Source organism: Paenibacillus sp. 276b, assembly GCF_900107875.1.
In the GTDB taxonomy this organism is placed as follows: Bacteria; Bacillota; Bacilli; order Paenibacillales; family Paenibacillaceae; genus Paenibacillus; species Paenibacillus marchantiae.
This window is the reverse complement of the sequence record NZ_FNRR01000015.1, coordinates 1-50,055: the sequence shown is the minus strand read 5'-3', so window position 1 is coordinate 50,055 and position 50,055 is coordinate 1. Positions and strand designations below refer to the sequence as shown.

At 46.7% G+C, this 50,055-nt stretch carries 46 protein-coding genes, 1 tRNA gene, 2 rRNA genes, 1 other RNA gene, 1 pseudogene and 1 riboswitch; of the genes and pseudogenes, 39 read left to right on the top strand and 12 right to left on the bottom strand.

What is annotated here, in order from left to right; translation table 11 throughout:
* The first annotated feature begins 3 nt into the window (after positions 1-3).
* The 11 genes and pseudogenes from rrf (at position 4) to BLV50_RS32090 (ending at position 8,966) form a co-directional block, all read left to right on the top strand.
* Positions 4-120 (top strand): 5S ribosomal RNA (gene rrf / locus BLV50_RS32135).
* Between the two features lie 354 nt (positions 121-474).
* Positions 475-1,932 (top strand): IMP dehydrogenase, encoded by a 1,458-nt coding sequence (gene guaB, locus BLV50_RS32130; protein ID WP_024628817.1) that lies wholly within the window; start codon positions 475-477, stop codon positions 1,930-1,932.
* 446 nt (positions 1,933-2,378) lie between these two features.
* Positions 2,379-3,752, top strand: a complete 1,374-nt coding sequence (locus BLV50_RS32125) for a D-alanyl-D-alanine carboxypeptidase family protein (protein WP_176854911.1) — start codon at positions 2,379-2,381, stop codon at positions 3,750-3,752.
* A 294-nt stretch (positions 3,753-4,046) separates the two neighbouring features.
* A pseudogene (locus BLV50_RS32615) lies at positions 4,047-4,124 on the top strand (hypothetical protein); the annotation flags it as partial.
* Between the two features lie 57 nt (positions 4,125-4,181).
* Positions 4,182-4,772, top strand: a complete 591-nt coding sequence (gene pdxT, locus BLV50_RS32115) for a pyridoxal 5'-phosphate synthase glutaminase subunit PdxT (protein ID WP_090812032.1) — start codon at positions 4,182-4,184, stop codon at positions 4,770-4,772.
* A 267-nt stretch (positions 4,773-5,039) separates the two neighbouring features.
* The gene (gene serS / locus BLV50_RS32110; RefSeq protein WP_063567620.1) at positions 5,040-6,323 is read left to right on the top strand and encodes a serine--tRNA ligase; all 1,284 of its coding nucleotides are present in this window, start codon (positions 5,040-5,042) and stop codon (positions 6,321-6,323) included.
* Between the two features lie 280 nt (positions 6,324-6,603).
* Positions 6,604-6,692, top strand: a tRNA-Ser gene (locus BLV50_RS32105).
* A 193-nt stretch (positions 6,693-6,885) separates the two neighbouring features.
* Positions 6,886-7,227 carry a hypothetical protein gene (locus BLV50_RS32100; protein ID WP_063567622.1) on the top strand — a complete coding sequence of 114 codons (342 nt, stop codon included), beginning with the start codon at positions 6,886-6,888 and terminating at the stop codon, positions 7,225-7,227.
* A gap of 25 nt (positions 7,228-7,252) precedes the next feature.
* Positions 7,253-7,429: a hypothetical protein gene (locus tag BLV50_RS33030; protein ID WP_177031310.1), complete on the top strand. Its 177-nt coding sequence runs from the start codon at positions 7,253-7,255 to the stop codon at positions 7,427-7,429.
* A gap of 23 nt (positions 7,430-7,452) precedes the next feature.
* Entirely contained in the window at positions 7,453-7,605 is a 153-nt protein-coding gene (locus BLV50_RS32095; protein WP_063567623.1) for a small acid-soluble spore protein P, read from the top strand.
* Between the two features lie 266 nt (positions 7,606-7,871).
* Positions 7,872-8,966 carry a hypothetical protein gene (locus BLV50_RS32090; RefSeq protein ID WP_090812030.1) on the top strand — a complete coding sequence of 365 codons (1,095 nt, stop codon included), beginning with the start codon at positions 7,872-7,874 and terminating at the stop codon, positions 8,964-8,966.
* 83 nt (positions 8,967-9,049) lie between these two features.
* On the opposite strand, the gene BLV50_RS32085 is transcribed toward BLV50_RS32090, so the two are convergent.
* Both BLV50_RS32085 and tadA read right to left on the bottom strand, forming a co-directional pair.
* Complete coding sequence (locus BLV50_RS32085; protein ID WP_063567625.1) at positions 9,050-9,619, bottom strand: GNAT family N-acetyltransferase; 570 nt, start codon at positions 9,617-9,619, stop codon at positions 9,050-9,052.
* A gap of 34 nt (positions 9,620-9,653) precedes the next feature.
* The gene (tadA, locus tag BLV50_RS32080) at positions 9,654-10,154 is read right to left on the bottom strand and encodes a tRNA adenosine(34) deaminase TadA (RefSeq protein WP_064641365.1); all 501 of its coding nucleotides are present in this window, start codon (positions 10,152-10,154) and stop codon (positions 9,654-9,656) included.
* 335 nt (positions 10,155-10,489) lie between these two features.
* On the opposite strand from tadA, the gene BLV50_RS32075 reads away from it, so the two are divergent.
* Positions 10,490-12,829, top strand: a complete 2,340-nt coding sequence (locus BLV50_RS32075; protein WP_090812028.1) for a PAS domain S-box protein — start codon at positions 10,490-10,492, stop codon at positions 12,827-12,829.
* An 18-nt stretch (positions 12,830-12,847) separates the two neighbouring features.
* Positions 12,848-13,549 (top strand): 23S rRNA pseudouridine(2604) synthase RluF, encoded by a 702-nt coding sequence (gene rluF, locus BLV50_RS32070; protein ID WP_063567628.1) that lies wholly within the window; start codon positions 12,848-12,850, stop codon positions 13,547-13,549.
* 138 nt (positions 13,550-13,687) lie between these two features.
* Here rluF and motB read toward each other — a convergent pair whose 3' ends face one another.
* Positions 13,688-14,506, bottom strand: a complete 819-nt coding sequence (gene motB, locus BLV50_RS32065) for a flagellar motor protein MotB (RefSeq protein WP_063567629.1) — start codon at positions 14,504-14,506, stop codon at positions 13,688-13,690.
* On the bottom strand, positions 14,493-15,293 hold the full coding sequence (gene motA / locus BLV50_RS32060) for a flagellar motor stator protein MotA (protein ID WP_024628803.1): 801 nt from the start codon (positions 15,291-15,293) through the stop codon (positions 14,493-14,495). The genes motB and motA overlap by 14 nt, the downstream gene beginning before the upstream one ends.
* 234 nt (positions 15,294-15,527) lie before the next feature.
* Here motA and BLV50_RS32055 point away from each other — a divergent pair, with 234 nt between their 5' ends.
* The 3 genes from BLV50_RS32055 (at position 15,528) to rbsK (ending at position 17,402) form a co-directional block, all read left to right on the top strand.
* On the top strand, positions 15,528-15,821 hold the full coding sequence (locus BLV50_RS32055) for a hypothetical protein (RefSeq protein ID WP_063567630.1): 294 nt from the start codon (positions 15,528-15,530) through the stop codon (positions 15,819-15,821).
* A gap of 253 nt (positions 15,822-16,074) precedes the next feature.
* Positions 16,075-16,371, top strand: a complete 297-nt coding sequence (locus BLV50_RS32050; RefSeq protein WP_063567631.1) for a 4a-hydroxytetrahydrobiopterin dehydratase — start codon at positions 16,075-16,077, stop codon at positions 16,369-16,371.
* A gap of 29 nt (positions 16,372-16,400) precedes the next feature.
* A complete protein-coding gene (gene rbsK, locus BLV50_RS32045; RefSeq protein WP_256338091.1) occupies positions 16,401-17,402 on the top strand; it encodes a ribokinase in 1,002 nt (333 codons plus the stop codon).
* A 323-nt stretch (positions 17,403-17,725) separates the two neighbouring features.
* On the opposite strand, the gene BLV50_RS32040 is transcribed toward rbsK, so the two are convergent.
* From BLV50_RS32040 to BLV50_RS32020, 5 genes are all read right to left on the bottom strand, one after another.
* A complete protein-coding gene (locus BLV50_RS32040; RefSeq protein WP_063567633.1) occupies positions 17,726-18,085 on the bottom strand; it encodes a c-type cytochrome in 360 nt (119 codons plus the stop codon).
* Between the two features lie 150 nt (positions 18,086-18,235).
* Positions 18,236-18,730 (bottom strand): GNAT family N-acetyltransferase, encoded by a 495-nt coding sequence (locus tag BLV50_RS32035; RefSeq protein WP_090812024.1) that lies wholly within the window; start codon positions 18,728-18,730, stop codon positions 18,236-18,238.
* A gap of 393 nt (positions 18,731-19,123) precedes the next feature.
* On the bottom strand, positions 19,124-19,594 hold the full coding sequence (locus BLV50_RS32030; protein WP_024628797.1) for a C40 family peptidase: 471 nt from the start codon (positions 19,592-19,594) through the stop codon (positions 19,124-19,126).
* Positions 19,595-19,597: 3 nt separating this feature from the next.
* Positions 19,598-19,735, bottom strand: a riboswitch (cyclic di-AMP (ydaO/yuaA leader).
* A 252-nt stretch (positions 19,736-19,987) separates the two neighbouring features.
* A complete protein-coding gene (locus BLV50_RS32025; RefSeq protein WP_090812022.1) occupies positions 19,988-20,830 on the bottom strand; it encodes a hypothetical protein in 843 nt (280 codons plus the stop codon).
* Positions 20,831-20,840: 10 nt separating this feature from the next.
* Complete coding sequence (locus BLV50_RS32020; protein WP_090812020.1) at positions 20,841-22,832, bottom strand: M1 family metallopeptidase; 1,992 nt, start codon at positions 22,830-22,832, stop codon at positions 20,841-20,843.
* 102 nt (positions 22,833-22,934) lie between these two features.
* Here BLV50_RS32020 and BLV50_RS32015 point away from each other — a divergent pair, with 102 nt between their 5' ends.
* On the top strand, positions 22,935-23,438 hold the full coding sequence (locus tag BLV50_RS32015) for a YwhD family protein (RefSeq protein WP_063567638.1): 504 nt from the start codon (positions 22,935-22,937) through the stop codon (positions 23,436-23,438).
* Positions 23,439-23,581: 143 nt separating this feature from the next.
* Here the strand turns inward: BLV50_RS32015 and BLV50_RS32010 are convergent, their stop codons facing one another.
* Positions 23,582-25,660 carry a transglycosylase domain-containing protein gene (locus BLV50_RS32010; protein ID WP_090812018.1) on the bottom strand — a complete coding sequence of 693 codons (2,079 nt, stop codon included), beginning with the start codon at positions 25,658-25,660 and terminating at the stop codon, positions 23,582-23,584.
* Between the two features lie 298 nt (positions 25,661-25,958).
* Between BLV50_RS32010 and speE the strand changes: the two genes are divergently transcribed.
* From speE to argS, 7 genes are all read left to right on the top strand, one after another.
* Entirely contained in the window at positions 25,959-26,786 is an 828-nt protein-coding gene (gene speE / locus BLV50_RS32005) for a polyamine aminopropyltransferase (protein WP_063567640.1), read from the top strand.
* A gap of 14 nt (positions 26,787-26,800) precedes the next feature.
* Positions 26,801-27,670, top strand: coding sequence for an agmatinase (gene speB, locus BLV50_RS32000; protein ID WP_063567641.1), 870 nt, complete (start codon positions 26,801-26,803; stop codon positions 27,668-27,670).
* Between the two features lie 829 nt (positions 27,671-28,499).
* Positions 28,500-29,687, top strand: coding sequence for a WD40/YVTN/BNR-like repeat-containing protein (locus BLV50_RS31990; RefSeq protein ID WP_090812014.1), 1,188 nt, complete (start codon positions 28,500-28,502; stop codon positions 29,685-29,687).
* Between the two features lie 216 nt (positions 29,688-29,903).
* The gene (locus tag BLV50_RS31985; protein ID WP_090812011.1) at positions 29,904-31,388 is read left to right on the top strand and encodes an alpha-N-arabinofuranosidase; all 1,485 of its coding nucleotides are present in this window, start codon (positions 29,904-29,906) and stop codon (positions 31,386-31,388) included.
* A 76-nt stretch (positions 31,389-31,464) separates the two neighbouring features.
* Entirely contained in the window at positions 31,465-31,686 is a 222-nt protein-coding gene (locus BLV50_RS31980) for a DUF6171 family protein (protein ID WP_256338090.1), read from the top strand.
* A gap of 265 nt (positions 31,687-31,951) precedes the next feature.
* Positions 31,952-32,377 carry a YwiB family protein gene (locus BLV50_RS31975; RefSeq protein WP_090812007.1) on the top strand — a complete coding sequence of 142 codons (426 nt, stop codon included), beginning with the start codon at positions 31,952-31,954 and terminating at the stop codon, positions 32,375-32,377.
* Positions 32,374-34,053, top strand: a complete 1,680-nt coding sequence (gene argS, locus BLV50_RS31970; protein ID WP_063567646.1) for an arginine--tRNA ligase — start codon at positions 32,374-32,376, stop codon at positions 34,051-34,053. The genes BLV50_RS31975 and argS overlap by 4 nt, the downstream gene beginning before the upstream one ends.
* Before the next feature lie 27 nt (positions 34,054-34,080).
* Here the strand turns inward: argS and BLV50_RS32610 are convergent, their stop codons facing one another.
* Positions 34,081-34,269, bottom strand: coding sequence for a hypothetical protein (locus BLV50_RS32610; protein WP_143038174.1), 189 nt, complete (start codon positions 34,267-34,269; stop codon positions 34,081-34,083).
* 30 nt (positions 34,270-34,299) lie between these two features.
* Positions 34,300-35,454: a S8 family peptidase gene (locus BLV50_RS31965; RefSeq protein ID WP_090812005.1), complete on the bottom strand. Its 1,155-nt coding sequence runs from the start codon at positions 35,452-35,454 to the stop codon at positions 34,300-34,302.
* A gap of 463 nt (positions 35,455-35,917) precedes the next feature.
* On the opposite strand from BLV50_RS31965, the gene rpoE reads away from it, so the two are divergent.
* The 15 genes from rpoE to BLV50_RS31885 form a co-directional block, all read left to right on the top strand.
* Complete coding sequence (rpoE, locus tag BLV50_RS31955) at positions 35,918-36,493, top strand: DNA-directed RNA polymerase subunit delta (protein WP_063567650.1); 576 nt, start codon at positions 35,918-35,920, stop codon at positions 36,491-36,493.
* Positions 36,494-36,985: 492 nt separating this feature from the next.
* Positions 36,986-38,590, top strand: a complete 1,605-nt coding sequence (locus BLV50_RS31950) for a CTP synthase (protein ID WP_063567651.1) — start codon at positions 36,986-36,988, stop codon at positions 38,588-38,590.
* A 220-nt stretch (positions 38,591-38,810) separates the two neighbouring features.
* The gene (locus BLV50_RS31945) at positions 38,811-39,197 is read left to right on the top strand and encodes a response regulator (RefSeq protein ID WP_024628781.1); all 387 of its coding nucleotides are present in this window, start codon (positions 38,811-38,813) and stop codon (positions 39,195-39,197) included.
* 260 nt (positions 39,198-39,457) lie between these two features.
* Positions 39,458-40,312: a class II fructose-1,6-bisphosphate aldolase gene (fba, locus tag BLV50_RS31940; protein ID WP_063567652.1), complete on the top strand. Its 855-nt coding sequence runs from the start codon at positions 39,458-39,460 to the stop codon at positions 40,310-40,312.
* A 149-nt stretch (positions 40,313-40,461) separates the two neighbouring features.
* The gene (locus tag BLV50_RS31935; protein ID WP_063567653.1) at positions 40,462-41,715 is read left to right on the top strand and encodes a UDP-N-acetylglucosamine 1-carboxyvinyltransferase; all 1,254 of its coding nucleotides are present in this window, start codon (positions 40,462-40,464) and stop codon (positions 41,713-41,715) included.
* 469 nt (positions 41,716-42,184) lie between these two features.
* On the top strand, positions 42,185-43,510 hold the full coding sequence (gene rho, locus BLV50_RS31930) for a transcription termination factor Rho (protein ID WP_063567654.1): 1,326 nt from the start codon (positions 42,185-42,187) through the stop codon (positions 43,508-43,510).
* Between the two features lie 98 nt (positions 43,511-43,608).
* Positions 43,609-44,883, top strand: coding sequence for a radical SAM family protein (locus BLV50_RS31925; RefSeq protein ID WP_063567655.1), 1,275 nt, complete (start codon positions 43,609-43,611; stop codon positions 44,881-44,883).
* A gap of 103 nt (positions 44,884-44,986) precedes the next feature.
* Positions 44,987-45,184 carry a 50S ribosomal protein L31 gene (rpmE, locus tag BLV50_RS31920; protein ID WP_024628775.1) on the top strand — a complete coding sequence of 66 codons (198 nt, stop codon included), beginning with the start codon at positions 44,987-44,989 and terminating at the stop codon, positions 45,182-45,184.
* 149 nt (positions 45,185-45,333) lie between these two features.
* Positions 45,334-45,601, top strand: an RNA gene (ffs, locus tag BLV50_RS31915) — signal recognition particle sRNA large type.
* A gap of 173 nt (positions 45,602-45,774) precedes the next feature.
* On the top strand, positions 45,775-47,535 hold the full coding sequence (dnaX, locus tag BLV50_RS31910; protein WP_090812003.1) for a DNA polymerase III subunit gamma/tau: 1,761 nt from the start codon (positions 45,775-45,777) through the stop codon (positions 47,533-47,535).
* Between the two features lie 48 nt (positions 47,536-47,583).
* Positions 47,584-47,895: a YbaB/EbfC family nucleoid-associated protein gene (locus tag BLV50_RS31905; RefSeq protein WP_024628773.1), complete on the top strand. Its 312-nt coding sequence runs from the start codon at positions 47,584-47,586 to the stop codon at positions 47,893-47,895.
* Positions 47,896-47,929: 34 nt separating this feature from the next.
* Positions 47,930-48,529, top strand: a complete 600-nt coding sequence (gene recR / locus BLV50_RS31900) for a recombination mediator RecR (RefSeq protein ID WP_053779059.1) — start codon at positions 47,930-47,932, stop codon at positions 48,527-48,529.
* Positions 48,530-48,872: 343 nt separating this feature from the next.
* Positions 48,873-49,100, top strand: coding sequence for a DUF2508 family protein (locus tag BLV50_RS31895; protein ID WP_079697741.1), 228 nt, complete (start codon positions 48,873-48,875; stop codon positions 49,098-49,100).
* A 38-nt stretch (positions 49,101-49,138) separates the two neighbouring features.
* Positions 49,139-49,408, top strand: coding sequence for a pro-sigmaK processing inhibitor BofA family protein (locus BLV50_RS31890; protein ID WP_090812001.1), 270 nt, complete (start codon positions 49,139-49,141; stop codon positions 49,406-49,408).
* A 359-nt stretch (positions 49,409-49,767) separates the two neighbouring features.
* Positions 49,768-50,055, top strand: a 16S ribosomal RNA gene (locus tag BLV50_RS31885); the annotation flags it as partial.

Here is a 50,055-nt window from a genome sequence, read left to right as displayed (position 1 = left end):
GCGTTTGGTGGCGATGGCGGAGGGGTTCCACACGTACCCATCCCGAACACGACCGTTAAGCCCTCTAGCGCCGATGGTACTTGGACCGCAGGGTCCTGGGAGAGTAGGACGCCGCCAAGCAAAGAACCACTACCGATGTTATTCGGTGGTGGTTTTTATTTGTTTATAAGCAAAAATTAGCATTAACTATTAGTTTAGAAATAGTACACTAAATGACTTAACATAGATAAACGCCACTCGTTATGAGTGGCGTTTCATATATATAAAATGAACCTGTCCGTATGACAAATACAGTTGTATGCATCAGGCAATACACCTAATATAACCAGGGAGTTTCCCTTGACAGTCTAAATAACGCTTTGCTAAGATGGCAATAATAAATTTTTCAGAAAACGTATTTTCGGCATGAAATACAGCCTGAGATCTTCGGGTTTTGGACCGTAAAGCTGAGCAAACATAAGGAGGAACGCCCGCGTGTGGGAAGATAAATTTGGTAAGGAAGGTTTCACCTTCGACGATGTACTGCTGGTGCCCCGGAAATCCGAGACACTGCCTAAAGAAGTGGATGTATCTGTTCGTTTGAGTGACAGCGTTAAACTGAATATTCCTTTGATTAGTGCTGGTATGGATACTGTTACGGAAGCGACATTGGCTATTGCCATTGCCCGTGAAGGCGGTATTGGTATCATCCATAAAAATATGTCTGTTGAGCAGCAAGCGGAGGAAGTGGATCGGGTTAAGCGCTCGGAGAGTGGTGTTATTACCAACCCGTTCTCATTGACAGCGGAACATCTGGTTTCTGATGCAGAATCGGTTATGGCAAAATATCGCATTTCCGGTGTACCGATTGTTGAAGGAGATCAAAAGCTTGTTGGTATCCTGACAAACCGTGACTTGCGTTTCATCCACGACTTCTCCATTAAAATCAGCGAAGTCATGACTCGTGAGAATTTGGTTACTGCGCCTGTAGGTACTACACTGCAAGAAGCAGAAGGCATTCTCCAGAAGCATAAAATCGAGAAACTTCCATTAGTAGATGAGTCCAACACACTGAAAGGTCTCATTACTATTAAAGATATCGAAAAAGCAATTCAATTCCCTAACGCAGCTAAAGATGCACAAGGACGTTTGCTGGTTGGAGCAGCGATCGGGATTTCCAAAGACACCTTTGAACGTGCTGATGCATTGGTTCAAGCCGGTGTGGACCTGATTACGGTAGACTCGGCACATGGACATCACATAAACATCATTGATGCGGTTCGTCAGCTGCGCGAACGTTTCCCGAACCTGACCATTGTTGCAGGTAACGTTGCTACAGGCGATGCAACCCGTGAATTGATTGAAGCTGGGGCATCGGTTGTCAAAGTGGGAATTGGTCCAGGTTCCATCTGTACAACTCGTGTAATTGCTGGTATTGGTGTTCCTCAAGTTACAGCAGTATACGATTGTGCAAATGTAGCACGTGAATATGGCGTACCAATCATTGCTGACGGTGGTATCAAGTACTCTGGTGAGATTACTAAGGCTCTTGCTGCAGGTGCTCATGCAGTTATGCTGGGAAGCTTGTTTGCAGGTACGGCAGAAAGCCCGGGAGAAACGGAAATCTTCCAAGGACGTAGCTACAAAGTTTACCGCGGCATGGGTTCAATGGCTGCAATGAAACAAGGAAGTAAAGATCGTTACTTCCAAGATGATGACAAGAAACTGGTTCCGGAAGGAATTGAGGGACGTGTTGCTTACAAAGGTCCATTATCTGATACGATTCATCAGTTGATTGGTGGTCTACGCTCAGGTATGGGATACTGTGGTACAAGCAGTTTGGAACAGCTTCGTAACAACACTCAGTTTATTCGTATTACAGGTGCGGGGCTTCGTGAAAGCCATCCGCATGATGTACAGATTACGAAAGAAGCCCCTAACTACTCGTTGTAATCTGAATTGTGTTAATCATTTCCAGGACAGGCTTGGCGATTTTCGCCGGGCCTGTCTTTTTTTGCGGATACCCCTGTGATAGAATAGAACAAGCGGTAATGATCCTTTAATGGATTAGGGCATTGCGGCGGTTTTTTGACGTGAGTCTATGAAACTGCTTCTGACAATGAATTTTGAGTGATTGAAAAAGGTTGAAGGTAGCCCAGCGAAAAAAGAAGCGCGGACGTCCTTTTACATAAGCATTTCATTTAATGCTAACTAAGTGACAATCGATTCGAACTTTAGGAGCAATGACATTGCTCTTTCGATACAGCGCATATACGACACACCTCACACATCATCTCCACTTGTTAGGGACTAAGAAAATATTGCAGCTCAAGCTGTACTGAAGCACACAATAGAAAGCTTCGGACCGAAGGGAGTATTCATCATTGAAAACCAAACAAATGAATAAGAAAAAACGTCAAATGCTCAAAAAAAGCGTAGCCTCGGTTATGCTGATTAATATGCTCTGCATGTCTGCGGTAATGCCTGTTATGGCTGCTGCAAACGATTCAGGGCAGGTATTGACCGCGGCAGCTACAACAACGAAGACTGAAAAAGCCGTGGACATTCCTTCGGCAGACTCACTGGGACTCGATGTTAAATCAGCCATACTGATGGAGGCTTCAACGGGCCAGATTCTGCTCAATGTGAATGCGGATAAAGCTATGCCGCCAGCAAGCATGACCAAAATGATGACCGAGTACATTGTGGCTGAACAGGTCAAACAGGGGAAATTAAACTGGGATGATGTCGTTACAGTTAAAAAGAACGCAGCGGAAAGTACTGGATCACGGATTTTCCTCGCAGAAGGTGACCAACATACAGTCAAGGAGCTGTACATTGCTATGGCTGTTGGTTCTGCCAATGATGCTACAGTGGCTTTGGCTGAACACATCGCTGGCTCCGAGCAAGCTTTTGTGAAAATGATGAATGATGAAGCGAAGCGTATGGGAATGAAAGATAGCTACTTCATCAACTCCACAGGACTGGATCGTGCAGATATGCCTGCGGACTTCCGCCCAACTGAGGATAAAGAAATCGTCATGTCGGCACGGGATGCGGCCATTTTGTGCAGATACATCATCATGGATCACCCGGACTACAAAGATTTTACAACCATTCAATCTTATAAATTCCGTCCTAATGACAAAGATCCAATTGTTAACTATAACTGGATGCTGGAAGCGAATAAAAATATAACCAACTTCAAAAGCTATGCCTATGAGGGTCTGGACGGGATGAAAACGGGCCATACCACAAACGCTGGGAATAACTTTACGGGTACGGCTGAGCGTAATGGCATGCGTCTGATCAGTGTGGTTATGGGTACCGATTCGGAGCCAGCGCGTTTCAGAGAAACAAAGAAAGTATTGGACTTCGGATTCAACAATTTTGAAGTGAAACAGGCGGTTGCTGCCAAAACTAAAGTCACAGGCTGGGAAGCTGTACCTTTGAAAAAAGGGAAGGAAACAACAGTACCTGTTGTGACGGATAATGCAGTAAGTTTCGTTGTACCTAAAGGTACTCAAAACCTGGACGTGACATTTAAAGCGAATGTAACTGAAGCTGATAAGCTGGTTGCTCCAATTAAGGCCGGAACCAAGGTTGGGACGGTTACTTATACGTACAAAGCTGAAGGAATTGAGCCACAAGAGAAGACAGTGAACCTCATCACCGCAGAAGAAGCCGAAAAAGGCGGTTGGTTCCGTCTCTTCTTCCGTGCAGTGAAAGATTTCTTCGTTGATCTGTTTGATGGCATCAAAAACCTGTTCTAATAGATAAGGTGAAAGAAGACGGGATAATATGACATTTTCAATATAGTGTCGTTAGACCATTGACAAAATACAAGTAATTCCGACCGGATGGATTGTATATTTACAATTTTTCCGGTAAAATATCAAGTTAGAATTCTACGTATAAATCAGTTTAAAAGTCTATTGTTCTTCTAACTGACAATGCATATTTCACATCCTGTTTATGGACAAGAACGACACATCCATTACGGTAGATTGGGGTATGGAAACGGGAATAGCACGCGTAAAAAGAGGTGCGAAAGCGCGGATCGGACATTATGTAGCGCCAAGGACTTGGGTGAAGCGTTGCGCCGGATTGGCGAAGGTGCTTCCATGATCGGTACCAATTCCAAACTTGCACCTTCCGAGCCCATGCAGGATCGCGGCTGGTAAGAGAAAGGTGGATTTTAAATGAAGATCGGCGTTTTAGCACTTCAAGGGGCAGTCACCGAGCACATTCGTAGTATTGAACGGGCCGGAGCAGAAGGATTGGCTATCAAACAGGTTCAACAACTTGATGAGCTGGATGGGTTGATTCTTCCTGGCGGTGAGAGTACCACGATTGGCAAACTGATGCGCAAATATGGTTTCATGGAGGCCATTCGGGCATTCGCTGCTGAGGGTAAACCGGTATTCGGCACCTGTGCTGGTTTGATTGTTATGGCCAAACATATTGAAGGACAAGAGGAAGCTCATCTGGAGCTAATGGATATGACCGTCTCCAGAAATGCATTTGGACGGCAGAGGGAAAGCTTCGAAACGGATCTTTCGGTAAAAGGCATTGAGGAGACGGTAAGGGCAGTGTTTATACGGGCACCCCTGATTGAGAGTGTAGGAGAAGAGGTAGAGGTTCTTTCCACTTACAAGGATGAGATTGTCACTGCTCGCCAGGGGCATCTGCTGGCTTGCTCCTATCACCCTGAGCTGACAGATGATTATCGAATGCATGCTTACTTTGTGGACATGGCTAGGTCGTATAAACAGCCTGTACAGAACCAATAGTGGTTGATATACAACCTATGATCTGCTGGTGAACCGGATCAGTCCTTCAGAGGCTTTACACGGCTTGCTGGCAAGGAGCTGTCTGGTCAGATACCTGATGTTGCCCGTATCTGCTTCCAAAGCGGGAATCGCAGCGTAGGGTAGCGCCGGATGTCATAGGTTGTTTTTTTACCATTGAGGAATGATGAAGCTATAAGGCTGCAAAGTTTTTACAGGAGTTAATAAGGAAGGTTTCTACTTTGTGGTGTTATTTAGGAGGGGTATTTAGTGCTTGATGTGAAAATATTGCGGAATGAGTACGCACGTGTTGAAGAAGCATTGACGAAACGTGGCAAATCGCTGGATCTAATCGCTGGGTTCACGGACATGGATGCCAAGCGTCGTGAGTTGCTGCAAGAGAGTGAAAACCTGAAAAGTCGCCGGAATACGGTATCCGGAGAAGTTGCCAAGCTTAAAAAGAGTGGTGAAAATGCGGATGAGTTGATCCTTGAGATGCGCGAAGTCTCCGATCGAATCAAAGCAATGGATGAAGAAGTGCGTGAGTTGGAAGTGAAGATCAACGATCTCACTATGGCGATTCCGAACATCCCTAACGAGAGTGTGCCTGTTGGTGCGTCCGAAGATGATAATGTGGAGATTCGTCGTTGGGAAGAGCCGAAGTCATTTTCATTTACACCAAAAGCACACTGGGAAATCGCACAGGACCTTGACATCCTTGATTTTGAAGCGGCTGCCAAAGTAACAGGCTCCCGTTTTACCTTTTATAAAGGGCTGGGTGCACGTCTGGAACGTGCTTTGATCAACTTTATGATGGATCTGCACAGCGATCAGCATGGCTATGAAGAGATTCTACCTCCATACATCGTTAACCGCGATAGCTTGTTTGGAACTGGCCAACTGCCGAAATTCGAGGAAGACCTGTTTAAGCTGAAAGATACCGAGTATTATTTGATCCCTACCGCTGAAGTTCCGGTAACGAACTATCATCGTGAAGAGATTTTGAATGCTGACCAGTTGCCTAAACACTTTGTAGCATACAGCTCGTGTTTCCGATCCGAAGCAGGTTCTGCTGGACGGGATACACGTGGCTTGATTCGTCAGCATCAGTTCAATAAAGTTGAGTTGTTGAAACTGTCTTCTCCTGAGACCTCCTATGAGGAATTGGAGAACATGACTCAAAATGCGGAACGTGTGCTTCAATTATTGGGGCTGCCTTACCGTGTTCTGACGTTGTGTACAGCAGATATGGGCTTCACGTCTGCCAAAACATATGACATTGAGGTCTGGTTGCCGGAAAGCAATACGTATCGTGAAATCTCGTCTTGCTCCAACTGTGAAGACTTCCAAGCACGTCGAGCTAATATCCGTTTCCGTAGAGAGCCAAAAGCGAAACCGGAATTTGTTCATACGTTAAATGGTTCAGGACTGGCAGTGGGGCGTACAGTAGCTGCTATTCTGGAGAACTACCAACAAGAAGATGGAACAGTGGTTATTCCTGAAGCACTGCGTCCTTACATGGGCGGAGTCAGCGTGATTGCCCGTCGTTCCTAAGATGTTCAACTAAATGAATGAAATAAAAAATCGTCTCCTGACAAATGGAAGTTTACAACGTTCCATTTACACAGGGAGACGGTTTTTTTAGTATACAGAGCAGGGCTGAACCGATTCTGAACAACCATATCAATCTTCAGGTAGCAATGTTTACCGGTAGTTAGTAGGTGGAATTTCCCTTTTTGATGTATCGAACAATAAATCTTATAAAAAGGTTGCTTTCTGTCATACAATTATGGTATGATCTATTTCGTGGCAAGTTTATAAAAGTTAATGTCCTGGAGAGGTACCGAAGCGGTCATAACGGGGCGGTCTTGAAAACCGTTAGGGGGCAACTCCACGTGGGTTCGAATCCCACCCTCTCCGCCATACTACAATTATGATAAGGGTTCGAGCGATAAGCTCGAGTCCTTTTTTGCATTTATTTGTACATTTAGCACAGCCGCATACCCGCTGTATTTACAGAGCATTTTTACGACAAGAAATCAGTTTGTTTGAATATCTATGTGATGCATAAAAACATTCAAATCGCCGCACTTTATATAAGAGTGGAGGTGGTAAGATGAACCGCGAATTAAACATAGATCAGACGGAGCTCGTAGGTGCTTGGCAGGAAAGATTGCCTGAGGTCCTAAATGTCGGAGATCGGGCTCAAGTTATGGCTGACGAGGCTGATCAACAGGCTATTCGAATTCACATCGCAACAGCGGGACACCAGATGTACTCTTTTGATTTCAAGTGTGCCTATGTGGATTCTCGTGAAGTCAGTGTACAACTAATTGATGTGGAGCGCGATGGAAGTACGACGGATGAGCGTACAGAGCCTATTCAGGAATTGGCTCAGGATTACACGCGTCATATTCATGAATGTGCCCAGTCGTTGCAAACCAAAACCAGACATTAGGTAGACGTCAAAGGAGTGGTAATACGTGAGCAAAGCCAAAGCTGGAACAGATAAAAACCTGCAAAGTGTAGTCGCAGATCTGGATCAGACACCTGTGAATAGTCACCATGCCCAGCAAATTCAACAGGACTCGAATGACCGTCGGCATCAGGATTCCATAAATCATGATAAAACGGAAGATATGGACCCATCCCATTCCTAATCCAATGAAGAGGGGGGAACAACATGAGTAAACCCAAAACAACACCTGTGCCTGAAGCTCAGGCTAATGTGCAGCACCGAAAACCTGAAAAGCATTCTTCCATGCAGGAACCGTTGTCCGGCTCCAAAAAAGTGAAAAACCAGAATCATGTAGATCATCACAATCCTCAAGGCTAAGTTAAAGGAAGATTCATTCCTTTCTTTAGCACATATGAATGCATAACTATAACCTATAACTCCGGTTAACAAACCGGGGTTTTTGCGTGTTCATACATGATTTAGAGGAGCACACCATTGATATCTAAAGCTTACATAGGTCTTTGTAGCCAATTTAGAGAGTAAAGCTCACAAATTTCCCAAATCGTGTTTCCGTTTCAGAATAAATGGTATATCATTGATATTGAATTATTTTTTTTGGGGTTATCACGAGAGGAGAGAAACAAATGACTAAACGTATGGGGGCGCTTCTTCTTACGTTGCTGTTAACCGTATCCATGGCACTGACAGCATGTAGCAGCAAGCAAGAACCAAAAGAGGCATTGAAGACGGCGGCAGCCAATGCTTCCAAACTGACTTCGTATGAGATGAGTTCTAACTTCACTATTAATGAATTGAGCTATAAAGCTGCAGACGAGTCACAACAGGATCCAACGATGTCTCAGTTTATGAGCATGCTGAAGGATGCTCAGTTGAATGTAACTGGCGTATACCAAAGCGAGCCAATGCAGACCGAAATGACGGTAGGTATTGAGCTTAAAGGCGATATGGGTATGACATTTACGATTCCGATGGTTATGACCGCTGAGAAGTTATATGTTAAGGTACCAAGTATTCCGTTCTTCCCGATTCCGGAAACGGTTGTTAATAAATTCCTGGAGCTGGATTTGAAAGAACTGGCTGAGCAAGAAGGAACGGAATGGAATCCGGATGCTATGGATGCAGCGAAAACACAAAAGCTGAGCAATGAAGTTATGGATGCGGTCCTGAGCGAGTACGATCAGGATAAATTCTTTAAAAACCTGGACGTGAAGGATGCGCAGCTTCCTGAAGGTTTGGATGCCAAGCAAGTTGTTCAATTTTCGGTCAACAATGACAATGTGAAAGAAGCTGTTACTGTCCTGGTAACCAAAGCATTGCCAAAAGTACTGGATATCATCTCTAAAGAAGAGTATCGTGACATGTTGCAAATGAGTCAGGAAGATATCGACAAAGCTAAAGAGGATCTGAAAATTACTGAAGCAGATCAAGCTGAAATGGCTAAAGATCTGGACCAGTTGAAAGATACACTGACCATTAACCAGTTCCACATTGATTTTGCTTTGGACAAAAAAGATTTCCCGGTATATCAAAAGTTGGTTGCTGATCTGTTGATTAAACAACCTGATACCAAGGATGAAGTTAAACTTGCTTTCACTGGTTCGAACACTTACACCAAAATTAACGAGAAGCCAGCATTCAAAATCAATATTCCTACTGGCGAAGACGTCATTACAATGGATCAGTTTGAAGAATTAATGAACGCATCTTACGGATACTAAGTTCTCAGTTTCATGTTAAAGCAAAGAGCCGCTCGACCTTAGGGTTGAGCGGCTCTTTGTATGTTGTAACATGGTATATTCAATTACTGTAAAGATTCACCCAAGTCCTCGGCCAGCACAGCGTAGATCTGATGATCCTGATACTCTCCGTTAATCTTGAGATATTTACGAGCAATGCCCTCAGCCTGAAAGCCGTTCTTCTCGAGAACACGTTTGGAACCCGTATTGGACAACAGAATGGCTGCCTGAACACGATTTAACTTCAGGGCACGGAAGGCGTAGGATACAGCGAGTTTTACGGCTGCGGTCATTCGTCCTCCGCCTTGGTAATCTGGATGGATGAAGTATCCCATGTCTGCATAATTGGCAACGCCCTGAACGACATTGTTCAAGCTAACCTGACCGATCAGAATACCATCGTCGATTGTAAAAATTCCGAATTGATAACCTGTTCCTTCTTCGGCCGCCTGTATTCTATCCTGAATGCGTCTGGTTTGCGCCTGCAGCGTATAGAATTCATCATCCCGGATAGGCTCTACAGCTTGGTAGGGATGACGTGTAATTTGAATAAGAGCAAGATACGCCTCTGTATCTTGTGGAGTAAGTAAACGGAGACTTATTCCTTTTGGTGTGTCGTATAGTGTAAGCGGCATGGAATGCACTTCCTTTCCAGATGGGTGTAAGATTCTATTTTTTGCGTAAACGCCGGAAAAATTGAGTCAGCATGGTGGAGCACTCTGGTTGCAGAATGTCAGCAACCACTTCGGTTCGATGATTAAAACGAGGTTCCTGCAGCAGATTCATCAGCGTTCCTGCGCATCCGGCCTTGGGGTCTGCGGTACCATATATGACTCGAGGCACTCTGGATTGCACAATGGCACCTGCACACATGGGGCATGGTTCCAGTGTGACGTACAGACTGCAATCCAGCAGTCGCCATGCACCGATGGCTTCACTGGCCTGCCGGATGGCTACCATCTCCGCATGTGCTGTGGAATCAAGTGTCGTCTCACGCAGGTTATATCCACGACCAATAATACGGTTATGTTGAACAATTACAGCCCCGATCGGCACTTCCCCGAGTGCTTCTGCTTTGTACGCTTCAGCAATGGCTTCACGCATCCAGTGCTCGTGCTGAGCCTCCTCGGAGAGATGCGTAAGATCAGGTTGGAGAACGTCATCCTTCATTAAAATGTAAAACTCCTTCCAAAGAGCATTTTGTGCGGCGAACAAACATTCGTTTGTTAACATGTTGTGTATAAGTCTGTGGATAACCGACGAGTTGCTCACATAGTTATGAACATACTATCCACATGCCTGTGGATTTGTGTATAAGTTTTAGTGGTTATTCCCATTGTAGGCATGGAAAAGACAAAATACAATTGATTTCGCGTTTTTCAGCCAAGCGGTAACTTTTGGACAAGGGTCAATTATCCTTTTCAAATAGACATACAACAGTTATGATGGATATAGGTTTTGCCATATATCGCCAGAGGGTACAAGCCGAGAGGTGAACGAAAAAGTTGTCTATTAAAACGAAATTATCCATGATTATGTCGTGCTCAGTGCTCGTCATTTTAGTTTTAAATATAGCACTGAGTTATTATACTACAGAAGAGAATTTAAGGCAGGACAGCGAAACCAAGATGGTGCTTACGGCCAAACAGATTGCAATCGCTGTCGAACAGAGTCAGTCCAGTTCAGAATATGTAAAACGACAAATTGGGAACAATCTATGGCTGGCCTCAGTAATGGCAGCGGAAGAACTGGACCCGAATATTAATAATATCACAAATGAAGACCTGGTTCGCATGAGCGAGAAAGTCGGTGTCTCCCACATTTCATTGATGGAGCAAACGGCTGATGATATTGTGGTTACCCGGTCTTCCGATCCAAAGGAGATTGGATTGTCTACCAAATCCATGACGTACTGGTATCAGGCATTTAAACAGCTGTTCGAAAACCATCAGGTTACGATTTCACAGGGACAGAAATTGGACCATTTTTGGTCGGATGGATTCGAATACTCTACATCCAATCCGTCAGATGTTGATATCTGGGGTTACTATCATGATGGGAAGAGGAATTACATAATCAATCCCTTCTATAATAATGCCGCTGTTGACGACTATGTGAAGATCTCTGGTCCAGACGAGATTTTGAATAAGATTCGCGAAGTGAATTCATCGATTCTGGAGATTACAGGTATCAATCCATTGACCTTCGGTAGCTCGAACATGAGCAATGACGGAAGGGATACGAACCACAACAAGTTGAATAACAGGCCTATTCGTTTCGGTACATATCAATATGGTGCCGCAGAAGAGGATCACAAGGCGGTTGTACGGGCAATTCGTACTGGGCAGAATGTATCTTTTGTCAGTGAAACTCATGAACAGAAGGTGCTCAAAAGTTTCATTCCGATATTTACCCCCAATGAATCATCTTATGTGATTAGTATTGTCATGGACTATAAGCAAATATCCTCTATGGTATCGGAACAACTGGTTAGCCATGCCTCGATTTCGCTTGTGTTGCTGGAGATTGTGATCTTTGGTAGCTATTTGCTTGCGGGTTACATTACGCGCCCTATTCAATCTATTCTGGGCAAAGTGAATGATGTGGCTGATGGCCATTTTGATTTCCGTCTAAAAGTGAGAAGGAAAGACGAATTGGGCCAATTAGCGAATCGCATTAATGCGATGATTCGTAATTTGGGCCATTATACGAATCGTCTGAAACAGATGTATGAAGAAAATCGTGCGGTAAAAGAGCATTTGGAATCGATTATTAACCAAACGGCAGATGCGATTCATATTACGGATCTGGATGGAAATGTACTGCGGGTAAACCGTGCCTTTGAGCAGTTGTATGGCTGGCGCAGTCGTGAAGTTGAAGGACGTAAATTGAAAATTATCCCTCCTGGTACTGAAGAGGAGATGGAAGAGCAGCATGCCCAGTTGATTGAGGGCATGTCAATTACGTCTAATGAAACGACATGGATGAAGAAGGATGGTAGCCGTGTTGAAGTCAGCGTGAGTACAGCACCAGTCCGGGATGAAGCAGGAGAGATTACAGCACTGATCAGCGTATCAAGAGATATTACCAGCCGTAATCGTATGGAGGAACTGCTCAGACGTTCCGAGAAACTGACGACGGTTGGTCAGCTGGCAGCCGGGGTTGCGCATGAGATTCGTAATCCGCTTACGACCTTGCGTGGGTTTCTTCAGCTCCAACAAGAGACGAACAAGCTTAATCATCGTCACCTGGATTTGATGCTGTCAGAGTTGGATCGAATTAATCTTATTGTGGGTGAGTTTCTGATACTGGCCAAACCACAAGCGGTTCATTTTCAAGAACGGGATATTCGCTTCATTCTGGGAGATGTTATATCATTGCTGGATAGTCAGGCGCATCTGCATGGTGTGGAATTTGTATTGAATGCTTCATCGGATTCAGCTATGGTACACTGTGAAGAGAACCAGTTGAAGCAGGTCTTCATTAACTTGCTGAAGAACGGCATGGAGGCCATGCCAGACGGAGGTAATATTCGAATTAAACTCAATCATGACGAAGAGAATGGTCGGGTTCGGATTGAAATTAAGGATGAAGGCACTGGAATTCCAGAAGAACTGATGCCTAAGCTGGGGGAACCATTCTTCACAAGCAAGGAATCGGGAACAGGGCTTGGCCTGATGGTCAGCCAGCGCATTATTCAATCACATAAGGGCATGATGGATATCAAAAGCGTCATGAACAAGGGAACGACCGTCATTATCGATCTGCCTGCCTCCCCACAGCAAACGGAGAGTATAGAGGAAGAGCATAAGACGGACAATGAACCTACAGACGAAGAGAACTAGATGAGGTGAGATTACCTTTTGCGTATTAATAAATTTATCAGTGAAACAGGTTTTTGTTCCCGTCGGGAAGCCGACAGATTGGTGGAAAGCGGGAAAGTAACGATTAATGGAGTGACGGCAGAGCTGGGCAGTCAAGCAGAAGATGGCGATGATGTAAGAATTAATGGTCAACCTATTAAGGAAAAACGGAAACACGTATATATTGCGCTTAATAAACCTATTGGAATAACGAGTACAACCGAACAGCACATTCAAGGGAATATCGTTGATTTTGTAGGACACAAAGAGCGCATCTTCCCAATTGGTCGCCTGGATAAGGATTCGGAAGGTTTGATTCTGATGACCAATGACGGTGATATTGTCAATCGAATTCTAAGGGCAGAAGGACGCCATGAGAAAGAATATATTGTCACCGTCGATCGTGCGGTAACGCCGAGTTTCTTGAGAGGCATGAGCACAGGAGTCAAGATCCTTGGCGAAATGACGCTGCCTTGTACGGTGACTCGTATATCAGAGCGGGTGTTCCGCATTATTCTGACAGAGGGAAAAAACCGTCAAATTCGCCGGATGTGCAGTGCATTTGGCTATGAGGTTCGGAAGTTGAAGCGGATTCGTATTATGAACATTCATCTCGGTGAACAGGCCACAGGGACCTGGAGAGAACTGACACCCGCAGAGAAGTCGGAATTAAGCAGTTTGCTAGATTATAATATGGAATAAATGATGATTGTCCAAGGCGCTGCTTCCCCTCAAGGGAAGCAGCGCTTTTTCATATCAGTGGATAGAAAAAAGTCACTCCCCTGGTATAAAGGAGAGTGACATAAGCTTAGGCATTAGTTTGCTATAACGAACGATTCTTTAGTTACCTTGTCCGACTGCTTTCACGGCCGTGTTGTTACTCTGATATTTCCGGATAATCGAAACTTCTACCCGGCGGTTTTGAGCTCGTCCAGCATCCGTTTGGTTGCTAGCGACTGGGTGATACTCTCCATAACCGCTAGGTGTGAACTTCGAAGGGTCCAGCGCCTCATTCAATAACAGAATTTTGAGGAAATTCAGTGCTCGATCGGCACTCAAATCCCAGTTATCCTTATATTGGCTGTTCGAAATGGGAACATTATCAGTATGGCCAGACACAACGACTTCATATTCCGGGAACTCCTGCAGCATGCTCGAGATGGCTTTGGCCAGCGAGCGTGACTCGGGTTTAACATCAGCCCGGCCTGAGGAGAACAGGGCGTTATCACTGATCGTGATTTTGAGCTCAGACTGATTCAGCTTGGTATTCAGCTGATCGGAAAGCCCATTTTTCTGAATATATTGATCAAGCTGTTTCTTGAGTTTCTCCAGATCTTCCTGTTCTTTCTGAGCCATCTGCGCATCCGTAATCTGAGCCGCTGTCTTCTTGGTGATTTCTTCAGGCTGCTGTTTGTTCTTGCCCAAATCTGTAGTAGATTCTGTAGGGTTCATGGAGGTATGATCCAGTACACCCGAACCACCATTCAATGCGCTGCTCAGTGCGGAAGCCATCTGTTCAAACTTCGTTGCATCTATAGAGCTCATAGAGAATAATGTGATAAACAGAGCGAGCAGCAACGTCATTAAGTCGGAGTAGGGAAGCAACCAACTCTCGTCTATATGTTCTTCATGCGGTTCGTGTTTTTTAGCCTTTTTCACCTGATGAGCCCTCCTTCTCTTCCAACTGTCTACGTTCGGAAGGTGTCAGGAATACAGATAATTTTTGATTAATGGCAATGGTGGATACACCAGATTGTATGGATAACAAGCCTTCAACCATCATCAGCTTGATTTCCATCTCTTTTTTGGACATCCGCTTCAGTTTATTGGACATCGGATGCCACAACACGTAACCACTAAAGATACCGAGAAGTGTCGCGATAAACGCCGCTGCAATTGCATGCGAGAGCTTTTCCATATCACTGAGATCGGCAAGCGCTGCGATGAGGCCTACAACGGCCCCGAGTACCCCGAGTGTTGGTGCATACATCCCCGCTTGCGCGAAGATCAAGGCACCGCCACGATGGCGCTCTTCTGTAGCATGAATATCTTCCATGAGTACATCACTTACAAATTCCTGATCATTGCCGTCAATAATCATACGCATACCGCCGCGCAGGAACTGATCATCAATATCTTCGACTTTCGATTCAAGTGCAAGCAAACCTTCACGACGGGTGGTGGAAGCCCAGTCCATAAATGTGCCAATTAGAGAAACACGGTCAATCAGTTGTTGCTTTTTGAACAGTACCCCGAATAGCTTGGGGATTTTTTTAACTTCAGACATGGGAAATGCCATGAAAATAGTTGCTGCCGTACCAACAAAAATAATAACGTAGGCTGCTGGGTTGTTAACCAGGTTGATAAGGGGCGCACCCTTCAGGAACATACCCACTACAAGTGAAACCAGCCCTAAAACTAGTCCGATAATCGTTGAAATTTCCATCATACACCTCATCCATGAGATAAAATTGAATCCTTTCAAGCGGCTTTATTCGGGCTTCCGGACGAACGTTACACCGCAATCCGTTTAATGTTAGGCATCCTTTAGGGTTGCAGAAACAGTTAAAACGGTCATGTATAGTATTTATCGACCAGATGGCCTTTTTTTTTAAGGGTTATTTTCAGGTATAATAAGATCAAATCTGCTCCTTAGGGGCTAAATAGGAGTGAAAAGCCAATGGGCGTAAAGCATGGACGAGATTATGAAGGAATATTGACAGATTTGACAGAGGCTATAGGCCGAATACCGGACCGCTATGTTTTCTTTGAAATGGATGAGGAAGAATGGTCGCGCCTTGGTGTAACAGAGCAACTCGAAGTGGATGAGGCATTGGCGGAAGATCTGTTCTATGCACTGGGTGAGGAGTCGGTCATTCCGGTAGGAAGTGGAGTGGTCATTCATGACAAGGATCAGCACCGAATTCATATCTTAATTGGGGAAGAAGAACTGACTTTTGTACCGCTCATTTAGTATGCTCCTATAAGATATTTTGCATGGAAAACCGAGTTGGAGAATCTCCCTAAAGCCTTATGGTTAGTGGATCTAGCGCCATTTGTACTATTGGAATTTGAGGCTTGTCCGTGGTAAGATGATAGTCATGAAACGGGCGAACCGCAGGGCGGTGGACCTATGCGTTTGGGTTGCTATGGGTAGCACCAAAGGTTTCGGTGGCAGCATGGACAGTTGTCTGTGATAAGCCATCATATGGGGAGGAAGATAACGTATGGTTTTTTCGCAAGAGGAAGTCGAAGCTCATCTGGGAAGGCTGGAAGGCTGGGAACTGGAAGAGGGACGATGGATTGTCCGCAAGTTCGTATTTTCCAACTACATGAAAGGGATTGCATTTGTGGACGAGGTCGCAGCGATTTCGGAAGCGTTCAATCATCACCCTTTCATTACGATTGACTATACAACAGTCACACTGCGTCTCACATCATGGGATGAAGGTGGCATCACATCTGTAGATATTAAAGAAGCAGAGCAATATAATGAGGCTTTTGAGAAAATGAGGTCGGAATAACCTGGATCGGTTATATCGCACTACCGGAAATGAGTGAAGCATACATGTCAGACGATAATCAGAACAAACCTCTTATTGCTGTCGTAGGCAGCCTTAATATGGATCTGGTGGTGAAGACAGACATCATTCCTGAGGAAGGCGAGACGGTGAGTGGGGAGGAACTGCACTATTTGGCCGGGGGCAAAGGCGCCAATCAGGCGGTTGCTGCTGCACGACTGGGTGGACAGACTACGATGATTGGTGCCGTAGGTTCGGATGGTTTTGGTGAACGCCTGTTGCACAGTCTAACGGAAAGCGGGGCGGATGCCTCGCTAGTTCGCATTCTGGATGATACCGTTACAGGTACGGCCTCTATCTGGCTCTCCAAAGGAGATAACCGGATTATTGTTATTCCTGGAGCGAATGGGCAGGTTATGCCTGCGATGCTGGAAGAGGCGGATACGGTAAAAAGCCTGACTGCAGCCGCAGCGGTGCTGCTGCAGCTGGAGATCCCGCTGCCTGCGGTCACCTGCGCCGCCCAACTGGCGGCTGAAGGCAGCGCATTGGTGGTGCTCAACCCGGCGCCTGCGGTGCCGGGTCTGCCCCAGGAGCTCCTGCGGTGCGTCGACGTCGTCACGCCGAACCGCAGCGAGCTCGCCGTGCTCACCGGCCGGGATGATCTCCGGCCGGAAGACGTGGATGCGGCGGTCGCAGAGCTCGCCGCATCCCTCGGGGCCGCTGTCGTCACGACGCTCGGCCCCGAGGGGGCTGTGTACGCGGCAGCGCCTAGCGGCCGCGTTCAGGCAGAGCGTGCCGGCGCGTGCCGTGCGCCCGGCTACGCCGTAAGCGCCGTCGACACGACCGGCGCTGGCGATTGCTTCAACGGCGCGCTGGCAGTAGCCCTCGCGCGCGGAGAGACGCTGGACGCGGCGGTAAGCTCCGCCATGGGCGCAGCCGCGTTATCGGTGACGAAGCTCGGCGCCCAGTCCGGGATGCCGTCCGCACGTGAAGTGCAGGCTTTCCTTGCCGAGCAGAAGGCAAAGACCCAGTAATATATGCATACTTTAGGTGAATCAGAGGCAGGCTGGAAGGATACGCTAATGCATCTATTTAGCCATAGCATGGTGGATGTTTTCATCGGAGCATCCCTGAAATGACCAAGAGGCTCTTACTTCCCAGTACGGGAGAGTAAGAGCCTCTTGTCTGTATGACCATTGATAAAACGAGTAACCCTGTATTACCAATAAGGGTTGACTACGTTGCGCGTCTAGCGCCAGCGTGGTTTAGAGCATGAGTAAAGAGCAGAGGATGATTGAAGCCATCACACTCTCTATACATGCCCCTGCCACAAACTGATCGCCTTGAACATCTTGGATTACTTCTTCTCCGCCAGCCACATCGCAATATTCGCGATTTCTTCATCCTTCAGCTTGTCTTTGAACGAAGGCATACCGCCGCTTTTACCTTTGACGATGGTCGTATAAATCTTCTCCACATCGTCCTGGCTGCCAATCTTCTGCAGACTAGGGCCCATGCCCCCTTGAAGCTGATCACCGTGGCAGGTAATACAGTTTGCTTTGACCAGTGCCTCAGCCTGTCCTGCATCCATTGTAACTTGCGGCATCGTCGGTTTCGCTTCTTCTGCAACTTCCTCTTTCCCTGGAAGCGTAAACATTAGTACAATAGCTAAAGCGCACGCTGCAAAAAATACCCCGCTCATGATCCATTTGTGCATCCCTTATGTCCCCTCCAGAATGAAAGATCATCTAACTTGAAACTATCCATATCATTATAACGGAACCTGTAGTGACATCATAGCATTTTGTGGTAATTTTTTGAACTAATCACATAACCGGGGACTTTTTGGGGTGATTTTAAGCCCTAGTTATTCGCGAGGACCTTCATAGACCATACAGTAAAAAGGTTTCAAACCACTCGGTGTCTGTCGTTCGTATGTATCCTGCGTAACAAATCCGGCTTTGAGATAGACACGAATAGCCCGGTCATTCCAGGTCAGAACTTCCAGATCAATTTCGTTTGTAGGGTTCCGGCGAATGGCTTCCTGCACAATGGCCGAGACAAAAGCCGTTCCTTGACCATGACCACATCGATCGGGGTGCATGCCAAGTCCGATGCGGGTTACACCTTCAAGCGGGAAGTATTGAGCAAAACCGCAAATCTGCTGATCCTCTCCCAGCACCACCGCATATTGTTCTTTCCGTAGCTGGGGATCGCCGAATTCCACTTCAAGTGCTTTCATCTGCTCCCAGGGCAGCCAGCTATAAATATTATAAGGCGGGTCATACTGCCAATCGCAGATTAGTTCCGCGTGTTCTTCTTGCATGGGCACAACGTGAAACGTCACAGGGGCTTCATCCATACAACTGCACGCTCCTCTCATTGTGAACAAGCTATAATGATTTTGATTTGTCCATATACATATGTCATTCCATATCTAAGCTTGTTTCCACTCTACAAAAGAGGCGTTCATTTGGCAAGTCCTCGTTTTTCAAAAAAAGTGAAACAAAAGTTCCGGTAATTTCGTTTATATTATAGTGGGATGGGTAAAAACATTATAAGAGCACGGACGAAGCAATGAAAATTAACTTTAAAAAAAGTTAAAGTTAGGTTTGGTAGCTATCCCGAACGCATTAAAGGAAACGAAGCACAAAAAAACCGCCGGATACATTCCTGCGGAGAATGTACCAGACGGTTCTATTATGCTTCGTTACAGTAGTGTTATTGTTACAGCATGACGTTGCTCAGCTTGTCCCTAGTCGATGGCCAATGTCTCATATGCGTCCGTGCTCATAATGCGTTTAGCGCCAACATAGCGGTTAGCCCAGTAGCTTTCGCTTAATGCGCTGATTGTAACTCCTTTGGAAGAAGAGGAGTGTGCAAACTTTCCATCCCCTACAAAGATCCCTACGTGCGAGACCCCTTTGCCCGTTGTATTGAAGAATACCAGATCACCTGGTCTCATTTCCATCCGGGATACCGAATCACCCATGTCGAATTGTGAACTCGATTGGCGAGCCAGATCAATGCCCAGCTTGTCGAATACATAACTTGTGAATCCAGAGCAGTCAAAGCCGTTAAGCGTTGTTCCTCCGCTTTTGTATGTAGTCCCCATTGCTGAATCAATAACTTGGTCCATTTTCGAATCTGCGAATGCGCTGCCTGCTCCAAGCGATAATGCGAATGTGAGGCTGAGTACAGCTGCGGTTAATTTCTTCTTAAACAAGAGATATACCCCTTCCAATGCCTGCGAGGTTAGCTTAAGGATTCGGTTGAAGGTCCCCTATGATCCCTCTGTTGCAAGATCAATTCACCCATAACTGGTTCCCCCGCTTCCCAGGTGCTAGGAATTTGGCTATGCTAGTTATGCACCTGCGAAATCAAGAAATGACGATTAAATTTTAAGTAGTTACAAATATGAAGGTAAAGATTACAAAGTTGTTACTAAAAACTCACTGCGATTATTGTAACAGAGGTATATCACTTTGGCAACGTTTAACAACAAAATTAACAAAAAAAACCTCGACCTTTGACGGGGAAAGGTCGAGGTTTGCTTGTTTAACGGCATTTGAAGAATACAACTTTACATAGAGATGGTAACCGTTTTTAACCGTTTAATTTAATCTTTGACCGAGTTGGACTGCCATAGGCGGAAATGGGCACATATTTTCCACAGACTCAGCAAGCACCGGGCAAGTGGATACGTTTGTTGTAGTATAAGACCAGTTAAGCCGGTTAGTAACCATGAAGCTGAAGTAAAGGCACCAAAGACCAACAGATGAAGGCCGCCCAGCAGGACAGCAATGCCGATTAGAGTGATGACTTGGCGTAGTGCAATCCATATAGCTTGAAACGTACCACGTGCTCCGCCTTCCCCATCGGGAGCTGAGATACCAAACTGCATGTACAGTAGGACATGATGGATAACCCACCCGTATACAATCCAACCAGCAACATAGGGAATACCAGGCAAGAGCAGATGGAGGGAATGAAAACCTTCCATAAAGATGGAATAGAGCTTTGGCGCGAGCCAATAAGCGGGTAGCAGCAGTAATATAGTCCGAATGGTGTGGAGCAACAGCATCGGTTTCCATAAATTTTTGATACCGCGAATGAATGGAATGCGCTCTTCCGAATGGTTATAATGCTGGAGCGAGTAGAGCAGCCCTGCCTGAATGAGTGGGCTAATCAGAATCCGTATCAGCAGCATAGCCCCTAAAATCCATAAATAGCGGTGAACCTCCGGATTCGTTGTCAGACCGAGTTGGCTCTCCATTTTAAATAAAATCGTACTGAGTTCCCCTGTATCAGGGTCAGGATAACGCAGGAGCAGCGGAACCACAGCTGACTGCACCATCCGATAAAGAAAGTATCCCCATACTAATTGATAGAGAAATAAGAGTGCCGCAATGAACATATGCTGACGGACGAGAAACCAGCCTTCACGTATTTTCGCTTTCACTGTATCCACCTCACCATGACAGACTTCCGAATATGGCTTCTATAATTTTGGTTGCGCTCATGCTCCAGCGGGATTTAGTTGGCTCATCCAGTCCGGCTTTCAGAAAATTGTTCATATGATGGTTCTCCAGCACAATCGTGTATAGCGGATCAGTCATAGCCCAGGAAACAGGGGAAGTATAGGTCAGTTTGTAGGTAATGCGCTCCTCGCTACCATCCCATTCTTTCGTCATGGTTTTCCCATCTTCGAACATAATTCGAACAGGAACCTTCTTATATTCACTCCCTTTTTTCTGCAATGTAACCGATGACTCGTACAACGTTTGGCCGTCTTTCAGGATAGGATTGATTGCGATCTTTTCCACTGCAAAGTCAGCCATGCCATCGCCGTATACATACTGATTAAAATAATCGGTCCAGGATGTACGCGTCACTTGTTCCACGACCTTTTGAAAATCAGACGAAGTAGGGTGTTTGAAGCGGTATTTATTCACATAGGTCGAGAGAATACGCTCCATCGTTTTAGCACCAACCTGTTGTTCTATTCCAAGTAATACAAGCTTGCCTCGTGTGTATACGTTTGCTGCATATTGATTCTGGGAATCAAACTTCCAGGAGTCCTGTGTCAGTGAAGCTGGAGAAGTAATGAGACCAGCTTGTACGGGCAGATTCGGGATAAGTCCGTATTCCTGTTCCATTACTTTGTCTTCTGCATAGGAGGTGAATCCTTCGTCCAGCCAAGCCTCTTCAAATTCATTACTCGCGACCATGCCGTAAAAATACTGATGCCCAATCTCGTGCACAACCGTGCGTTCCAGATCGTAGCCAGGAGCAGAATCATCTGCACCGAAGGCGGTGACCAAGGTAGGGTATTCCATTCCCCCTGCGCCATTCCCTGATTTGGGCGGGACAACGATGGACAGTGTGGAATACGGATAAGGGCCAAACCACTTGCTATAATTGGATAGCGCTGCTTTGGCGGCGTAGAAATAACGTTCCTTCAGATTCTCATGAGCAGGGTCGAGATACAGCTTGATTCGAACGCCTGGCACATTGGGAGCAGAGAAGGGTTCTTCTGCATAAACAAAATCAGGAGAGGCTGACCAGGCAAAATCATGCACATCATCGGCATAGAACTGATATACTTTTTCGCCGTTCTTCACAACCGCTTGCTGGGTTGGGAATCCAGTAGCAGCTACTTTGTATGTTTCCGGTACCCGAATACGCACACTATAGATACCGAAATCGGCGTAAAACTCTGAATTACCGTGATACTGATGCAGATTCCAGCCTTCGGTCGTTTGACCTCGTGTGCCTACTGGCTCATATACGCTAAGTTTAGGGAACCACTGACCTGCCATAACGAAATTATCTGCTGTTCCCATGCGGGCAAAAATTTTCGGTAGCTTGACCTCAAATCGGGTGTGAAGCGTGATGCTTTCACCGCCTTTAACGGGTTTGGGCAGCCGTACCTTAATGAGGGTAGTATCTTTCATGTTTCCGTCATCCGGTTGCACATACTGCATCCGATGTAAGAGAGAAAGCCCATCCTCTGTTTTCATTTCTGTAATATGCATGGAACCGTAACCGTTAGTGGGCATGACATCACCTCGAAGTTTCCCTCCGGATTCTTTCATAAAAGTGGTGTCGGCAGAAGAGAAGGCATTGGGATACATGTGAAAATAAAGCTCGCTGACGGTTTTCTTACCTGGATGTGTCCAGGTGATCGTCTGAGTCCCTTGCAGTACATTCCCGTCTACCAGCTTCACATCCATGTGATATTCCACTACGCGGTTGCTGAACACTTCAGCGGTAGGTGTCTGTATACTTTCCGGAGATGTTTGGGTTTTGACGGGTGCCGTAGGCTTGCCCGATTCCGGGGCGAGCGCAGGCAAGTCAGATTGAATGGAGCGTGTGGAGCCCAGACCAAGCCATATCCCCCCGGCAACTAAACACAGGGCTATAATTGCGGTGAGCCAGCTCTTGGCGCGTCGTGGAATCATCGTTAAATACCTCCCGTTGACAAGCATCTACAGCATGTATATGTTTGCATTGGGGCGATTATTAGTTAAAATATTTGTATCAACCCTTGGAGGCTATAAAACATGGACCAAAACGAGCAGAACGGCAAAAAACAGATTGCCTTGAATATCGTTAGTGCAAAGAGCAAACACAAAGGTTTCGGTGCAGGCTCCATTGATCTGAATAACCTTTCCCCCGTTATTATTGATAACGGTGAAGCAAAGATTGATGTGGGCGCGATGCATGCGAAGAGCAAAGTGGAGCGCAATATCAAGTTCTCGACTAATCGTGAGGATGTGCCCAATGGACGCCAAGTATGGCTAGTATGGGTAGCTGTGGACCGTAACGAACAGGGGCAGTTCTATGGTGGAGCAACTGCGTGTGAGATGTGGATTGATACAGAAGCGCGTCGTGGATGGAAACTGCTTGCCGATCATGTGAATCGCATGGATTATGCCATGAAGCGCCGGTTCATGCTGGATGATCTTGGACCTGAGGATCGCGCGGCACTCAAGACGTTGCTGACTACGCATAACGAAGAATGGTGGAACGCTTCTCCGGATGAATTGAAAGAAGCGCTTGCCTAATTAATGAATGTTTCAAGCTGTTCAAAAAGAAGAAGCAAAAGCCCCGTGACCGAGATGATCGGTTCGGGGCTTTTGCTTTTATGCTAAATTGAATTTTACGGGTGATGACGCAATTACGTCATTACGTATTTACGTCACTTTGGTTATTCCACCCACCAGCGTTTGAAATCCTTCCACCATGAATGCTTCTCTTCCTGTATTCCCTGCTGGGTTTGCACTTCTCGAGTGTCTTTATCTTTCTCTGAACCCGAATCGTCTGAAGCGCTGCGGCAGACCTCGGTCGGTTCCGTGCCATCAATAAAAACTTCCAGCCGTTTCTCGGCGCAGCCATTGCCAGCCAGTTTGCCGGATTCGGGATCGATATATACACTGACGACGTTATCCGGTACAGTAAAAATCTTCGGTGGAACACTGGCGAGGGCCTGTTCCGTAAACTGGGCGAACATGGGTGCCGCACGACGCCCGTCGGATGTGGAAATGGCTTTGCCTTGATCGTAACCGACCCAGACAGCCGTTGAGAGCTCTGGGGTGAAGCCGACTAGCCAAGCATCCGTATTGGTCGTCCCCGTTTTGCCGGCGACAGGCCGTTTAATCGTTGCAGATACCCGATTACCCGTACCTCCATTTTCGAACACACTTTCCATCAAGCGTGTTAATACATAAGCGGCAGCGGGTTCAACGACCTTCTCGGCCTTGGTCTGAGGTGCTTCATAGATTACTCGTCCTGCGGCATCCGTCACTTGCAGAATGGCTACAGGAGGTGTCCGCTGTCCACTTGCGGCAATAGCGGAAAATGCTGAAGCCATCTCCAGTGGACTAACAGGCGAGGTGCCGAGTGCAAGGGAGGGTACCGGGCTCATGTTGCTCGTAATCCCTAGATTCTTGGCCATCTTCACCACTTGTTCAGGTCCAATCTGCATAATCGTATTTACCGCGTAGATGTTGTCCGAAGCGGCGATCGCCTGTCTCAGATCAATCTCACCTAAATACTTATCCCCGAAGTTGCCGGGTTTATAGGTTTTGCGATCATTGTCATAATGAAACAGGGTCGGCTCGCTTTTAAACATGGACGCACTGGTGAGCTGTTTCGATTCCAGGGCAGCCAGATACATAATCGGTTTAAAAGCAGATCCCGGCTGGCGTGTAGTCGCCAGTACATGGTTAATCTGATTGGTGCGGTAATTTTTGCCGCCCACCATCGCTTTGATATATCCGGTACGCGGATCGATCGATACCAGAGCCGTTTCGAGCTCACTTTTGGCGTCCATGCCCTTGGCTACGGCATCTTCCGCCGCTTTTTGTACACGCAGATCCAGCGTGGTGTATATATTCAATCCCCCATGATCCAGCATCGCTTCGCTGATTCCCAGCTCCTTGATGGCTAGATTCCGGATATAATCGCGGAAATAGGGTGCACTTTCTACGGTTTTGCGTTCACTTTCCGGCTTGAACGAGAGCATTTCTTCATAAGCCTTGTCTGCTTCCGCTTGCGTAATTTTGCCGATGTCAGCCATGGCATTCAATACAACCTTCTGCCGGTCCTTGGCGTTCTTCATATGATTATATGGAGAATAGTAGGTCGGACCCTTTGGAATCCCTGCAAGCATGGCACTTTCGGCAAGCGTCAACTGTTTGGCGGATTTGCCAAAATACATCCGTGAGGCTGCTTCGATCCCGTAGGCGCCGTGACCGTAATAAATTTCATTCAGGTACATCTGCAGGATTTCATCCTTGCTGTATTTCATCTCCAATTGTGCCGTGTACATCGCTTCCTTGGCTTTGCGGGTCCATGTCTTTTCATGGGACAAATACAAGTTGCGCGCGAGCTGTTGCGTTAGTGTACTTGCGCCCTGGGACATCTGCATATGTTCCAGGTTGACGAGTACAGCCCGTCCCATTCCTCGGATGTCGAAGCCGACATGATCATAGAACTTGCGGTCCTCTACAGCAAGTGTAGCGCTAACCAAATCAGGTGAGATATCTCCCAACTGCACGGGTACCGAGTCTTTGCCGCCTGCCGAGAAAGTGGCAATGACTTCGCCCTGGCTGTCCAGCAGCCTGGAATTGCGATCGGAGTCGGCCAGTGGCAGGCTGGTGGCGTATAGATAGACCAATGCTGCTGCTGTGGCGATTAGGCCGAGAATAGCGAGCAGAGTCAGGCTTTTGATGACTTTCCATATTTGGAACCCGCGTTTGCGGGTCTTTTGGCTTGATTGGGTCATGGAACGGGCTCCTTTCTTTTCTTTCCAGTATGGGAATTCAATGACACGGATATTCAATCCGGCCGTTTAACGGTTTAAAATATAGCTTTTTTGCAGGAAAAAACCGTTTTGCAGTATAAACGTCAATCGCGTATAATGCAAAAGGGTAATGAAAAGTAACAGTTCGGCACAACATACAATAGGCAAGGAAGGTCGAACAGTACCCATTGTCAGTGATTTGATTCTTTGATTAGTCAGACGCTATGTACGCTCTGGTCAATTTAATCTATATAAACTTTACGGAAAGAAGGTAGAGATTATGGAATTGTGGTTTACGGAGAAACAGACCCCCGCATTCGGAATCACCGCGAAGATTAAACAGACCTATGTAAGCGAAAAGACGGATTTTCAAGATCTGGCTATGGTAGAGACCGAAGAATTCGGCAATATGTTGCTGCTTGACGGCATGGTGATGACAACGGTGAAAGACGAGTTCGTTTATCACGAAATGGCGGCTCACCCTGCACTGAACACACACCCGAACCCGAAAAAGGTGCTGGTTGTCGGTGGCGGTGACGGCGGAGTTATCCGTGAAGTCATTAAGCATGCTGATGTAGAAAAAGCAGTTCTCGTCGAAATCGACGGGAAAGTGATTGAATATTCCAAAAAGTATCTGCCTGAAATCGCCGGTAAATTGGACGAGCCTAACGTTGAAGTGCTGGTGAACGATGGCTACATGCATATTATAGAGCATAAAAATGAATACGATGTAATCATCGTTGACTCCACAGAGCCTGTAGGTCCGGCTGCTCCGCTGTTTGAGCGCGGTTTCTACCAAGGTATCTATGAAGCGCTGAGAGAAGACGGGATCTTCGTTGCTCAAACGGACAACCCGTGGTTCAAAGCGGATCTGATCCAAAAGGTAAACAAAGACGTTAAAGAAATCTTCCCGATCGTACATGTGTACGGCTGTAATATCCCTACGTACCCAAGTGGTCTGTGGACTTTTACAATGGGTAGCAAAAAACATAATCCGCTTGAGGTGGACGAGACGCAGATTCCAGAGATGGATACGAAATATTACTCTCCACGTCTGCACAAAGCGGCGTTCGTTCTTCCTAAATTCGTGGAAGACCTTACGAAATAAGGAGGAATAATTAGATGAAATTGGATCAAGCTTATTCAGGTAACGTATTTATTTGCAGTTCAGAGGATTACGAGAACTCCAAAGCAGTCATTTATGGTATGCCGATGGATTACACCGTCAGCTTCCGTCCAGGGTCCCGTTTTGGTCCTTCCCATATCCGTCAGGCGTCGGTTGGACTTGAAGAGTACAGCCCTTACCTTGATAAAAGCATTGTGGATATGACTTACTTTGACGCTGGGGATCTGCTTTTGCCTTTCGGTAACGCAGGACGCAGTCTCGAAGTCATCGGAGAATACATCGGTGGCCTACTGGCTGACGACAAATTCCCGATTGGACTCGGCGGGGAACACCTCGTCACTTGGCCTGTTATTCAGCAAATGTACAAAAAATATCCGGACCTTATCCTGATCCATATTGATGCACATGCCGACCTTCGTGAAAACTATGAAGGCGAGCCATTGTCCCACTCAACGCCAGTGCGTAAAGCAGCTGAACTGATGGGTGGCAAAAATATTTATCAGTTCGGAATTCGTTCCGGTTCCCGGGAAGAGTTCCAATTCGGACGGGAGAACATCAACTTCTATCCGTTTGAAGTGGCAGCTCCGATGAAGGAAGCTCTTCCGAAAATGGGTAACCGTCCGGTGTACGTTACAATCGATATCGATGTGCTTGATCCATCTGCAGCTCCGGGTACAGGAACAGCAGAAGCGGGCGGTATTACGTCCAAGGAATTGCTTGAAGCCATTCACATGATTGCAGGATCAGATGTAAATGTGGTCGGTTGTGACCTGGTTGAAGTGGCTCCTATTTACGATCACACAGAACAGACACAAATTGTGGCTGCGAAGATGATCCGTGAAATGCTGCTTGGATTCGTGAAGTAATCGCAAAATAACAGCGTCCTCTGTCTGCGTCAGGTTGAAGCCTGCGTAGGAGAGGGCGTTTTTTTATGATCGTCTTCTGATCTCATTCGTGAAGTATAGGGTGATCGGGTTCGACCATATACTAAAAAAGAGCCTTCACCGGGCCAACGGTAAAGACTCTTAGGACTCCGAAAGGCTGTGGATTGCCACAGTGTGCAAGAATTAAATATTGCTATTCAAGCAAAACCCACCGTCAGGCTTCCGACCTTATGAGGTGGGTTTTCGCTTGCTATGTAAAGTCCATAATATCGATTACGTTCCCGTACCTCTACCATTTGTTGTATATATGATTCCGCCCGCACGTTAAGCGAAAACACGTATTTGGGATGACTCTATCTTAATATTTATGTATAATATGGAAATAGAGGAAAGGAGTTTTTGTTATGCATGCAATCCGGGCTCAATTGAGTATGTATCCCAAATGGTTCATAGCGGTACTTATGATATTTACCATCAATCTTATAATAACAATGACTTTGTTCATTAACTTAACGCTAATACTGGCTAATCTAGCTATGTTATATGTTTCCTTTAGCATCAGAACACTCAAATACAATAAATTGCATTTTGCCCTTTGCCTTGTTTTAAGTATCACTTTTGTGATCATTGCTTTTAAGACATATCCCATTTAAATCAGCTCTTAGTAGAGATTAATGATCAACCACTCATGCCCATGAGATAAAAATTGTGGGCATGAGTGGTTTTTAATTGCAATAATGTTACGCGTGATAAACAAATTGTTACGTTAAATCCTGCAAAATAGGGTAAAAACATAGAAGGAGGTGTCACAATGACAACAAAGAGCAGAAAGACATGGAAACGGATTGGCGCACTCGCATTATCAGTTACACTGGCTTGGGGACTGGGACCGGTACATACTCTACCCGGCGCTAACGCTGCATCCTCCCCAACGTGTGGAAGTGGAGATCACGGATTAACGGCTACGTTGAAAAAAGGCAGTGGTGTGGAAGACCAACGACTGCAATTTACGGATATCGATTTTCTGAACAATACAACCGGACGGGCTGGTGGTGAAGGCTTCCTTATTGGCACATCGAATTCTGGCTGCACTTGGCAGTCCATCTATACAGGCCAATGGCAGTTCACACAACTTGATTTCCCGAATAATGTGAATGGATTTGCTTTGGCACAGGTAAAGGATTCTCCAACGACATATCTCATCCGCTCAACGGATGGCGGTGCGCACTGGACACGGATGGATACTAAAGGTATACAGTTTAAACGAATTGATTTCCTCAATAAAAACGAAGGCTTTGGATATACCTATAATGGAGCTTATTTGACGAAGGATGGCGGTGCAACATGGAGCCCGATCTCCACACCAGCCAATACACGCGGAGCTGTGTTCACGACACAGAAGCAAGGTTATGCCATTGTAGTGGCTCCTGGTTCGGGATACCGTATCATGCAGACAAGTAACGGCGGCAAGAACTGGACGCAATCGCTGAAGGTAGCCTCAGCAACTTGGAGCGGTGGAGATTTATACGCAAGTGGTAACCAGGTATGGGCCCTTCTGTATGGCGACGCAGGAATGTCTCAGCAGTCGTATTCTCTCTACGCGAGTGGAAATGAGGGCAAGAATTGGAGACAGGTCTTTGCTCAATCCACAGCAGGTGGTGGCCCGGCTCCAGGTGCAAACAGCACAGGGAATGGAAAAGGCCCCGCAGACCCAGGGGGTCACCCAGGGAACATGGCGTTGATCGGCAATCAGACGGCCTATCTCTCCGCAGGATCACCTGCGGCGGGCAAAGTGGGGATTGGACGTTCATATGATGCAGGTTCCACGTGGAAAAATATCGACCTGAAAGATCCAGGTTATAGCTCCCGCATTTCGTTTCCTTCTGCCAAAACAGGTTGGCTCGTCGTAACAAGCGACAATTATCCTGCGATTTATGAGACGACAGATGGTGGAACAACATGGAAGCAAAAAATGTTATTGCCCGCTGTAAACGAGTAAATGACGTTATGCCATGGAATAATTTTAAGGCGATTTCAATCTAAAATGGTATAAATCTCAACTAATTTGGCCTGATGAGGCCAGCCCAAACAAACAAGTCTTTTCCGGACAAATGAAACCGGAGAGGGCTTGTTTTTGCTTGAATAAAAACGGTTGAATCCTGTTTAGAAACACGTTATTGTAAGCGGTAACAATACTTTTGAGGAGGTTGAAATAATGGTTGATGTTATTCTAAAGGCGGATTCAGAACAAGGATTAATAAATCGCAATATATACGGTCATTTCTCAGAGCATCTGGGACGCTGTATCTATGAAGGCATTTGGGTGGGAGAGGACTCTCCTATCCCCAATACGGAAGGCATCCGAAATGATGTGCTTACTGCACTGCAAAAACTCCATATTCCCGTACTTCGTTGGCCTGGAGGTTGTTTTGCCGACGAATATCACTGGAAAGATGGCATAGGTCCAAAAAGTGAGCGCGCCCGGATGATCAATACGCACTGGGGCGGAGTAGAAGAGAACAATCATTTCGGCACGCATGAATTCCTGAGACTATGTGAGTTACTTGATACGCAGCCATATATCAGCGGCAATCTGGGCAGCGGTACGGTGCAGGAGATGCAGGAATGGGTGGAGTACATCACGTTTGATGGGGAATCACCGATGGCGAACTGGCGGAAGAGCAATGGCCGTGAAGAGCCATGGAAGCTGAAATACTTTGGTGTGGGGAACGAGAACTGGGGTTGTGGTGGTAATATGCGTCCGGAATACTACGCAGATGAGTACCGTCGTTATGCTACATATGTACGCAATTATTCCGGGAATGAAATTTATAAAATTGCCTGCGGTCCCAATGACAACAACTATCACTGGATGGAGGTGTTAATGCGGGAGGCCGGTCGTTTTATGGATGGAATCAGCCTGCATTATTACACCATTCCAACAGGTGAGTGGGCAGATAAAGGTCAGGCTACAGGTTTCGGAGAAGCTGAGTGGTTCACTACATTGAAAAAGACGCTATATATGGAAGAGTTACTTTTTAAGCACTCCGAGATTATGGATAAATATGATCCTGAGGGCAGAGTCGGTATTATCGTGGATGAGTGGGGAACGTGGTATAACGTTGAGCCGGGTACTAATCCTGGGTTCCTGTATCAACAAAATACGATGCGTGATGCTGTACTTGCAGGGATCAATCTGAATATTTTCAACCAACATAATAAAAGAGTGCATATGGCCAATCTGGCCCAGATCGTTAATGTTCTCCAGGCGTTGGTCTTGACAGAAGGAGAGAAGATGCTGCTTACGCCTACATATCATGTGTTTGATATGTATCAGGTGCACATGGACGCGCAGCGGTTGGAACTGAATTACGAGAGCCCTGGATATACTTTCGGGGAAGAGACCATCCCTCAACTTAGTTTGTCAGCTTCTCGTAGCAATGATGGCGTTATTCATGTGACGGCGTGTAACCTTAGTCATACGGATGAGCTTGAAGTGGTTTGTCAGATTGAATCAACGAACGCTTCTGCTGTATCGGGACGAATTCTGCATCACGCAGATTATAGTGCGTTCAACACATTTGAACAGCCGAATCAGGTTCAACCTGCGGACTGGAAGGGTATTACACTCGAAAATAACAAACTGCGTTTTGTACTGCCTCCGGCCTCGGTTGGAGTGGTCGCTATAATAAAGGCTTGATCAGATGGATTCATCCGTGCAGAGTAGAAGTGCTGGGAAACGGGAGCCATGCAAGGGATGTAACGATCAATATGATGTGAAAATTAGTGAAGCCAAGATGGCCCGGCTCGTGGAGCTGGCCTCACGCTCACGTCCGGTCGTCGATGATGCTGAATATGAGCGGCGTTTATCCATCTGCTCTGATTGTCCAGGATTACAATACGGTACGACCTGCCGCTATTGTGGCTGTCTCGTACAGGTGCGCGCCAAGTTGGTAGAGTCGACCTGTCCATTTCCATATGAGCCGCGATGGACCTGATCCAGAACGTATTTCTTTATTAATGAAGCAAGGCAGAGCTGCACTTTACGAGTGTGGCTCTGCTTTTTTTGGCATTGATGGGCAAAAACTCTGAATTTGGATTTGAATTGAGCGGGTGAACTGGATATAGTTATACAGTAGAGTGTAGGATAGCGAGCTATCCGGGAATATGAGCGCGTATAGCGGCACAACAATACAGGAAGGGCTGTTCTCACCGGCCGTGCCTGATTTTGCGTCGCCTCGAATATAATGGAGGTTAACATTCATGTCGAACATGCGACCGGTTCAGATCCGGCTGCACAGCCGTTATGAAGGTGAAGATGTACTGCAGGAAATGCAGGGTGAAGCCGTATTGAAGGGATCTGTGCTCTATGTTCGTTATGAAGAGCCACAGGCTGGCCCCGAGGGCGGTATTACCCGAACAACATTGAAGCTGGGCGGACAATCCATCAAGATTATACGTCACGGTGAGGTGGAATCGGAGCAAACATTTGAGTTAAACCGCAAGCTCTCTGGTTTTTACCGCTCGCCGTATATGTCGTTTGCCTTGTCCACGCATACACAGGAGCTGGAACTTTCCATTCAGGGATTGAGCGCACGCGCAGCGTGGAGCTACGACTTTTACCGCTTTGACGAAGAATCCGGACATTTCGCGATTAGTTTGCATATACAGGAGGAACCAATTTCATGACACGTAATCCATTAGATACGATTAACGAACGGGTAAGTACAGCCATCGGCAATGCCATTGTTGCTGCTGGCATTGTTACGCAGGAGGATCTGCCGACCATCACCCTTGAAGTACCACGCGAGAAAACACACGGCGATTTGGCAACCAATGCCGCTATGCAACTGACCAAGATTGCCAAGCGTAATCCACGCCAGATCGCAGAAGAGATTATTGCCAATCTCAACCTGGCTGAAGCTGGAATTGAGAAGGCTGAGATTGCCGGACCGGGATTCATTAACTTTAAGTTGGACAAGAGTTATCTCTACCCTGTGCTGGGGCTTGTACATGAGCAGGGTGAGAATTATGGAAGAATCAATGTTGGTGAAGGGCGCAAGGTCGAGATGGAGTTTGTCAGTGCCAACCCGACAGGCAGTCTGCATCTGGGCCATGCGCGTGGAGCGGCTGTGGGTGATGCGCTTTGCAACATCCTCGACTATGCCGGATATGATGTAACACGTGAATACTACATTAATGACGCGGGTAATCAGGTATTTAATCTGTCTCGTTCCATTGAAGCTCGCTATTTGCAGGAACTTGGCCAAGACGCAGAGATGCCGGAAGATGGTTATCATGGTGAGGATATCAAAGGATTCGCCAAGGAGCTAGTGGCTGAGAAAGGCGATTCTTTGCTGTCCATGCATCCAGGTGACCGTGCAGCTTATTTCCGCGACTTCGGTTTGGAAAAAGAATTGGACAAGATCAAACGTGACTTGAATCGCTTCCGTGTCAATTTTGACATCTGGTTCAGCGAAACTTCGCTGTATGATAACGGAGAAGTGTTGCGTGTACTTGACGAATTGCGTGATCGTAATGAAATCTATGAGCAAGACGGAGCAACTTGGTTGAAAACCATGCAGTATGGTGACGATAAAGAGCGTGTTTTGATTAAAAATGACGGCACGTACACGTACCTTACACCGGACATTGCTTATCACCGTGATAAATATGCGCGTGGATACGACACGATGATTAACATCTGGGGAGCGGACCACCACGGTTATATTCCACGGATGAAAGCGGCCATGCAAGCACTGGGCAACGATCCTGAGAAATTGGTCGTGCTGATTGCACAGATGGTGAGCTTGTTCCAGAATGGCGAGAAAGTGAAGATGTCCAAGCGTACAGGCAAGGCGGTAACGATGGAAGATCTGATGGACGAAGTAGGCATTGATGCCATTCGTTACTTCTTTACCATGCGCAGCATGGACTCTCATCTGGACTTTGACATGGACCTTGCGATTTCGACGTCCAATGAAAACCCTGTATTCTATGTTCAATACGCTCACGCTCGGGTATGCAGCGTATACCGTCAGGCAGAAGAACAAGGCATTGAGCTGTTGCCATTGGCACAGATCGACCTTTCGAAGCTGACAACGGAACATGAATATGACCTTCTTCGCAAAATGGGTGAACTGCCTGAAGAAATCGCGACTGCTGCTACGGGATATGCGCCGCATCGTATTGTTCGTTATGTATATGAACTGGCATCCCTGTTCCACAGTTACTATCGTGCAGAGCGCGTCATTACTGAAGACGCGGGACAAACTCAGGCGCGTCTGGCCCTGATCGGTGCTGTACGCACCGTCATCGCAACAGCGCTTCGTCTGGTGGGCGTATCCGCACCGGACAAAATGTAATTCAAGCCCTGGCGGTGCACAACCGCCCTATGGCTTTAGCAAAAAGTCTCCATGCACCACGCTTGCAATCCAGCGTGGACAGGGAGACTTTTTGTTTTGCCCGCGGCCGAGTTCATAAGGCCCCGAGGCACCCAGAGCCAGCGCTGCCTGCCGCCGTGGGCAATCACCGTGAAGCATCACACCGCGCAGCAGTGCTGCGCTTAGCGAATGCTTCACGGAACGGCTCCCTGCGGCAGGCAGCGCTGTTTACCCTCCGCCCTCCTGCATCAGCTTGAGGACGTCAATCTCGCCACCGCGTATTTTGCTCTTCGCGGTGGTTGTCTTGCGTGCGCGCAGCGGAACGGTCGCGCGCTTTACGAGCGTTTTGATCTCGGCTGGCGACAGGCCTGGATGCTTCGCAAGCAAGAGCGCTATGGCGCCACTGACGTGCGATGTCGCCATGGAGGTACCGCTCATCTCATGGTGCTTGCCTTGCACCCAGGATGAAACAATTTTGTCCCCTGGCGCATATACATCAACGTATGCACCTCGGTTACTAAACGAGGCGATCCGCCGGTTTTTGTCGGTTGCCCCAACCGATATCGTTTGCGGATAACGTGCCGGATAATCAATGCTGCGGCGTTTGCCGTCATTTCCTGATGAAGCAACAATGACAATTCCGGCTTGATGGGCACGGTTCACGACATCAAGCAATGCTTTGCTACGCGTTTTCATGCCAAAGCTCATATTGATAATATCGACCCGATTGCGTACACACCAATCGATGCCAAGCACAATGTCTGACACGAAGGCCGAACCATTATGGTCGAATGCCTTCACCGGATAGATCAGGGAGCGAGGGGCTACGCCAATCATACCTGCCGTACTGTTAGCTGCGGCAATGGTTCCGGCAATATGGGTGCCATGACCGTTATCATCATGAGGAAGCAGACTGCGGTTTAACAGATTGATTCCGCGTGCCAGCGAATAGCGAAGATCCGGGTGTTGATAATCGGCACCTGTGTCGATCACGCCGATTTTGATTCGATGTCCCGTGGATACGGACCATACTTTGGGAGCGTGAATCTGTTTGACGCCCCAAGGTATGCCCTGAGCACTGCTCGGTTTACTGTGAAGCGCGGTGGCATGCAGTGAGATGGATACATCTTCTTCTACCGTAATCTCATTGCTGTAGCGAGATAATTCTTCTGGGTCATGCACCGGGGCGATAATGGAGCGGGCCAGCCGGGAGGAGCGTACCATACCAAGATCCGTAAATTCATTCCTCATCCGCGACAGTTCCACGAGGCAGGCTTCATATTGCTTCGGTTTGGCGAACCGTATCAGGTACCGCCGCCCCTGTTCTGGTTCGGGACGTTGCATTCCTTCAACCAATTGATGTAGAAAACCAGTATAGTCCATAATGGGCAGCCCCCTTCGGGATGAACATGCTGAGGTATTCTATGAATTCATTGATCCCGCCGCATGGGGAACCTGCCCTTTTTTTACAAAAACACATTCTCTTCGTGTCAAAACGGGCGCAGGGACATATGATGGATGGAGGGCTAGAGGGCTCTCGCGGGGACCCTGGTGAGGAGCGATCCTTCAAGGGTATACAGTCAGAAGGCGGAGGGGACTCCGTCTTTTTTATATGATCATGCTTTTTTTGCAAAAAGGACGATATGCCCGCGAGTTAGCGGTCTCTTACGGGTCTATACATTGCTCGTTTGAAGTCGCTTCTTGGAATTATGAGACATCCATACATAAAAACTTGCTTTTTGAGGCTAAATAGGTTTTACTTAGGTTTGTTAATGGATATGTTATATGTAACATTCCAGTTCGTAGGGATATAAAGTGAATTTTGTGTGAGAGGAAGTGTCTGTCAGTGAGTACCTCGCTCAATTTGAAAATTGATAAAGAAAAGGTCAGAGAGATTCCTTTGGTGGACCTCGCCTTTATGGTGCTGAAAGCGGCCAATACGCCGTATTACTACCGTGATTTGATGAATGAGGTAGCTAAACAGCGCGGAATGACTGATGAAGAAATCAACGAGTTTATCGCCCAGTTATATACCGAGATTAATATCGATGGCCGTTTTGCTTGCGTCGGTACAAGTCTGTGGGGCTTGAAGCGCTGGTATCCGGTAGCTGGATCGGAAGATACCATGACGGGTGCGAAGCGTCCGCGCATCATCAACGATGAAGACGATGATCTGGAAGATGAGGACTTCGGGGAAGAGGAAGACAGCTACAACAGCGACGAAGACTTCGACAATTCTGATGATGATCAGGACGAAGATGATGATGACGATGATGATGACGAAGACGACATCTTTGACGAAGAAGATGGCGAAGAAGAAGTTCTAGTTGAAGATGACGATTTGGAAGAGGAAGACCTCGAAGAAGACGATGAAGAAGAGTCCGAAGACGAGGGTGAATTTGACGACGATTCCGATAAGTAGCAGTCATTTTTGACATCGATAGTTTACCCGTTTTCCCCGCATAGTCAGCCTTGACAGCAGACGGGGTAACGGGTAAACTATTGCATGGGCTTATGAATGAGCGACAAAATATTTATGTTTTTTATAAAAAGTGCCCCGTCCTGCGGGAGTACTTTTTTTGTATTTTTAGAGGCAGAATTTTGCAAAATGATTTGAATTCCGCATGCTCCCGGCCAACAATCCGTGGTCTATTTTTGTATATCCAAAACACCAAATGGATCGATGCAATGATATCTATTTAGGGACAGGCTCGGTAGTTGGCTCCCGGAAGGTTTGCACCATTCTACGCTGTAGAACAACGTTGTTTACACACGGTCTTCGCATGAAAGAGCAGTTCGCAGATGCAGGGAATTTCTGCCATTGCTCTTTTTAACGATGATTACCTGGGAAACGGGTTACGATAATACCATATATCGCCTGAATTTCTGTACTTATATTAGGAGGGTAATAACAGTGACAAAGTATATTTTCGTGACGGGCGGAGTTGTGTCCTCCCTGGGCAAAGGGATAACGGCTGCCTCGCTGGGCAGATTGCTGAAAAACAGAGGGTTGAAGGTAACTATTCAAAAATTTGATCCATACATCAATATCGACCCGGGAACAATGAGTCCTTATCAGCATGGTGAGGTTTTTGTAACGGATGATGGCGCGGAAACGGATCTTGACCTTGGCCACTATGAACGTTTTATTGACATCAACCTCTCCAAAAACAGCAACGTCACGACTGGTAAAGTATACTCCTCCGTCATCAGCAAAGAGCGGCGCGGGGAATATCTGGGCGGAACGGTACAAGTCATTCCACACATTACGAACGAGATCAAAGAGCGCGTATTCCGCGCAGGACGTGAAGCGGGTTCGGATGTTGTCATTACGGAGATCGGCGGTACGGTAGGTGACATCGAGAGCTTGCCGTTCCTGGAAGCTATTCGTCAAATCAAGAGTGATGTAGGTCGTGACAACGTGATGTACATCCATGTAACACTTATTCCTTACATCAAGGCTGCCGGAGAAGTGAAAACCAAACCAACGCAGCACAGCGTGAAGGAATTGCGCAGCATCGGTATTCAGCCGAATGTCATTGTATGCCGTACAGAGTATGAGCTGTCCAAAGACATGAAAGCCAAAATCGCTCTCTTCTGTGACATTGATGAAAATGCCGTGGTGGAATGCCGTGATGCAGACACATTGTACCAAGTGCCTTTGAACCTGCGTGAAGAAGGTTTGGATGAGATCGTGGTAAACCACCTGAAGCTGACTACTCCTGCACCGGATATGAGCGAGTGGGAAGGGCTGGTTGACCGTATCAATAAGCTGAAGCATACAGTGGAGATTGCCATTGTAGGTAAATATGTGGCATTGCATGATGCTTATTTGAGTGTTGTTGAATCCTTGTCTCATGCAGGATTTGCATCCAATGCAGATGTCAAGATCCGCTGGATTCACTCCGAAGATATCACCGATGAGAATGTGGGCGATCTGCTGCACGGCGTAGGCGGAATCCTCGTTCCAGGCGGATTTGGTGATCGGGGTATTGAAGGTAAAGTATCTGCGATTCGTTATGCCCGTGAGAAACAAATTCCGTTCTTCGGTATTTGCCTGGGTATGCAGGTTTCTGTTATTGAATATGCACGTTCCATCGTTGGTTTGAATGGAGCAAATAGCTCCGAGATCAATCCAGCTACAGAGTTCCCGGTGATCGACCTGTTGCCTGAACAAAAAGACATCGAAAACCTGGGTGGTACAATGCGTCTGGGTCTGTATCCTTGTAAGCTTCAGGAAGGTTCCCTGGCAATGTCTTGTTATGATGATGAATTGGTCTATGAGAGACACCGTCACCGGTACGAGTTCAACAATGAATACCGTGAAGCGATCGAAAAAGCCGGTCTGGTTATCTCGGGTACATCCCCGGATGGACGTCTTGTTGAGATCGTGGAACTTCCAGGACACCCGTGGTTCCTGGCAGTACAATTCCACCCGGAATTCACTTCCCGTCCGAACCGTCCGCAGCCATTGTTCCGTGAGTTTGTAAAAGCTTCTCTGGAGAGCGCTGGAAAATAAGTGTTGATCATTAAGCTATAAATAAATGGATGTTCTTGGCAGCCGATAAGGATGCTGGGGACATCCTTTTTTAGTGCATCGAGATGAGCGAAAATGGTTTTTGGCATTTTGGGATGTAAGCAGGATTTCAATGGGTAAGGTAGAATACTTATCATGACGACTATGGGATTGTTATCCAGATTCAGACGTACATGCTTTCCTAATTCTAGGAGGTTACTTAGTGGAAAATAAAAAAGTGTTGATTGTTGATGACCAAAACGGTATTCGAATCCTGTTAATGGAAGTGTTCAGCAGCGAAGGATATAATACGTTCCAAGCGCCTAATGGGAAGATCGCCCTGGAGATAGTAAATAATGACAAACCTGATCTTGTGCTGCTTGATATGAAGATTCCTGGCATGGATGGCCTAGAAATTCTGAAACATATTAAGGAAATTGATCCGGATATCAAAGTCATCATGATGACGGCCTATGGTGAACTGGACATGATCAAAGAAGCTACCGATCTTGGAGCGCTCATGCACTTTACGAAACCGTTTGATATCGATGAAATGCGAGTGGCAGTCAATATGCAGCTTCGAAATGATACTGCAAATAAGTGCAGCTGAATCCTGTAGATACAGGATTTTTTTGCGTGTGAAGCTGTGAGAGTTTACAGGTGGGCATACAGGGTATTTCAGTCAGGCATCCGGGGAATATTGGAAATAGGGACGTCGTCATGCTGTGTCTATGAAAACTGTGCTGCAAAGCACAGCATTTTTGCAAATGCTTGTTTAGTATTTGACATGGGATGTGGTATAATAAGCCCGTATGTGATTTCGGCTAAAAACCATAGACACAACCCAACACCCCTAGGAGGATTGAAACCATGCCATTAGTATCTATGACAGACATGTTGAACAAAGCACTCGAAGGAAAATATGCAGTTGGTCAATACAACATCAATAACCTTGAGTGGACTCAAGCGATTCTTGCTGCAGCAGAAGAAGAGAAATCCCCAGTAATCTTGGGCGTATCCGAAGGTGCAGCACGTCACATGAGCGGTTTCTACACAGTAGTTAAAATAGTAGAAGGACTCATTCACGACATGAAAATCACCGTTCCAGTTGCTATTCACTTGGATCACGGTTCCAGCTTTGATAAGTGTAAAGAAGCGATCGATGCTGGATTTACATCCGTAATGATCGACGGTTCCCACCACTCCATCGATGAAAATATCGAAATGACTAAAAAAGTTGTTGAATATGCACACGCTAAAGGCGTTTCTGTAGAAGCCGAAGTAGGTACTGTTGGTGGACAAGAAGACGACGTTATCGGTGGTATCATGTACGCTGATCTGAACGAGTGTGTACGTATCGTTAAAGAAACAGGTATCGACACATTGGCTCCAGCTCTTGGTTCCGTACACGGTCCTTACCATGGCGAGCCTAACTTGGGCTTCAAAGAAATGGAAGAAGTTCGCGATGCAGTTAACGTTCCACTGGTACTGCATGGTGGTACAGGTATCCCTAAACATGATATCGACAAAGCCATTTCCCTGGGGACTTCCAAAATCAACGTGAACACTGAGAACCAAATTTCGTTCTCCAAAGTGGTTCGCGAAGTGCTTGCAGCTAAACCAGATGCTTACGATCCACGTACATTCATCGTACCAGGCCGTGATGCAATCAAAGAAACCGTTAAAGGTAAAATTCGCGAGTTTGGTTCCAACAACAAAGCGTAATTTGTCTTTACCAGTTCCATACTGTGTAAGTGGAAAGAACACCGCCTAGCCGGTGTCTTTCCATTTTCACGCCTTATTTCTACATCGAAAGCCAACAGCACGTATTGCCGTTAACCGGCTGCAAAACACGTAGGGGGACATTAAGCTTTATGGAAAAATTGATGATTAGTGGCGGACGTCCGTTACAGGGAACTGTAACTATAAGCGGCGCCAAGAACAGCGCCATCGCGCTTATTCCTGCAGCATTGCTTGCCGAGTCAGAAGTCGTGCTGGACAACCTGCCGCTTTTGAGTGACGTGGCGGTTTATGCAGAAATTTTGGAGGAACTCGGGGCTCGTGTACATTGGGAAGGCAGTCAGATGAAGATCGATCCTTCCGACATTAAATCCATTCCTATGCCGAATGGTCCCGTGAAGAAGCTCCGTGCTTCGTATTATATGATGGGAGCATTGCTTGGGCGTTTTAAAGAAGCAACCATTGGTTTACCCGGGGGCTGCAACTTTGAGCCTCGTCCGATTGATCAACATATCAAAGGGTTTGAAGCGCTTGGCGCAACGGTAACAAACGAACACGGCTCCATTCATTTGCATGCCAAAGAGCTACGCGGAGCAAAGATTTATCTTGATGTAAGCAGTGTAGGTGCAACCATTAACATCATGCTGGCGGCTACTCGTGCCAAAGGCTCTACAATTATCGAAAACGCGGCTAAAGAGCCTGAGATTATAGATGTAGCAACACTTTTGAATTCAATGGGTGCCAGCATCAAGGGTGCCGGTACCGAAACGATCCGTATTGAAGGTGTGTCGGAGCTTAAGGGTTGCCGTCATTCCATCATTCCGGACCGTATACAAGCAGGCACGTATATGATCGCTGCGGCTGCAACGCGTGGCGACGTTCTGATTGACAATGTCATTCCCAAACATCTGGAGGCTTTGACGGCAAAGTTACTGGAGATGGGCGTTGGCATTGAGGAGCTGGATGAAAGTATTCGTGTCATTGGCAAACCGAGCTACAATCATGTAGACGTTAAGGCGCTCGTATATCCCGGTTTTCCGACGGATTTGCAGTCCCCGATGACCAGTGTGTTGACACAGGCAACGGGTGTGAGTGTCCTGAGTGACTTTGTATATAGCAATCGATTCAAGCACGTTCCTGAGTTAGTACGCATGGGTGCAAAAATCCGTGTGGAAGGGCGGTCAGCTATTATTGAAGGCAGTGCATTGAATGCGGCCAAGGTAAAAGCATCCGATCTTCGCGCTGGTGCAGCGCTGGTGATCGCAGGTCTCACCGTCAGTGAAGGTGTGACCGAAGTGACAGGCGTGGAGTTTATCGATCGCGGGTACGATCATCTAGTAACCAATCTACGTCTGCTAGGTGCAGATGTGTGGCGAGAAACCGATTAATTCTGTATTGTATGACGAGTTTTACGGCATTAAAGTGATTATTTTGACAGAACTGCATATCCTTTCAGTAATTGGGTAAACCTGTTTTAATAGAGTTCTCAGTCTCTCCGGGATAAGACGAAATGTTCCTGTTTCCTTTACCGGAGGGTCTTTTTTTGAGTCAGACTTCATATGGCTTTAAGAACATCATTTCCTTTTCCCCAAACCCCGGTTTTGTTTGAACTGCGCTCCATAGCCGGTCTGCCCGGATCGAACGCCTCAAGTATTCGTGTTCACTCACTAGCGGATCTTGCCGAAAGCTGGCCATCCCGCCCGGAAACTTACACTCAAAGACAAGTATTTGCATTATAACGGTTACATTCCGTACAATGGACAGAAGAGAAATGCAGAACGATGCTGCTCTTATAGCCGGAACATCAAGCGAAACTATCCATTTCACGGACTTATTAATTGAATAGGTGGTTATTATATGGATCTACAAATTTCCGATTTGGAAGAAATGAAACTAACGGACCTCTACAAACTGGCCAAAAAATATCAAATTCCCTACTACGGCACTTTAAAAAAGAAAGAATTGATCTTCGCTATATTACGTGCACAAGCTGAACAGAGTGGATTGATGTTCATGCAGGGTGTGCTCGAAATTCTACCTGAAGGCTACGGATTCCTTCGTCCAATCAATTACCTGCCAAGTACGGAAGACATCTACATCTCAGCCTCACAGATTCGCAAGTTTGACCTAAGAACAGGTGACCTCGTATCAGGTAAGTGTAGAACACCTAAAGAAAACGAGCGATACTTCGGTTTGCTGCAAGTCAACGCTGTAAATGGTGAGAATCCATCAGCGGCTGCGGAAAGACTTCACTTCCCGGCATTAACCCCATTGTACCCGCAGAAGAAACTGGTTCTCGAAACATCCCCCAGCCATTTGTCCACACGCATTATGGATGTACTCGCCCCGGTAGGACTGGGACAGCGCGGATTGATCGTAGCACCTCCCAAAGCGGGTAAAACACTTCTCCTCAAAGAAATCGCCAACAGCATCTCAACCAACAACCCAGAAATTGAACTATTTGTCCTGTTGATTGATGAACGTCCGGAAGAAGTTACGGATATGTCGCGTTCGGTTAAAGGGGAAGTTGTAGCTTCTACGTTCGATGAGCTGCCAGAAAACCATATCAAAGTTGCGGAATTGGTGCTGGAACGTGCGCTCCGTCTGGTTGAAGCAAAAAAAGATGTCGTTATTTTGCTAGATAGCATTACGCGTCTTGCTCGTGCATACAACCTGGTCATCCCACCGTCCGGACGGACACTTAGTGGCGGTATTGACCCGGCAGCATTCCATCGTCCGAAACGTTTCTTCGGTTCTGCTCGGAATGTAGAAGAGGGTGGAAGTCTGACGATCCTGGCTACAGCTTTGATTGATACGGGCTCACGTATGGATGATATCATTTATGAAGAATTTAAAGGTACGGGCAATATGGAGCTTCATCTGGATCGCAAGCTGGCAGAGCGTCGTATCTTCCCGGCTATCGACATTCGTCGTTCCGGTACACGTCGCGAAGAAGTGTTGCTGAGCAAGGAAGAACTTGATACAATCTGGGCGATTCGTAAAAACATGAACGATTCCCACGACTTTGTCGAAGGTTTCTTGAAGAAACTGCGTAATAGCAAAACGAATGCTGAGTTCCTAGCGGCATTTGATACAGCTGGCAGCAGTCAGACCAGCAACTCCGGAACGACTACGACTCGACGTTCGCCAAGACAGACTGCGGCGTCCGGTACAACTACCTAGCATTACGTCGTTGATTTAACTCAATTTTTGCAGCGCTGCTGTTGATTAACAATATACTCGTCGTTTGGCTTTAACCCATTAGATGTGAGGAGAACATCATGTATTTAGTATACGCAGATGAAAAAGGTAATGTATTTGATCACCCTTCCCTGTACGGGCTGGCCCGCAGTGGAGATATGATCGTCGAAATTATGGAGGATGAGCTGATTCCTTTGCCGGAAGGTGCAACGCTGGTTGGACTGCCGAGTACACGTCCGATTGGTATGGACCCGGATACTGGCGAAATGCTGCCAATGCCTAGTGATACACAGGCGGTTGGAGCTTTGCTTCCGCAAGGATTCACTCGGTTGTGTCTGCCGGGGTATGTAAAAACGGATAAGGAGTACAAACTGCCTTTGTTCGGTTACTCGGCTGTTGTTTGGAAAGATGGTCAGTTTTACGTCACTGCCCGGATGTCAGATCATCCGGATAAATGGAACCCACTGAACTGTGATCGGGATGACGTACGTGCGGGTGTTAAACGTTTAACGAAGCAATATCCCGAAAATCGTCTCTATACCCATTTGTCCAATTGTGCGCTCGGGTATGAATGTCTGACTTCTTCCAATACCTTCCTGAATCGTTGGGAAGGCGGAGTTCCAGTATCCTATTCCTGCAACGCAGGCTGTTTCGGATGTATTTCCGAGCAACCGGATGACAGTGGCTTCGTTTCCCCGCAGACCCGGATGAATTTCCGTCCGCGTGTAGACGAAATCGTTGAAGTAATGCTGGAGCACTTGAAAACGCCGGAATCGATTATCAGCTTTGGTCAAGGTTGTGAAGGGGAGCCTTCCACACAGGCTAAATTGATTATTGAAGCCATCCGCGAAGTGCGTTCCATTACTGACATGGGATATATCAACATTAACACCAATGCCGGTTTGAATGATCACATGAGAGGTATTGTTGATGCTGGGCTTGATCTAATGCGTGTAAGTACAATCAGCGCACTGGATGACCACTATAATGCATACTACAAACCTCGTGGATATACACTGGCCAATGTAGAAAAATCGATGAAATACGCTGCTTCCCAGGGTGTATATACGTCGATCAACTATTTGATCTTCCCGGGAGTAACGGATCGTGAGGAAGAGATTGAAGCGATGATTGAGTTTGCTCGCAGAACCGATTTGCGTCTTATTCAAATGCGTAATCTTAATATAGACCCTGAGAGCTATCTGGAATTGATTCCTCCAGCTCAAGGTGATATTTTGGGCATGAAGCAAATGATGGAGATCTTTGAGGAAGAGCTGCCTGATGTCGTTATCGGCTCATACACGCACGTTCCCCCAGCTGGAATGGCGCGTCCGAAACGTCTGATCACCTCATGACAATAATGGATTGCAACCGGCATTAGGCCGTGTTATAATCTTCGATGTTGTGCCATTTACTCTGGGTCCGCTTGAGGCTCAGGGCGGAAAGAGGTGAAAGGTAATGAAAGCAGCAATTCATCCTAAATACACGATTGGTCAAGTATCTTGCGCTTGCGGGAATACTTTTGAGACTGGTTCGGTTAAAGACGGACTTCGTGTAGAGATTTGCTCCGCGTGCCACCCGTTCTTCACAGGTAAACAGAAGTTTATCGATGCTGGCGGCCGTGTTGATCGTTTCAAGAAAAAATACGGAATCTAATTCAGCAATTCCCTGGGAATTGTCTGACTATTACATCCAAATCACCTCTGCCGTTCCGGCAGGGGTTTTTATATGTTTTTATGTGATTGTATTGCTGCTCTTTTCGCTCTGGTTGCAATTTAGACAACCTTAAGTTATACTATTTCTTACCGTGCTAGATGGGGAGGTAGCGGTGCCCTGTAACTCGCAATCCGCTACAGCGAGGTTGAATTCCTGCTAGAGGTTTTGTCGATGTGAGGTTTGGTCCCTTAACGTGGTGTTGACGGTTGGGTCCTCCGCAATGAGTACTCATGAACCTGGTCAGGTCCGGAAGGAAGCAGCCATAAGTGAGATCACTCTTGTGCCGGAGGGTCGCCTAGCCCGAGCTGTTGTTAAGGGGTGCCGCTTGGATCGCAAATATCGATAGCAGGTGCACGGCTTACCATTTAAATGTAGAGACCTTTGCAGTTGTATGTATGCAGAGGTCTTTTTGATATGTCTAAAAAAACCATGCATGATGAGTCAGATAAAGTTTGGATTCACCCCGGAATATAGTATAATGGGGGAACGACAAAGGACTCGAATGCGAAGTGGAAGGAAGGTAACGCATCATGGAGCATATCGCGTTATACCGGGCTTGGCGTCCCCAGTCGTTTCAAGATATGGTGGGACAACAGCATATTATTCAGACCTTGCAGAACGCGATTCGTGAACAGCGGACTTCCCATGCCTACTTGTTTAGCGGGCCCAGAGGAACAGGGAAGACGAGTGCCGCCAAGATTTTGGCCAAAGCTGTAAACTGCGAGCGCGGGCCTGCGCCTGAGCCTTGTAACGAATGTGAAGCTTGCCGCAGGATTACGACTGGCGCTGTGATGGATGTGCAGGAAATTGATGCCGCATCCAACCGTGGCGTTGAAGAAATCCGCGATCTTCGGGAAAAGGTGAAATACGCCCCGACTGAAGTCCGGCAGAAAGTGTATATTATTGACGAAGTGCACATGCTGACGACAGAGGCATTCAATGCGCTACTCAAAACATTGGAAGAGCCTCCGCCACATGTGATGTTTATTTTGGCAACAACAGAACCCCATCGTCTTCCGGCAACGATTATTTCTCGCTGTCAGCGATTTGATTTTCGCCGGGTGTCCCTGGAAGAACAGACAGCACGACTTACGCTGATCTGTGAACAGGAAGGTATGGAAGCTGATCAGGACGCACTCCAGTATATTGCTCGTCTGTCTGACGGAGGGATGAGGGACGCACTCAGTGTCCTGGATCAGATCTCCTCCTATACAGATGGAAGGGTAACCTATCAGCAGGTTATGGATATGACCGGAGGCATTCCTTCCGAACAGTTTGCAAAGTTGGCTGCTTCTCTGCTCAAAGGCGATGTAGGTCATATTTTGCAAATGATCGAAGGGTTCATGCATGAAGGTAAGAGTGCGGACAAGTGCATGGAAAATTTGCTTTATTATTTCCGTGATTTGCTTATGATTAAGATGGTACCGGATGCAGATAAACTGACGGATCGGGTGCTTAATCCCGAGTCGTTCCGTGATATGGCGGAATCATTCACCAAGGAACAGCTGTTCCAGATGATTGATACTCTTAACCGGTACCAGAGTGAGATGAAATATGCAGTTCAGCCGCAGACGCTGTTTGAAGTAGCTCTCCTTAAACTGTGCAGTATTCCTACTCAAGGGGCGTCATCGGGTCAGATGGCGGGTTCGGCCGGCGCTGCTCCTGTTGTATCCGCGCCAGCGGATGGCGGGGAGATCAACCGACTGAAGCAACAGCTTGCTGAACTGGAGAAAAAGCTGGATCGCGCGCTTAAGGGCGGTTTGTCTGGTGGGGACGCTGCATCAAGTGCTCCTTCACGCCCGGCAACACGAGCTCCAGTGTCGAGAGGCAATTCGCCAGCGAAGCTGCCTGCACAGCTTGATCAGTACGTTGCACGTAAGGGATCTCCTGAGTTTGCGGAGGTTAGCAAGAAGTGGGGGCAGATCCTGCAGCGCGTCAAAGAAGAGAAAGTAACCGTTCACGCCTGGTTTATGGATGGTGAACCGGTATCGCTGCTGGAAGACAATGTTCTGGTGGCGTTTAAGAACAACATCCACCGTGAAACTACGGAGAAGCAGGCTAATCGTGAAGTGATTGAACGGGTATTGTCTGAACAGCTTGGACGTTCAGCGCGTCTTGTGACGATGATGCTCAAAGATTGGACTGGAGCGATGGAAGGGGCTACTGAAACGCCAAAGGAGGACTTTAAGCTCGAACCTGAGCATGAAGACGGCGGTTCAGGCAACAAGCAGCCTTGGATTGATGAAGCCATCCAGCTCTTTGGTGAGGACCTTGTAGTGATCAAAGAATAGATATACATGCGCCTGGCGCGATAACTATAACAAAGGAGATGAATAATCATGAACAACATGAACCAAATGATGAAACAAGTGAAGAAAATGCAGGAGCAAATGCTGAAGGCGCAGGAGGAACTGGCGGACAAAACAGTCCAAGGTACTTCTGGTGGCGGTGTTGTAACTGCTGAAGTTAACGGACATAAGAAATTGCTGGCTATCACTATCAAGCCAGAAGCGGTTGATCCAGAGGATGTAGAAATGCTGCAGGATCTGGTTATGACAGCAGTCAATGACGCAATGACCAAAGCTGATGAAATTGCGAACCAGGATATGGGTAAATTCACAGGCGGTATGAAAATTCCGGGATTATTTTAATTAAATTTGATCCTATCAAAGGAGACGCAATCGATTGTATTATCCCGAACCGATAGCGAAGCTGATTGACGCCTTCACCCGTTTGCCGGGTGTTGGCCCCAAGACTGCGGCGCGACTAGCTTTTCATGTGCTTAAAATGAAGGAAGATGACGTTATTGACTTTGCCAAAGCACTCGTCAGTGTGAAGCGGAATCTTCATTACTGTTCGGTGTGTTGTAATATTACGGATACTGACCCGTGTCGGATCTGTCAGGACAAATCCAGGGATGTCTCGGTAATCTGTGTAGTTCAGGATTCCAAGGATTTGGTGGCTATGGAGCGTACCAAGGAATTTGACGGATACTATCATGTGCTGCAAGGCGCAATCTCTCCTATGGAGGGAATAGGTCCGGATGATATCCGTCTGAAGGAACTTTTGACCCGTTTAAGCGATGAGCGAGTTAAAGAACTGATTCTGGCTACAAATCCGAATATCGAAGGTGAGGCCACGGCGATGTATATTTCCCGTCTGGTCCGTCCGTTTGAGATCTCGGTGACTCGGATTGCCCATGGATTGCCTGTTGGGGGCGACCTGGAGTATGCGGATGAAGTGACTCTTTCCAAGGCGCTGGAAGGGCGCAGGGAGATGAGATAGTAGTGCGTGTTTCTTAATGAGAGCATGCGCCTATAATGATTGATTTCCTAAAGAAAAGAATAGATAAGTTTGGATTACTTAGAGAGCCCTTTAGGCTCTCTTTTTTTGTTTTAATACTCTTTTTAACGTTGCCTAAATGTGAAGTCTCTCATTTCTACTGATGTATGGTTATTAATCCATAGAATGTCGTTGAGATTAAAATAACGATTCATTAATTTATTTAGCTCAGTTCTAAGTTTGTCCTTTCCCTGATATGTATGAGAATATGCTGTGCTGATCAGGAAGGGGATGGCTTATGTTTACATGGCGAAATGTAGGGAGATCGGTGGAGAAGCGCGAAAGAATGCTAAAGGAGATGGAAGAGGACCAGATTTATTCAGATATACAGAAAGCTAAGGCAGAGTGGGAACGGGCTGTTAGACAGTTTGAAGAGGCACAGGGGCAGGATGAAATCGATTATGCGATCTATGTGCTGGAGGCCGCGGAGCGTAAATATCAGATTCATTTGAAGCGCGCTAAACGTGTAGGGATTAATAAGGCAGTTATAGGTGATCGAGGAGTGAGCATGTAGGCGGAGGTGTGACATTCAATTATGGAGGTGTTGAGAGTATGAAGAGTCTTATATTAGGCAGTTTGCTGGTTGTGTCGTTACTAGGGTTGATAATCATCTTGTTTAGAAAACGGATTGGGTTATCATTTTTTACATCATTCGGTATTCATCTGGTGCTGGCTGCGGTAGGGATATATGTAGTTAACTATTCAGGGTGGATCACCGGAACTTACATTCCACTGAACCCAGCTACAATAGGTACTGTGAGCATTTTAGGGTTGCCGGGTGTTGGTTTATTATTGGGTTTGAAAATTTCTTTGTTTGGGTAGTTGACTCCTTCGATATTTATATGGTACATTATATCTCGTTGCTTTGCTTGCTTGGTTAAATGCTTTTGACGAAATGACTGAGTTCAATAAGAACTCGAAAAAAGAATTTCAAAAAAAGCTTGACTGAAACAAACGAAGTATGATATATTATAAAAGTCGCCGCTGAGAGAAAATGGTGACGAAAAAGCAAGAAAAATATCAAGTTTGATCTTTGAAAACTGAACAACGAGTGAGTAAACATTCTGCTTGCAGAATGAACGCGAAAGTTCGAGACAAGCCTTGGCTTGAATCGACTGGAGCATAAATGAGATTTTTAATCTCGTCAGTTTCAAAATGAGCTTATCGCTCTTTTCAATACTTTATTGGAGAGTTTGATCCTGGCTCAGGACGAACGCTGGCGGCATGCCTAATACATGCAAGTCGAGCGGACTTTCTGAGAAGCTTGCTTCTCTGATGGTTAGCGGCGGACGGGTGAGTAACACGTAGGCAACCTGCCCTCAAGTTTGGGACAACTACCGGAAACGGTAGCTAATACCGAATAGTTGTTTTCTTCTCCTGAAGAGAACTGGAAAGACGGAGCAATCTGTCACTTGGGGATGGGCCTGCGGCGCATTAGCTAGTTGGTGGGGTAACGGCTCACCAAGGCG

Excerpts from the sequence above, each read along its gene's own strand:
- tadA (WP_064641365.1), bottom strand. The coding sequence starts at position 10,154 with ATGAAGGATGACGTTCTCCAACCTGATCTTACGCATCTCTCCGAGGAG.
- fba (WP_063567652.1), top strand. The coding sequence starts at position 39,458 with ATGCCATTAGTATCTATGACAGACATGTTGAACAAAGCACTCGAAGGA.
- BLV50_RS32090 (WP_090812030.1), top strand. The coding sequence starts at position 7,872 with ATGACTAAACGTATGGGGGCGCTTCTTCTTACGTTGCTGTTAACCGTA.
- rpmE (WP_024628775.1), top strand. The coding sequence starts at position 44,987 with ATGAAAGCAGCAATTCATCCTAAATACACGATTGGTCAAGTATCTTGC.
- BLV50_RS31990 (WP_090812014.1), top strand. The coding sequence starts at position 28,500 with ATGACAACAAAGAGCAGAAAGACATGGAAACGGATTGGCGCACTCGCA.
- BLV50_RS32050 (WP_063567631.1), top strand. The coding sequence starts at position 16,075 with ATGGTTTTTTCGCAAGAGGAAGTCGAAGCTCATCTGGGAAGGCTGGAA.
- BLV50_RS32100 (WP_063567622.1), top strand. The coding sequence starts at position 6,886 with ATGAACCGCGAATTAAACATAGATCAGACGGAGCTCGTAGGTGCTTGG.
- BLV50_RS32095 (WP_063567623.1), top strand. The coding sequence starts at position 7,453 with ATGAGTAAACCCAAAACAACACCTGTGCCTGAAGCTCAGGCTAATGTG.
- BLV50_RS31985 (WP_090812011.1), top strand. The coding sequence starts at position 29,904 with ATGGTTGATGTTATTCTAAAGGCGGATTCAGAACAAGGATTAATAAAT.
- BLV50_RS32055 (WP_063567630.1), top strand. The coding sequence starts at position 15,528 with ATGGGCGTAAAGCATGGACGAGATTATGAAGGAATATTGACAGATTTG.
- BLV50_RS31925 (WP_063567655.1), top strand. The coding sequence starts at position 43,609 with ATGTATTTAGTATACGCAGATGAAAAAGGTAATGTATTTGATCACCCT.
- BLV50_RS31975 (WP_090812007.1), top strand. The coding sequence starts at position 31,952 with ATGTCGAACATGCGACCGGTTCAGATCCGGCTGCACAGCCGTTATGAA.
- BLV50_RS32125 (WP_176854911.1), top strand. The coding sequence starts at position 2,379 with ATGAATAAGAAAAAACGTCAAATGCTCAAAAAAAGCGTAGCCTCGGTT.
- BLV50_RS31890 (WP_090812001.1), top strand. The coding sequence starts at position 49,139 with ATGAAGAGTCTTATATTAGGCAGTTTGCTGGTTGTGTCGTTACTAGGG.
- BLV50_RS32040 (WP_063567633.1), bottom strand. The coding sequence starts at position 18,085 with ATGCACAAATGGATCATGAGCGGGGTATTTTTTGCAGCGTGCGCTTTA.
- rbsK (WP_256338091.1), top strand. The coding sequence starts at position 16,401 with ATGAGTGAAGCATACATGTCAGACGATAATCAGAACAAACCTCTTATT.
- BLV50_RS31965 (WP_090812005.1), bottom strand. The coding sequence starts at position 35,454 with ATGGACTATACTGGTTTTCTACATCAATTGGTTGAAGGAATGCAACGT.
- argS (WP_063567646.1), top strand. The coding sequence starts at position 32,374 with ATGACACGTAATCCATTAGATACGATTAACGAACGGGTAAGTACAGCC.
- pdxT (WP_090812032.1), top strand. The coding sequence starts at position 4,182 with ATGAAGATCGGCGTTTTAGCACTTCAAGGGGCAGTCACCGAGCACATT.
- BLV50_RS32015 (WP_063567638.1), top strand. The coding sequence starts at position 22,935 with ATGGACCAAAACGAGCAGAACGGCAAAAAACAGATTGCCTTGAATATC.
- speE (WP_063567640.1), top strand. The coding sequence starts at position 25,959 with ATGGAATTGTGGTTTACGGAGAAACAGACCCCCGCATTCGGAATCACC.
- motA (WP_024628803.1), bottom strand. The coding sequence starts at position 15,293 with ATGGAAATTTCAACGATTATCGGACTAGTTTTAGGGCTGGTTTCACTT.
- BLV50_RS32020 (WP_090812020.1), bottom strand. The coding sequence starts at position 22,832 with ATGATTCCACGACGCGCCAAGAGCTGGCTCACCGCAATTATAGCCCTG.
- BLV50_RS32085 (WP_063567625.1), bottom strand. The coding sequence starts at position 9,619 with ATGCCGCTTACACTATACGACACACCAAAAGGAATAAGTCTCCGTTTA.
- BLV50_RS31935 (WP_063567653.1), top strand. The coding sequence starts at position 40,462 with ATGGAAAAATTGATGATTAGTGGCGGACGTCCGTTACAGGGAACTGTA.
- BLV50_RS32010 (WP_090812018.1), bottom strand. The coding sequence starts at position 25,660 with ATGACCCAATCAAGCCAAAAGACCCGCAAACGCGGGTTCCAAATATGG.
- BLV50_RS31895 (WP_079697741.1), top strand. The coding sequence starts at position 48,873 with ATGCTAAAGGAGATGGAAGAGGACCAGATTTATTCAGATATACAGAAA.
- BLV50_RS31905 (WP_024628773.1), top strand. The coding sequence starts at position 47,584 with ATGAACAACATGAACCAAATGATGAAACAAGTGAAGAAAATGCAGGAG.
- dnaX (WP_090812003.1), top strand. The coding sequence starts at position 45,775 with ATGGAGCATATCGCGTTATACCGGGCTTGGCGTCCCCAGTCGTTTCAA.
- speB (WP_063567641.1), top strand. The coding sequence starts at position 26,801 with ATGAAATTGGATCAAGCTTATTCAGGTAACGTATTTATTTGCAGTTCA.
- rho (WP_063567654.1), top strand. The coding sequence starts at position 42,185 with ATGGATCTACAAATTTCCGATTTGGAAGAAATGAAACTAACGGACCTC.
- BLV50_RS32035 (WP_090812024.1), bottom strand. The coding sequence starts at position 18,730 with ATGGATGAAGCCCCTGTGACGTTTCACGTTGTGCCCATGCAAGAAGAA.